This window comes from Rickettsia endosymbiont of Ixodes scapularis (genome assembly GCF_000160735.1).
Classification (GTDB): domain Bacteria; phylum Pseudomonadota; class Alphaproteobacteria; order Rickettsiales; family Rickettsiaceae; genus Rickettsia; species Rickettsia tamurae.
Genome location: NZ_CM000773.1, coordinates 1 through 49,883 on the forward strand (window position 1 = coordinate 1; position 49,883 = coordinate 49,883).

The window sequence follows — 49,883 nt, forward strand, 5'->3', positions numbered from 1 at the left end:
CTATTGTTACTGTATCAGTTGATATATCAGCAGTATTATTACTATTGCCTAAGCTTTTGATATTCTCACTTAAACGCTCATCACGAGTTGCAAGGCTCGTTAATAGATCTTGATACATTGGTGAGTCATATTTTAAATAATCATGTGCTACTCCTCCTTTACCTGTTGCCTCTAAATATTTAACGTAATTGCTCGCCTCTTCTGAACGAAAGAAAGTAGCAGCTTTATACTCATTAGCCGCTAAGTTTGTGATTTGCTCACCTCCAACAATCTTGCCTTTGAATACCTCCTGCCAAATATTACGCTCAACTAACTGCTGCGAAGCATCTGAAGCGTTAGTACTCTGTAACACGCTTTGTATTTGATTTAAGTCTAAATGAGCAGCTCTTACATTTTCTATAGCCTCTTTAACATTTGAGGTGGTCATACCTTCAGGTAATCTATCTGCCAAGTCCCACTTCTCAGGCAACAAGTCCTTGTGAACACCACCATTAAACTTCAATGTCGTTGGATCAACTACACTTACAAATCCTATATGATCATTTGCTTTGTTAATCTTGTCCTTTATCACCTCTGCAGCTTTAAAGCCCGCCTTGTCATTATCGGGCCATATTATTACATCCCGCCACTGAAGCTGATTCCAGTTTACTTTATCAGCAGCATTACTGCCTCCCATCCATGATACTACTGAGTAATCAGGAAGTATTTTAGCAGCAGCTATTGCGACTTTCTCACCCTCTACTATTAGTATAGGCTTACTACTATAAATAGCTTTCTCTATGCCAAAGATAGGCTTATCGCCCTTGTCAGTAAATCCTTTAAGACGCCAAGCTTGCTCGTCTTTTGCAGCGTTGTAACAATAGGTGACAGGTAGTGTTTGTTTTTTGCCGTTTTCCTTGCTCACAAACCGTACTACATGGCCAAGTAACTTGTCGTTAGCATCTTTGTAAGCGTATACTGCCTCTAATATATTATGCTGCATCATACCTTTTAGATGCTTGTATGGATCAAAGATATCAGCATTATTGATTTTATCTTGAGCAACTATCCACTCATTTGCTTGCTTCTGCTGTGTTTGTTCTTGCATCTTCTCTTTATTAGCTCTGCTACTTGCAACGTGAGCACGATAATCGTAACTGCTTGATTCAGCACGAATGCCAGAAAGCTCAGCAACAATCTCAAGTGATTGACGTTTGCTAACGCACGCCCCTTCTGCTACAAAACCAAATATGTTACCCTTCTTCCCGCTGCTGTGGCGTATCCATGTACCTTTACTTAGATTCATGCTAAGGCTACCCATACTGATCTCAGAGCCACTTCTCTTTATAGTGCCTAGGCTCCCTCTAATAGATGAAGCATAGTCCTTAAATATTCTCTCTATATCGCTACTGGTTAGAGCGTCCTGTACATCTTTAAATCTTAAAGATGGTACTTTGGTACGTTCTTTTCTGCGATTACTACTATTACTGCGAGTAGTACTATGCACCTTAACAGCTTTCTCTTGATTCTCTGCGGCTTGCTGCTCCTGCTCTTTAGAATATGCTTGATACTCATCTTGATATTCTTCATCAATAGCATTTAGTCTTGTATATTTCTCGTTCTGACTGTTGTAGTACTCACATATTAAATCTTGGACTTCATCACTCTCGATTACAGACTTAAAGCTCCCCATATTTAAACCGCTGCCTGCCTGCATTATCTTTAAACTACTTAAGAACTTTGCCTCTGCCTTACTTGGTTTTAAATACTCTAAATCTTTAAGCTCTTTTTCAAGTGCTTTAATGCTTTGCTTTTGCTCTTTTATTAAATCATCTTCCTTAATCTCTTTTAGCCTTGCCATATTCTCCTCATACTTTAGAAGATGCATGCCGAGTTTACTTACCTGCTCTATAGATTTACGGCGGCTAGAGCTTACTCCAAATATCGTTCCAATCCCAATGCCAGGTAACTTGCCAAGCATTGATGGATTAGCTTGAATGTGAGCGGATAACCTTTGAACATCTAAATCTGTGTTAAAAGCCTTTAACCTATCCCACGCATCTAAGATATCAGTACCTGATTGCTCGTAAATACGACCTAAGTAGTGAGGCAGTAATGTTTCTACGAAATTCTCTTTAAGTTCTTGCTCTTGCTTTAAATCACTTAAACACTTTTGACTTTCAGCTAAAGCAGATCTCTTAAGCTCCAATAATTCCTTGTTGTCAAATATGTAACTATCTATTGATGAAAGATCCTTTTGGATTCTGCTATTTAAATTGTTTATAGCTTTTGTAGTATCAAGACTATTAGAGGCAAGTGTTTGTGTTGTAGAGATTTGTTTACTACTTGTACTATCTCTATCTGCTAGGATATACCAGCTAGTATCACGAGCTAGCAGCATTAAATCTTGATATGCCTTACAATTACTTATTGTGCTTTTCTCTGTAATATCCTGTAAATAGTACTTGTATGTATCATGACCTGCATGTTTGCGGAGCGTCTCATAGTTAATATTTAACTGAATGGTCCGCTCACCCATTAATACAGAATTGCTGGTAAATGTAGTATTCTCTTGAATTAGTGCAAGCCTACTTGCTATTCTTCCATCAGCTGCATTTAACTTCTCCTCATACTGTGCCAACTTCTCTTGAAGCTGAGCAATTAGCTCTTCCAACTTAGCTTGCCTGTCCTCGTGCTTGCTAAAATTCTTCTCGCGAGTTAAGGCTCTTGCTTCTACTTTGATCTTGGTTAATGATTTACTCTCATCTTTCTTTGCAAGAATTAATTTCTTAAATTCATCTGCATTCTCAGTATCAATTACACTATGGTAACTACCACAAATCACACTAGCATAATCTCTTAAAACCTCTTTTTCTAATTTTAACTCCTCAAAGATTTCTTTAAGATTTTCGTAAGTCTGCTCTTTTAAACAAATAGCGATGATTTTGCTTTGATGCTTGCTGTCAAGCTCTTTGAAGTTAATTTGAGCCTTACCATCAGTATAAGTAACTCCTTTAATTGTTTTTAGTTTTGTGCTTTCTTGTCCGCTACTGTGTGCACTATCTGATTTTTCCTCTTTCGCTTCTTTTAAAATATTCTCAATAACGTATTTAAAGCTGTCTTGTGCCTCAGACAGAGCAATACTATATGGATCAATCTTTAAATCTTTGATATTTAATTCTAATTCAAAATTAATAACAGGACTTGTATCGTCTAATTTGATGCTCTTTAAATTAGTAGCATGATTTAGAATTTTGCTATGTAATCTTGTGATATTACCAGTAGCCTCAATATCTCTCTTCCATTCACGTATCTTGCCGTGGCACTCAAAAACTCGTGACCTTGCTTCTAAATATTCTTTGATGATTACCTGATTACCGTCTAATATGCCACCGCTTCTATAGTCTATTGAAAAACTATTATTTGCTCTTCTGCTGACTGCAAGAGTTAATCCTATTAGCCAATTAGGTATTTCATTTTGTACATGCTTTTCATATGACGAACCATCTTCGTTGGTAATCGTTTCAGGTAGCATTTCATAGCTGTTAATCTTAAACTGATTTCTAACTTTCTCTACATCACTATCAAGACGCTGATAAACTATATTCTCTAACTCTTTTGCGGATGCATGAAGCTTAACCTCTTCTCTATGACGTGACATGAGTACCAAAAACGCCTCATATCCAATAGATCGGTCAAAATATACATGCATTCGGTCTACCGTCTCACCTTGCAATTTATAGCCAGTTAAAGCATATCCATGATTTAACTTCACTCGTCTCTTATTGTTAAACGCATCTAAAAAAGTATTAATCTCAATTATATCCTTTGAACCATCTGCTTTATGGACTAATACACGTAAAACTCCATCACCTTTACTATTAGCACTCCCTCCAAAAGGATTTACTGACAATATTGTTCCAACCTCACCGTTACTTATACCGTATCTTAAACTATTCTCTTCAAATACTATTTGGTCGCCTTTCATCAGAGGTATCATTCGCCCGCCACTGCTAATTTGTACTTCAGCTCCTTTTAATGCTCCGCTATGCTTTAGCTCAGCTCTTACTCTTGCATTAAACTCAGCTACCTTCTCATTCGTATATGCTCCAATTGCTATACTTCTAATCGCTATTAAATCATCTCTCTTAAGGCTATCCATCTGCTCGGTATATTCTTTAGCAAATGACGTAACTAAGCTAGTTTTAGCTTCTTCTTCATTATCTTTAATGTTAAAAACATCTAGTTTTCTGTATATTTCAATGGCTTCCTGCATTGCAAAGCGTCCCATAGCTCTCGTCGCTTGTCTGTACTCTACTCTTTCTTGTCGTCTTACTTCGGTAAGCTTGACGCCTCCTGCAATCTTACGAGCTTTGTTAAATGCACCAGTCATGCCAACAGCTGTAAACTGGTTGTTATCGCCAACAAGTACTAGTTTTGCTTTAGACCTTAAGACCTCATGAGCTAAATAGTCCATATTAGCAAGCTCTATCATACTTGCCTCATCGGCAATCAATACAGTCTTACTATCAAGTACATCAGAGCGTAAGAAGTTAAAGACTGAATCACATCCAATAGATTTTAAATATTCCTCCTCCTCATAATATTTACTACTTAAATCTATCTTAAAGTCTCCTCCTTTGGATTCTACGATTTTCTTACGAAGCAAACTCGTATTATCGGCTTTAATCCCAGCATTACGACTTAGGACCTTAGCAGATACGCTGCTTGGGCCAGTACCTACTACCTTAAAACCAGCTGCTTTATACTGCCGTACTATTTCTCTCATTACGAAAGTCTTACCAGCTCCCGGATTTCCTTCAAGTACGCTAATATCTGAGCCGTTACAGACTGAAAGAATCGCTTTAATTTGCTCATCACTAAATTCATGATTCTTACTGCCAAATACATTAAGCTTTAAGCCTATACTACTTCCTATCTTATCATTAAACTTATCCTGTAGGTTTGCTCCTACTACATTAACCAAATCGCCTATTTGTTCTTTAAGACTGTTTCTCTCCCCAATAGTGCTATCTAAAATATTAAGTTTATGATCGCCTCGAACATTTAACTCCTCTATAGCAGATACGTATCTTAGCTCTAAATTTACTCTAGATTTCAACGCATATAGCGTTTTACCAGTCAAATCTTTTTGGTCCATCAACTCTATCTTGTCAGATACCAAAAGCTGGTTGTAAAGCCTTAAAAACTTCTCGCCATATTCCTTGTTCAAATGCTCGATAGTGGGGTTGCTGTTTGCATTGCTTTCTTGACCTCCTGTAGTAATTCCTATTGCATCATTTGCTATATTTTGTGCTACATAAGCCGCACCTACTTGCTCTTGTACTAAGCCCTTACCAAACGCTCTAATAGCTTCTTGCTCTTTTGCAATATCACTACCTTTTGATACTAAATGCACCATCAATGCGTCTGATAATGCTATAGCTATATCTTCTTTAGTAAATACAGGTTTCGTATATGAAATACGACCAAATACTATTTCAGGATTCTCTCTTATCTTCCTTGCATTCTCAGCTATTATTTCTTTATTGCGTGCTTCTAACTCCGTTCCTTGCATATGATGAGTTACTCCTCTATGCTTGGTCGGCTCTTGTGCTATCCCAAGTGCTTTAAATGACTTAGCAGTTACCTTAAAAGGTAAACCTGCTTCCTCATATACTTTGTTGATTTCTATCTCGCATTGCTCTCTTAAAAAGGATAAAAAAGATTTCCTATCTAGTTCATTATCTTTTCTCTTAGCAAAGATTACTTCTCCATTCTCTAAACTCTCTAGTCTCCTTGTTAAATACTGTATATGTACATGTGGATTATTAGGATTGTCATAATGTATATTAACGTCACATACTAAACCTCGTGACACTATACATTTCTCAACAAATCTCTTCACTAACTCAATATTTTGCTCTTTATTTATTTCTCGTGGTAATGAAAACTCACACTGTTTAGCTATACTTGAATCTACTCTCTTTTCTCTTGCCTCAACTTTATTCCATAACTCTTCTCTATCTTGCAACCATGCTATATCTTTAAATTCTTTAGGTACAAATATTCTACTATATACTACTCCTTGCTTCTTACTAAAATCATAACTAATACTAATATCTTCACCACTCTCTTCATCAATTGTTTTATATACTAACTTCGAAGCAGCAAGATATGCAACAGATGCTACCGCATTTTGTCCTTTGCTTCTTTGTATACACGAACTATGAAAGTGATATGATGCCATTTATAAAAAATCTTTTCCAATAATTACTTTGTAGATATTTTTCTACTCACTGAGCGCACGTATTTTATGTTAATAAAATACATAAGTGCGCTCTTACGAGAATTTTACTACTATATCATACTTCACTATCTTTTGTAATCTCTTTTTTCTTACGTGTTACTAAAGGGTTTTAAGGGGGCTGGCTGCCCCCTTAAATGATCCCCCGCTATATCTGTTAAAGAAATATATGTAATACTTGTTTTTGTTTGACTGTATACCTCTTTTGCTGGTATACTCATATAGTGTTAAATGTCCAAAATTTGATTAAACTTTCAAAGTGTGAGGAATAATGGCAACTAAAGCACTGGCAACAGCTACTAAAATAGCTAACTTGCAACAACTTAAAAAAGAACGTATCGCTAAAATTGAAGCTCAATTAGAACATCAGCAATCTCAGTTACTGCAAAAACGTAAAGAAGAATTATTTACTATCTTTAAAGCATGCAATGCTCTAACGATTGATGATAGATTGCTAATTGGATTTCTAAAGTTTGCAAAAGATGCCAGTAATAAAAATCATTCTTTTTTAAATGAATTAAAAGAGGTTCACAAGAAATCTAAGATGCCCAGTAAACCAAAATCAGGAAACGTCAAAACTGATTAAACTAGTCACCAAGAAATTATGGTATACTCGTATGCAATTACAAAAAGCAGTTACTTTTGATCGTAAAGCTGACGCTAGAAAAAAGATTAATTATTTGTTAAAGCAGGACTTGATTACTTGCATCCTGATAATGCTCATATTCTTTACGGAATGCTACTTGATTGTAAAGAGCAGTTAATCATTAATCCGAAGATTATTGATAGATGGAAGAGCAAAGGACAATCTCTTATATCTAAAAATATTTAACCTAATTTATTATTAATATGCAGCGTGATAAAATTAAAAGCAGTAAGACTCTTAGCAAAGAAGAATTTAAAAAGTTCTTAGACCAAAACCCTAGAAAAACATATAAAGAATTAGTCAAAATATGCCCTACACAAATCACAGAAAGTGGTATATCTAAAGCACTCAAAAGATGGAATATAAATTATCAATCGTTCTACTATGAAAAACAACGGCAATTTAAGCAGTGATTATTATGATCACTCTGTTTAACTGCTGCCATTATAATGTTGCTGTGACTTAAAAAAACTGTTAACAATGAAATAGAACCAAAGAAATGAATGAAAAATATATTAGTAAAGACTTAAGTACAAATAGCGATGCTGGTGTTGCTAGCGTTGATGCCAGTGACGCTAGCGATAATCCAGCTACTGAACGTCCAAGGCATGATGCTCTCATTCGTAAAGCTCTAGAAAACCCAATCGTTGCCAAAGAGTTCTTTGAGATGCATTTGCCAAAAGAGATTAAGGCTATGTTCTCATCTCATAGCCTTAAGATGGAAAAAGAAAGCTTTGTTGAAGCAGATCTTAAACACTCTATATCTGATATTCTATTCTCAGCTAAGTTTAAAGATGATACCGGATATCTTTGGATTCTATTAGAGCATCAAAGTACTCCTGACCACTTCATGGCTTTTAGACTATTTAAGTATATGACGGATATTGCAGCAAGGCATTTAACTCTTAATCCTAAATCTAAACATTTGCCTTTTGTCTACCCCCTCGTGTTCTACAACAGCACAAAGAAATATAATGCTCCGAAGAATATTTGGGACTTATGCCAGCATAAAGAGCTTATGCAAGATATTTGGAATAAAGACCATCAGGTAGTAAATGTTCATGACATTCCTGACGACGAATTAAAGAAGCAAGCTTGGGCAGGAATACTGCAATTCTTCATGAAGCATATTCATGAAAGAGACTTGCTTAAAAGATGGTATGAGATTGCTGATCTATTACCTGAATTTGCAAAACTTAATATTGGTATTGATTACCTAGAGTTGATATTAACCTATACATTGATTAAGATTGAAAAATCTGATAAAATAGAACTAGAAAAAATATTAAAATCTCGTTTAAATAACCAGCAGGGGGAAAAACTTATGACTAGTCTTGCTCATCATTGGAAAGAAGAAGGTATACAACAAGGAATAGCTAAAGGCATGCAGATTGGTAGAAACGAAGGCATGCAGATTGGGGAAGCTAAAGGCTTGCAGATTGGGGAAGCTAAAGGCTTGCAGATTGGGGAAGCTAAAGGCTTGCAGATTGGGGAAGCTAAAAAAACTATGGAAGTAGCTAAAAATATGATTGCTGCTGGCGCTGATACTGACTTTATCGCTAAAGTCACTGGGCTTTCAATTGATGAAATCAATAAACTAAAAAATAGCTAGTAAAATATTATGCAAACAGCAAAATCTACATTAAAGCTTAAAGTACCAGTAAGTATTGCGACGCCAATCCTTAAAAAACAAGTGGTAGTCTTCGATAAGCAAGTAATAAAGCCTGCTAATGCTCAGATTAACTCTGAAACTAAATCAGTGAAGTCTTGTGTAAGTCGCAATAAATCTCAAGACGCTAAATTGGCTAAAGAACAAATTAAAGCAGAAAAAGCCAAGGCTTTAGCTCTAGAGCAAAAACAAGCCCTTAAAGCTAAACTGGAGCGATGGAAAGATGAATCTAAACAAATCTTAAAATTACTACAAACGAAATATCCTCTATGCTTCTCTAACCCCGCAAAACCTCTTGCTATAGGTATTAGTAAAGAAGTTATAGAATCCATGAAAGATAATTTCTCAAAACAACAAATTCGTAGATTCTTTAGAAGATATTGTTCTGATTACAGATATAAACAACTTCTTGTTGAAGGTGCTCAACGTTTTAACTTAGATGGATCACCAGCAACACTCGTTACTCAAGAAGAAGTACCGCCAAAGACTGATAAATTCTCTAAACTTAAAAAATCTTAAATTTCTAATATCTGCTATAACTGCAACATCAATATTATACTATAACATGAAAATACCACCTACTAAAAGCGATATACAATTTATTAATACAGTAATAAAATCCGACATATTACAATACATAGATAATCCTCCACAAGAATCATCCCATATTAATGAGTATATACAAAAATTATCTGGATATCTCAGGTTTATTCAGTATCAAGAAATTTTACCAGAACTATACAAACCTCTAGAACAACATATAACCTTTTGTATAAATCATCATAATACAAATAGCACAGCATTATCGCCGCATGAATTTAATAAAGAAGAAATAACCAATGATTTTATATCGACTGATAAAATTAAGTCTGACTTAACCAATTTATTGGGCATCAATAATTATGAATTAATAAGTGAGTGATAGTTATTGTTTTCGTAATCTATATTGCTATCTCTTGAACATAAATTTAACTGCAAACTCCAACTAAAATATGCAAACAAAATGCTTACACAATAATTCTGTATTCATTGATAAAAATACAGATTCAAAAACAGATAGTAATATTACCTACAATTATAAAAAAAGACGTGAGGAATTAAATCAGCTAGTTAAAAATCACATAGCAAAACAACAACAAAAATTAACACAAAAATATAAAGCTATAGCAAAATGATGCTCCTCGCAGCAGAGCTACGAGGTATAGCTTAATCCATTAAGATACTGACACTAAATTTGTAGGATGCCTTATTATATGCCATATTAAACATTACCCTCATGTAAGGACCTTAGTGAAATAAGCTATATCTAAAAAAGTTCTAGTTGTTTCTTATGATATCACGAAGCAGAGCTTCGGGGAATTAAACCCTGAGAGATTAAAACTGAAGTTTTGACAAAAATTCTAATTTTTCTTACTCAAGTGTAATAGTTGAGATTTTATCTCCATTTAATAATTAATTTATTTTACTAAATGTAAGATAAAATCTCAACTATTACATTTGATGCCGAATATATGACTGCTTCATTTATCATTAACTGTTTTTTATTTTTAGTACTTGTTTTTAACCAGGCGTCCATATATGACGTATATGGTAAGCGTTAGTGTGTTGGTTTTTGTGCATTCTTAGCCTCTGCTTTAGAAAACCAAACCTCATCTATCACCTCCCCTAACTCTTTTATTAAGCCTTTTCTGATTTCTTGCCATGCTGTACTTCCGTTGGTTGTATTCACAACGGAAGTATCAGATGGAATATCAAGAACGGTGTCATGTGATCCGGTATCTAGTGTTGTTGTGTTAGGTGGCAGATTTTCTTTCTCTAACTCTAATTCCTGAACATAATACCCATTAATGCCATATACTGCTTCTAACTGATCGCTTAATATTTCTGTTTGTCTCTCACTTAAATCAAGATGGTTTGGAACTAACGCAAGTATAAAGCTATTATCATAGTTTTTCTTAAACTCTACCCTTGTTAGTATTTTGTACGCAACTTCGCTGCTAAAGCGCCCTGCTATCTTCTTCTTAACGCACATCTCTTTGCTAGTATCTAGTGAGTTTTCTATTTGGTTTAGGTATCTCTCGTATTCAAGCAGGTTCTTCTCTTCTTTTCCTATGTTACAGCTAAACCTAAAGCTTGGATTATTTACTTGTGGTGCTTGATGGTTCTCGTTCTTTAACGTTTTTATCATGTAGTCTGAAAAGCTAAATTTGTTCTTAAATCTCTTCTCTGGATATTTCATATAAAGCTTTAACAGTAACTGATTTGTGAAGTTAGTATCAAATTCTCTATTTGCTTTAAAGTTAAGCATATTTGAGTATTCCTCTGATATTGGGTAGAAATGTCTTAATTCTAATCCTCCTGCTTTATCAGATGTTGAGTAAGGTTTCTCACGCTCTGTTCGTTTTTCTTGTTGGTGCTTTTGTTCTGCTTCTTTCTCTGGTACCTCTTTATCAAAAAAAGAAGAATTATTATAAAATTCAGATGAAGACAAGCAAAGCTTGTCTTCCAAAAACTCTTCTTTGTAGTTTTTCTCAGATGTTAATGTAGAACTTGAGCAAGATATAGATGAATTTTCACAATTTGCATCTATATAATCTATATCTTTATTCTTTATTATTATATCTTTATTATTAAGGGCTGTTTTTTTGACCCTGCTAGGCTGTTTTTTTGACCCTTCCGTTTTAAAACCCTTATAAGTATCAGGAAAAATAGGGGAATTAGTATCTTGAAACTCATCATGACTAATTCTACCATTTCTGCCATGCTCATCATGGATGTCACCACTTTCAAGTTCCTCTTCATGTAGTCTTTTAAGTTTATCAAGGTTAGTACTTGCAATAGGAAATACTAAAGGATTAATAGATATGACAAAAATAGATTTGTCATATCTATTAGAGTCAATATCATCTGATTTAGTATATTTATGCTCCACTTGTAAAAAGAAACTATCACCCTGTTGTTTGATATATCTAAATATTCTTTTAAGAGTACTAAGACTTATATTATTCTTTTTAACTAACTCACGAGATGTGGTAGAAAAAGAAAGTTTGTTAGTTAAATCAATAAAGTTACCACGACTATCATAGAAACTACTATTAATATCTTCCTCTGCTTTGCTATTAAAGATACTGGAGTTATGTCTAAAATTCCTGTAAGCGGACATAATACAGTTTAGGAAGAATAGTTTATATTTAGATGGTAAATTATTTTTAAATAGACTTTTCATAAATTCAAGCTCAATAGGTACGAATAATTTAGTTCTTAAGATATGCTCTAAAGTAGATTCATGATCTAATTTAGAACTATCACTAACCTTGCAGTTAACGGGTAGGTCTTTTATTCTCTCGTATAATTTATCAGAAAGGACAGGAACTAACTTATTAGCCTTATCCATACCATTACTTCTTTTTCTTCTAAAGACCTTCAGTAATCCTAAAGATTCAAGTTTAGCTGTCATCTTTAAAACAGTAGCTCTCATATTAGCGTCAGTTAAAGAATTAACAGAATTATGAGTATTGGCAGTAAGGTGAGTAGTATCACAAGAAGCATCAACACCAAGAAGTTTAGCAAGTTTCAAAGATGGATAGGTAATAGAAGAATGACCTTTGCTTAGTTCTAGTTGGTACAATGAAACAATTTGTAAGAAAAATAATATGTCTCGAGGCGATAGCAAAGAGTCTAAAGAGGAAGACAATGAAGAGTCTAAAGAAGAATATTTTGTATTATTTACGCCTAAAACACCGAAGAAAAGTGAATTATTTTTTACATTGTTGTTATTATGCAACGAGAAATTAAATAATTCCTGCACTAAATCAGGATATAGCAAAGTATAATGATTATTATGAGTAGTTAAGGAATTAACACTATCATTATTAGTGGGAGTGTTACCATTGTGATAAGCTATATCCTCTACGTACTGTAGAGGTGTTTGATTAGTATTGTGTTTTTGTTCGTTATGTGGTATATTCATTATTGTAATGTCAAATCGATGTTTACAGTAAGTACATTTGCTTCAACATATTTGTACTTACTGTTTTTTCTCACATAAGATCGTCACTCTTATATATCCAATTAAAATTATCTACTAATTTAAGTAATGTCAACTAAATTCTTATTTAATAAGAATATTTATAGGTTATAGTAAAACTGTGTCAGTTGTACAAAATATAAGAAAATTTTTACAAACTAAGTTTGAAATGGATACTTCGCTTAGACAAAAATTAATCAAAGAGGGCGGCGTTCCACCATCAGTAGTGTCAGGGTTAATAAATGAAAGAAAAGTTAATCCCAATTTGATAAGTATAGTGAAAATAGCAGACTATTTTGACTGTTCAATTGCAATAGTGATAGGTAATGATAAATATAATAATAAAAAGTTTGTATATAAGAAGCTTACACAAGATCAAATATCGAATAATTTAAAAGATAATATAAGTAAGTTAATCACAAATAAACAAATTAAACCTGTTGATTTATCGAAAAATATAGGAATAGCAGAAAATAGTATAAAGGAGTTAATAAAAGAAGATTCTAGGAAAAAACTACTTAGCTTAAAAAGCATCATTGGTTTATCTAATTATTTGGAAGTAACAATAGATGAATTAATAGGAAGAATGTAGTATAATAATGCACTACATATGTAGTGCATTATTATACTACAAAATATCTTTTAAAACTTTTATTAGCCTATCATTACTAAGGTCTTTAGAGTGAAGTATTAATGCCTTAATAAGTCTTGACTCACTAATTTTTTTTCCTGATGCAGAACTAATACGATTTTGAGTTCCTTTTAATATATCTAGTGTACATTGGTCTAATCTATAACTCCTAGGATATTCTTTAAAATTTGTTTGTCTAACAATACTTTCATTATATTGAATACTATCTATTTGTTGAATACTAGATAGCTTACTATGTTGTGCTCTGTCTACTAACTTAGTCATTGTATATTGATAACCTCATGTGCTAAAGAACTATAATCAGATACTGCTTTACAGGTAGGGTCATATATATGAATTGGTATTTGTGCAATACGAGACTGATTTATAACTTCAAATTTTCTAATTCTTGTTTGTAAAACCTTATCTTTGAATGTAGATAATTCGTTTTCTATATAATAATTAGTCTGTTTATTGCGTACATCATACATGTTACGAACTATATAATAATTAATATTCGATACTTCTTTTATTTCTCTAGCTGTATGTATTAAATCAGCGGTACCATCTAGTGCTGCCTTATCATAAGTTATTGGTATTATTATGATATTAGCGGAATATATTGCATTTACTGTAATAACACCTAAATTAGGGGGACAATCTAAAATAACATATTCATATTTATGCAAATTTTTAATACTACTTATTAAGATCTTTTCGCGGTGATTACGAAAGGTTACTGATTCAGACGCTTTAGAAAAAAGAATATTGCTATGAATCACATCAAGATTTTTTATCAATATATCTTTGATCTTGGCAGGATATATAATTTTTTCAATCTTAGTAGAAGGTTGAGAAAAAAGATCCTTGATAGTATGTTTAATATGCAAATCACTTTTAAAAACTTCACAACTATGAGCCTGTGGATCCATATCTATAATAAGTGTACTATAATTCAAACATGCAATAGAATATGCTAGGTTTGCACTAATAGTAGACTTACCAACCCCGCCTTTCTGATTAATGATAGCAATGATTTTCATATTTAACCATTTTATAATAATACAAATGTAGTGTAATAAATACTACATTTGTATTATTATAATGCACTACAAAAAATAAAACAAATTAAAAATAAATTCCTATTTAATAAGAATTTTTATTGACATACTTATTCAATAAGATTACATTATATACATGTAAGTACAAATATGTTGAAGCAAATGTACTTACTGTAAACATCGATTTGACATTACACATATGACACAAAACAAACTAATATGCTCTAAAGTAGCATTTACAAAATACCTTACCCCCGACTACTTTTTACCTAGCAGTCATAGCGAGAGCTATTACAGCAGGAAGTATAGCGGTAGCACTAATTTTTCCAATCACAAATCATTCAGATCAAGAATCAAGCAAGTAGCGACAGTATCATTGATATTTTTATCCATGGTTACGGGAGAGGTCTTTGCAGGAGATAAAAAACCGAAAAGCAAAGCCAAGCCTTCTAGGAAGCAAGAGGTTACATTTGAATCTACTCATTTAAGTAACAATTTACCTGATGTAGTACCTCAGTTACCATTGCCTGATTTAATACCATCAAATCCGCCGGTGACACCACCTCCTCCACCACCCATGCCGCCATTACCGGATATAGTACCACAATTTCCTTTACCGGATGTGGTGCAAGTATCCTTAACTCCTCCAGCACCACCTATGGCACCTAGCATGCCTGATTTACTAAGTGATGCTGGTAGTAGCAAATCAAATAAGAAATCAGCATTATTTGATTCAATCAGAAACTTTAAGAAGCATTTTAAATTAAAGAAAGTGAAAGAAGAGCCAAAGCCGCAAGTTATTTCTAGCGATACAGCTGATTTTATGAGTCAGGTTTTAGCCAGAAGAGAAGCAATAGCTGGAGAGAAGAAAAACAATAAGTTTAAAAAGGCCGCCAAACAAGTAATAGTATTAAATGCAGAAGAAGAGCGAGCAAGAGAAGCTGAGATAGCAAAGAAGATAGCTGAGAATAAGGAGCGAGCAGCGACCCTACGGAAACAAAAAGGTCCCGAGTGGGAGGCTAACCGCAAGAAGGTATTGGCGGAAGTAGAAGTTGAGACTCAAAAAAGAGCGGCAGAAGCCGCAAAGGCTATAAGGGAACAAAAAGCAAGAGAAAATGGTGGTGATAGTAGTACAGTAATTGCTGGCATTGATCCAATACTTCACAAGAATATGGTTGCTGATTTAAGACAAGAAATCAGTAGTCTTAAAGAGCAATTAACACTCAATAGTCATGTAACTTCTGAAGGTATAAATTCTGTAGAATCAGTTAATTCTATTAGAAGTAAAAGATCATTAGAAGATAGTAAAATTGTAGAGACTAAGGATCAGTCTACAAGCACAGAAGATTTAAGTGTATTAGAGGATAGATTATTTGATAAGAAAGCCGAGATCTTACGTCTTAACGAAGATGAAGCAGTTCGAAAATTAGATGAAGTAATAAGTAGCTATTCTGATAGTGATAGTGGGTATAATGAATCGTTAGAAGGTAGTAGTGATATAAGCAGCATTAATGGTTCAGATGCAAATGATTTGGTGTCTAAAATAGTATCACAATCTAATTCTATTGTATCAGAAACTGTCCAAGATGAATTAGCAGATGTAGAGAAGGAATTACAGTCACAGAAATTAAAGGAAAAAGAGGAAGTAGAAGCAGTAGAGGATATATTAAGTGAAGACTCAATGACTGTAGAGCCTGAAGACTTAATTACTGATACAGTAGCACCAGAAGATACACATAATAGTACTGCTGGGCATCAAGAAGCACTAGCAAAAAGAGCAAGTATTATTGCAAAAGCAAGAGCAGATTTGAGTTTTGGCAGCAAAGCTGTAAGCAAACAAATTAGACATAGATTGCTGACAAGAGATATAGGAAAGCTAGTTGCAGTATCTGCAGGTGATGAAGAGGAATCACAAGCTCAAAGCTATAGCGTATGGAGTAGTGGCGTATTTGGTGGTTCTAAGCAAAAAGATAGCAGCAATATCATAGGACATAGTAGCAAAATACATGGCGGTACTATTGGAGGAGAGATTAATTTAAGCAGCGATCTAATGTTTGGAGTTAGTTATAGTAGGTTGTCTAGCAAATTTAAGTATCCATCTATGCTTGATGCTAATCAGAACGTCAGCAGAACCAATACAAATATATTCAGTATATATAGCAGTAGCACGCTTGCTGCAAATACTAATCTTCAAACACTGGCTTCAGTTGCTTTAAGCAGTAAAAATGGTAAGAAGCAAGATATTTTTAAACCAAAATCCAAACTGTTCAGTTTTGAGTCGCATTTAAATCGTAAAATAACATTTCAAAACAATATTACATTAATACCAAGCATAGGTTTTAGGTATGAATATGGACGTATTGGTGCGTCAAAAAAACAAATTCTAGATTCATATATTGTACATCATAAAAGAAGCAAAAATAGCACTTTAAGTGGTGAGGTAGGGACAAGAGTATTATTCACGCCTATTAATCTCAGTAGTAATTTTAAATTAATACCAACAGTACATATCTCTCTTGAGAAAAGAATTGTAGGAAGAGGTGCAAAATCAGGACAGCTATTAAGTGTAAAAGATATAGGCGAAAGTAGTAGCGTCAGTTTTATTAGTAATTCAAACCAAGAAAAACTAATCACAAATATTGGTGGTGGTTTGATTGCAAGTCATAAGAACATGAGCTTAGAGTTTTTATACGATTTGCAGAAGCAAAGAAGCTTTAAAAGCCATCAAGGAGTATTAAAACTTAAGGTAAATCTATAAGGGGGTGAAACATGACACAAGGTAATTGTATCTATACCAACCGTCTTATAGATAAGCTGGTTAGATTTAATAGAAGAGCAGAAAGCCAAGGAAAAACTTTGGTGGATATTAAGCAGATTAAAAAGGCTATTTCTTGTACCAAAAAATATCATGAGGGGCAGTTTAGACATTCAGGAGAGCCGTTTTATAGTCATCCTTTGGAGGTAGCGTATTTAGTATCAGACTATTTGTTTAGAACAGATATTTTGGTGACAGCGATACTACATGACACATTAGAAGATACAGACCTTACTTATGAGGAAATAGCAGCAATATTTGGCAGCAATATAGCAGGTAACGTGGAGTATTTAACAAGGATTAAGGGAGGTGGCGAAAAAATAAGCAGTGGCGTGATGGTTGAAAATCTACGCATCAGTGGCAGAGATGAAATATTAATAATTAAGCTATTTGATCGTTTGGATAATCTACGAACTATCTACTATAAGCCGCAGCCAAAAATTACTAAAACAATAAAAGAAACGCAAGAATATTTTATTCCTGCAGCTAGTTATTTAAGGTTATGTGCGGTGCATGGCGAATTATCGTATATCTGCAGTAGTTATTAATTAAAACAACAGAAAAGATGAGGAATATCATGAAAGAAAAAAATGAATTTGAGAAGCATCAAGCGGCAAAAAAATACTATGATGCAGGGCAGGCTTTAGCCTTGCGTGGAAGGTATGAAGAGGCAATTAAGGAGTATAATAAAGCTATAAAGTTAAAACCTGATGAGGATGTTTTATACTATAAGAAAGGAAATAGTCTAGCATTCCTTGGAAGATATGAAGAGGCGATTGAATGCTACGATAAATCTATAAGCTTAAATCCTGAATATGCTGATGCGTACAATAATAAAGGAAATAGTTTCTTCGATCTTGAAAAATATGAAGAAGCATTAGTGGAATATGATAAGGCTATAGAATTAAAGCCGAATGATGCTTGCAGCTACTACAACAAGGGCAATAGTTTCTACAAACTTGGAAAATATGAAGAGGCAATTAAGGAGTATAATAAAGCTATAAAGTTAAAACCTGACTATGTTGAGAGCTATTATAATAAAGGAATTAGTCTATACAATATTGGGGAGTATGAGGAGTCAATAATAGCTTATGAAAAAGCTATCGAGTTAAAGCCTGATGATGCTGATATCTATAACAACAAAGGTACTAGTTTATTTAATCTTGGGCAATATGAAGAAGCAATTAAAGCGTATAATAAGGCTATAGAATTAAATCCGAATGATGCAGTAGTAATTAATAACAAAGGTACTAGTTTGAGTGATCTTGAAAAATATGAAGAAGCAATTAAGTGCTACAACCAGGCGATAGAATTAAATCCGAATGATGCTTGCAGCTACTACAACAAGGGCAATAGTTTCTACAAACTTGGAAAATATGAAGAGGCAATTAAGGAGTATAATAAAGCTATAAAGTTAAAACCTGACTATGTTGAGAGCTATTACAATAAAGGAATTAGTCTATACAATATTGGGGAGTATGAGGAGTCAATAATAGCTTATGAAAAAGCTATCGAGTTAAAGCCTGATGATGCTGACATCTATAACAATAAAGGTACTAGTTTATTTAATCTTGGGGAATATGAAGAAGCAATTAAAGCGTATAATAAGTCGATAGAATTAAAGCCTGATTTTGCGGTAGCAATTAATAACAGAACTATTGTCATTGAAAAGCTAGGAAGTGCAGGCGATGCAACACGAGATTAGTATTAAGCTTGAGCATTCTAGGTATGAAGCCGCTATTAGAAATTGTGAGAAATCTAAAGAGCTAGAGCCTCATGATAAAGCTATTTGCCTCCTATATCTTGGAAAATATGAAGAGGCCATTAACAATTTGAATAAGGCTATAGAGTTAAATCCTAATGCGGCATCAAGATACTACAACAAAGGTCAGTGTCTATATCGACTTAAAAGATTAGAGGAGGCAATTGAGGCTTACGACAATACAATAAGCTTAAGACCTCGTGACGCAAAATCCTATAATAATAAAGGCAAGTGTCTGTATGAGCTTGGAAGATTAGAGGAGGCAAGAATTGCTTTAGAAAAAGCGGTTAAATTACGTCCCTATTATGGTATTGCAAAACATAATAGAAATATCCTTATTCGTAAATTTGGCAAGCAATATAGAGCAAGAGTAGTGCTTTAAGTATTAATTGATGAAAATAGAGTTTTTTAGTTTTTCTTTTACAGATATAGTAGGGGAGTATGAGGGGGCAACCAGCCCCTCTCATATACTTTAATTAACAAACAATAAATAAGGAATAACAATGTTTAAAATAGAAAAAGCAGTAAGTAAAATATTAAAAAGTACGAGCAATATTAAGGCTTTAGCAGTTAGCAGTATTAAAGCAATAGATAAGTACCTAAATCCTAGTAAATCTGAAAGGTTTGAGGATGCAAGTCATGAGTTCATCTTTAAGAAGAAATTATCAGAATTTGTTGATGTTAAAGCGACAAATAGTTGTGGTGATTTTGGTGGGGTACAGAAAGAGGGCGCTATAGACTGGGTGGCTGTGAGGAAGTTAATCTATGCAAGATTTGCGGATGAGATAGGCAAGCAAGTAGTAGCACATACAAAAGCAGAAGCAGTCAAAGGGATTAGTGAAGAATTCGAAGGTTTAAGAGCCCAAGGCTATGATTTTAAAAGCGTAGCAAATCTAATTGAGCAAAAGAAAGGGGTAGTAGTTAATGACTGCGAGGCAGGTAAGAGCAGTAATATAAGTAGTGCAAGTTTAACAGAGCGTATGAAGAAATTATCGATATCAGGATATATATCACGCTATGCAGGTGATGATAATTTAAGGCAGGATATCGAAGACGTGATGCACAAGAAAGCATACGTCATGCAAGAATTAAGCTTAAGAGTATTGGAATTTCCAGCTTGTGAGTTTAAGTGTGATCAACTGAAGCAGGTAGATATTTTAGGAGACCACTAAACCTTACTGTAGGTTTATGGGTTTTAACCCATTTTTCAGCATAAATAATATTTTTAATGAATTGGATTTAAGAAAATGCAAAACAATCATAATACTGACGAAAAAAGTGCAGCTGAGTTATTAGAAGAATTTGAGCAAAAATATAATTATCGAGGTAGTAAAGAGGTAAATCATACTAAGACTGACAATAGTGATATTGGTATGCAAGAGCAAGTAACAGAAGAGACTACGGCACAAGATAGCGTATCATTTGGTATGAGTGGAGTAGGAATCAGTTTAAATTCTGAAGGAGTAGATCCAATTACGGAAAGCATACGCAAAGAGATACTGCAGAAGCAGAGAGAACAACTGCGGTTATATTTCAGTACAAGGCATCATGAGTTAGAGGAGCATACTTTAGATGATGAGAGATTTAAGAAGTTCTTGATGCATCTTAACAATGAGAGGCGTACGCTTGTAAGTAGTGCACTTGAAAACGAGAAAGTGAAAGCTGCAATGGAGGAAATAGAGATAGTAGGCTATAGAAATATTCACACAAGCTTTTCTGCTGAGCACTACCAAGGAGGCTTTAAGCCAATGGATTGGAGTGGGGTAGCTAGCATTAACACAAGGTCACAGATAATTCAAAATGGTGTTGGAGATGAGATATGTACCTTAAAGGAGCAAACACACACAACAAGTCCGCTAACGATCAGCAAGCAAGATGGTAGTACTGTAATAGTTAATTCTTACAGAACTATAGATTTTCCAGTAGAGCTGCACGAGCCGGCAAGCGGCACTATGCACTTGTCGCTAGTTGCAAGAGACAAGGACGGAAAAGCTCCATCACTTGAAAGGGCAGTATATTTTACAGCACATTACGAGGCAACACCAAAGCCAAATGGAGTACCAAAGCTTAAAGAGGTAAGTAGTCCGAAGCCCATTAAGTTTTTAGGTAGTAATAAAGAATCTATAGGATATATAGAGCATGGCGGGGAAATTTACACCTTGCCAGTAACGAAAGGCAAATATGAAGAGATGATGAAGGAGGTAGCAAAAAATCAAGGTCAAGCTGTAGATCTATCATTAGAAGTAGAGCCGCAAGCACAAGATTTGATCAGTAGTACGAAGCAACAAGGAGCAGAAATAACAAGAGTTACAGGAGAAGGGCTAGCTAAATCAGGATTAGCAGAGAAGTTAGACGAAGAGGCGATTAATAATGCTACTGACTCAAAGCTCGAGCAAATTAAGCACCATGAAGCACAGATTGCAAGATATAAAAAGATATTAGAAGAGCATATAGAGCCAGCACTTGAATGCCGAGACAAGGAAAGAGAGAAAATACTGCTATTAACTAAGAAATGTCTAACTGATCCTAAATACAAAGAGTTTGAGTCATATATCAAGAAAACAGCAGAGCAGCATATTGAGTTGCATCATGAGGCATATTTAAAAGAAGCAGATGGAGGCAAATCCTTAAAAGAGCTTACTGAAATCATGAAGAACATAGGCTATAAGAGTTTTGAGGAAGAAAATAGCAAGAATAATTCTAAGGGAGCATCAGGAAAAATTAAAGATGTACTAAAAGCAGGTGGCAAATTGGGGTTCAATATTGTGTTAGAAAGCTTAAAAGCTGGAGGGGTTGAGAATTATGTAAAGCAGAAAGCTATAGAAGAGTCAAAGAAAGTAGGTAGTTATATTGCGCATTGTGTAGCTGATCGGATCAAAGGCACACTATGTGGCAAGCAGTCTTACGCTAACGACAATGGTGTTTCTGCTAAAACCTTCAAGTCATGTGTAGTATCGGCAAGTCACAGCAAAAATAAATCTTCTGAGGTATTACGATGATATTACCAACGAAATTTATTGAGGAAGAAGATACGTTACTAAGAGTTGGTATTGACCTATTAAGTATTTTAGGCAAAGAGAGAAGAATTACTCATTTATGGGATCGTGCCAAAAATATACCTAGTATTGCAACATATGAACGCTTCATTTTAGGTTTAGATTTGTTGTTTTGTTTTGGACTAATAACGCCAGTTTAGGATAAGAGAGCAATAAAAACCTGATACTTACAGGCGATACAAGGCATTAGTCATTAATTTTTTGTTATAAAACGATATATTGCACAAAAAAGTAATAATTTAAACTAGTAAGAAACTAATAAACCCTATCTATATGCTGTATACAAGGCTATTCCTAGATTCCCTTATCCTAAATTAGCGTTAATAGATATGGAAGAAAATTTAATTGTGAGCAAGAAGCTATGCTAAGAACGAATGATACAATTAACTCTAATGTAGAAGTATTAAAGGCAAAGAAAGAAGCATTAGAGTCCCAAATAGAAAGAGATAAAAAAGAACTATCTAAGTTCAAAGTACACGCTCAGTACAAGGAACTTCAAGAAGAGGCGGACGAATGTACACGCATCATGCACTCGGCAGTAAACAAAAAAGCAATTCTCCAGCAGTATTTAGAAAGCTCAATGCAGTCAGTAGAATACAAAAAACCTCCAGCTGACACTGAATTAGATTATTTATACGAACAATTAGGGGTACATTTTAGTCAAAATGTAAAGAAAACGCTTCAAGAAGTAAGAACATTCCACGAAAAAATAGTAAAAGACAGAGAACGCTTCTTAAGAGCCGATACGGTATCACTCCGTAACAGAATAGAAGATTTAGATACTACAATTAGAAATGCAGACGACAAAAGATCAGAAATAATGACAACACTAAAAGATCATGGAGCATTAGAGGAGTTTTACAAACTACAAGCAAGGTTGCTTGCTAAACAACAAAAACTATCTGAAATATTAGAAAAGTTAAGAAGTGAATAGGCTTAGATGTAAGACACTAGATATAGTTTAATCTGTAAACGGATGAAATACTAACATTATAAAACAACTAAAAGATAAACACTTTGGTTAACAATATTATATTGTGTTATTTTTGCAAAGAAAAGCCCTAAAACCTTATAATAAAAAGCTTTTTATGTAAAAAAACTATTGCATGTTAAGAGTAGATATATTACTATAGTTAATAAGAAAAAAAGTAAATAAAATATAACCAATAATTTAATTTATAGAATAATTGATATTATCATGAAATATGGAAACTATTATTTGACTTATCAGTTTAGTTGTGTTTAATATTTAAGTATATGATTAAAAAAATTAAGAAAAAACGAAATAAAGATTTATGAAGATGATGAAGAATTAAAAAGAAGAGTTTTATTTATCTCTTAAGTAAGTAGCAAAGTTTGACGACTAATACTTACTTAAGAGTCACAAAATCGCTAAAAATGCGAACATTTTTAACAACCATTGAGGTAGTCTCATGCTAAACCAAACAAATCAAAAAATCAAGCTCTTTGAGCATCAATTAAACCATCAAACAACAACAAGCAATACAAAACCACCCTATCCAGAAGATGAAAGTAGTTATTTAGCACTACTATATCCAACTTGTTACGTATTTTGTGTAATTAAAATCATTCAACATTAATGAATAATCAATCAAAACAACAGGAGTAAAATTAATATGAGAACCAAAGAAGTAATGAATAGCATTAAAAACCAATCTAACAAAATAAAATATACCGCAATAGTAGGTGTTGCATTATTAATAGCCGTAGATGCGAACGCAGCATGGGATTTAAGTAAGCAGATTGGAGATAGCATAATCACACCCGTAGCTAAGGCATTTAAAGATTGGGTTTCAGTGATTATTGGTATAGCAGCAGGAGGAGGTTTAGCACTTGGTACGCAAGGTGACTTAAGAGAGAGATCGAAAGTAGCTGGTATTGGCTTTTTAGGAGGATACGGCGTAATAGAAGTTATTAAAGCCATGAGCGGTATCTAAGCGCAATATAACAGTACCAAGAGTAAATAAGCCATGACCAAAGTAAGATTCAATGAATGTTTAAACAAAGAGACGCGATTTTTTAATATATCAATTGGAGTAATTATTGGTAGTTGTACGGCAGGTATTACTGTTTGGGCGTTAAAGAACTTATTTTTTGGTGTAGCTGCTAGCGTTGTTGGTGCGGTATTAGGTAGTTTTTTAATGAAGGAGTATAGACTTGGCAATATTCAAAAGAGCTTGTATTGGCGATGGCTTGGTGCAAGAGTTTTTCTTGGCAAGCATATACCTTTATCATACCAACGTAGAATATTTTAAAAAGGTTAAAGAGCTAGAATTCAAGAGTAAATAACAAAAATATTAACACTAACATTTATAAGTAAATAAATAATAACCATGCAAGAAAAAATATTAAGCGATCAAGCAAAGATGCTTACTAAGCAAAGAGGTTTATTTTTAATTTTAACCTTGATGCTTAGTTTCATTTGCTGTGGCTTAACATTAAAGCTAATTACCACTCGAGATAAGACAATATTAGTTCCTGGTCTTTCGCAAGAAGTATGGCTAGGGCAGGGGAGGGTATCAGAGAGTTATATAGAAGAGGTAAGTTTAATGTATTTATCAATGCTGCTTGATTTGAACAAAGACGTAGTAGGCTATAAGGAAGCTTTAATCAGTAAATATATAAGCCACAGCAGCAGCAAATATATGAAAGAGATCAGACAGTATTTCTCGCACGTTAAGGAGCAATATAAGCAGTTTGGTTTATCTACCTATTTTGCAGTTAAATCTTTAGAAGTTAATTCATCAGATAATAGTGTGATTGCTAAAGGAGTGTTAACTACGAAGTTTGGGGATCACGGCATTGACGTTAAAGAGACTTCATATTTTTTAAGTTATGATTTAGTAGGCAGTACTCTTAGATTAAAGGAATTTCATCATATTGAAAGTGAAGAAGAGCTTAAGAAAAAAGAGGCGTTAGTAAAAGAGGAAGAGGAGCATATGCATAAGATAGAAGAAATGGTCAATCAGAGAGGTGGACATTATGAGAATAATTAGAGCAATAATACTATACACATGTACTATTTTAATGAGCAGCACCTCATTTGCAGAACAAACATATTGTTTAAAACAAGGAAGTAGAATTAAGGCAGTAATTAGCAAGGACCATTTAAACAGAATATGGTTTTCAGGAAAGTCTATTATTGAAGTGATAGGCGATAGCACAAAATACAAGATATTGCAAGATGCTGTAGGTAAGAACCTATTTATTACGCCTCTTGCAGCTATTGGTGAAGATATAGAAATGTCGGTTATAGATGCAGGAGGTCGCACCATTGATCTTAGTTTAAGAGTAGCTGGTAGCACAGGACAGATAATCTTTATAGAAGAGAAGAAAAATTGTTATGAGAAAAATACTGATAATCAAGAAATAGCAAGATTAATGCGATATATGAACTCTGATAAGCCTGATAAATACATTGTAGATCCAAGCAAGAGAGAGATTCATGCATTAGAATCTCAAGGACTAAAAATAAGACAAGATATGTCATATAGATATGGTCCTTATGTCGGAGCAAAACTTACTATTACTAACATTTCATCTGGGATATTTAAAAAGGGCAAAGATATAGAGCTTACTGATTGTATGTTAAATCAGATATTTGAAGGTGAGCATGTAATGATCAGGAAAAATTGTAGCATATTACGTCCTGGTCGTAATTGCTGCGTGTTAATTGCCTTGAAGGAGGTTGAGAGTGATTAATTTAAAAGAAATATTTAAAAATCTCAGAAAGCAAAGATCAAATTTAACATCATCTGAAAGTGAGCTAATAGAAAACATAAGCGTTAGTACGTACCGCAGAGCACAAGAGAGAAGATGGTTATATATATGCTTAATAATTTTTGGTGTGCTTGGCGTTGCTATGAAATTGCAAAGCGGAAGTAGTAGTAAGATTAAGCATGAGGAAAAAATCAAGGATGTGGGACGTAATATTGGCACCTCGTATGATGCGATGGATGGCAACAAGATATGGCAAAATCACTTTGAAGATAAACTTCGTAATAGTCAGCATGAGTTACAAGAAAAAGTAGAAAAAGTCATACATGATATGCGTGCTAAGGAAGAGGAGCAGCGTAAGCATCGGGATCAAGAGATGCAAAAAATGGCTGAACAATTAAAATTTGCTCAAGATGAATTAAGAAGTGCAGCACTTGAGCTTAAAAGAGTCAGTGATATTGCTGAGAGTAACAAATACGAACAAGAGGCGATAATTAGAGGAGGAGAGGTTAGCTCAATTAAGATTGGCAGTAATGTGCAATGGGACAAGCCAAAAGACATACGTGATTATATACCGGAGACTAGTTTTGTAAGTGGTTATACTTTAGGAGGCATTGTAACTTCTACTGGGATTAATACGGCCAGTGAAAACGCAACACCGGTAGTAATAAGACTTAGTAACAGAGGCAATTTACCAAAGAATATTAATGTAGATATTAGTAAATGTAGAGTGCAAGGTAGCAGTTACGGGGATCTCTCTAGTGAAAGAGTAATTATTCGTGCTGAGAAATTAATCTGTATTGACCCCAAAACAGAGTTAGTAACTACCAGTGACGTTATAGGTGTAGTACATGGCGATGATGGTATGAATGGTATTAAGGGTAAGGTAATTGCTACAAGTAGTAAGCATATTAAAAATGCTTTTATTGGCTCAATGTTAAGTGGTCTTGCATCAAGTAGTAAAGGGATTGAAGGATTAACTCTCACATCACTTGGAGCTGTAAACACAAAGCGTCAAGGCTTTAAGGATGTAGCAGGTCAAGGACTTTTAAATGGTGGAAGTAATGCAGGTGAGAAGATAGCAGATTACTATTTAAGACTTGCTGAGCAGATGTCGCCAGTACTTACCGTTCCTGGTGGCGTTAAGGTGGATGTTATATTTACTAAAGGATTTTTCTTAGGCGAAGTTGGCATGCAGCAGAAAATTGCCAAAGCCCGCAAGATTAATAAGCAAGTACAGGCGGAGGATTATGAAGAATATTAAAAAACTAGTAAAAAACATTAAGTTAGGATCAATGTTATTAATTGCGTTCAGCATTAGCGGATGCTCTACATATAGCAGTCATTTTGGTTGTCCAGATGCAAGGGGACTGAATTGCATGCCAGTAAGTCTAGTTAACGCACAAATAGATAGTGGGCAGATTGAAAGAGTTGTAAAGCAAAAGAAGAGATGCAAGGGCGGTAAATGCTATACGCAGGATCAAAATGATATGAAGCCAGAATTAAAACTTGAGGATTTAAGGTAAGAGATGGTACTTGGAAGGTTGATAGAGAAAGTAGAAGATTATTGCGGTTTTGCGTCAAGCGCGATGAAGGAAACTTCAACAAAGCGTTTGAACCAGCATCTTGAGAATAATTTTTTAGGAGCAGTGCCACTAAAAGATTTTCTGCATTATAAAAGCTATGTAGCTGGTATTGGCATATTTTTTAACGATGATGGGATTGCTGGTTTTCTGACAGAAATTTCAATGAGAGTAGGTAGCAATGAGCTACTTGAGAAGAACTTAAATCTTTTTTTCAATAATGAGATTCCTGAAGGGGTTTACATGCAGTTTTTAGTAGTAGGCAGTAATAATATTGAAGACAAGTTTAGTTTATGGAAGAAGGGAAGAATAGCTCATAATGATCCTATGTTAGATAGAATTACAAAATATCGTGAGGCTTTTTTAAGAGAGAGAGCAAGAGATATAGGTAATAGTGATGGACGCATAGGAAGAGATTGGAAAACTTATGTTAGTTGTAGCATGCGAGGTGTTGACGGCAATAACTCTAAATTAGAGTTACTCGTTAAGTTTAAAGAAAAGCTACTTAAGAAATTTATATCAATTAAGCTCAATACTCGTAGCTGCGATGTTGCTGATTTAAAATATCTTGTTAATGACTTGGTTAATATGCAGCTTACGCCTTTATCATCACAAGAGCGAGTGGACACGAACAGCTCTGATAATAGCAGTCATACAAAAAATAATGCTAATAAGCATAATTTACTCGATCGTTTATCGGATCAGATATTGGAAGGGATTAACGAGGCAAGCATTACTGAAGAAGAGATCAAGCATTTAAAAACTGATTTAGTGACAAGAGGATATTATCTCAAGAAATTACCTGAGAGTTTTGGGATTAACGATATGGTATCGCTTCTTGGACCTGATCTTGAAGGAGGATTCCCTGCAAGATTAATAATAAGTTACAGTATAGCCAATAATATTAATAAGGCAGATGAAGGAAAGATAATTTCAGAAGGTCTTCGTAGTATTCATGCATCAGAGAAATGGTACACAAGACATGACATTAGTCTGCAAAATGAAGCGAAGTGGTGGAAAGTCTTAATTGATCGCAATAAGAATGGTGAGAAATTTTTAACTGAGAATTTTCAAATATTTATCACAACTACAAAAAATGCTGTGGAAATAGCGGAGGAAAAGCTACTTAGCCATTATAACAGTTTAGATTTTCAATTAGCACGAAATGACAAGTTACATCTTGTAGGCCTATTATCGATACTGCCAATGCAGCAAGCAGCGTTTTGGAAATCTTTAAAATTCTTTCAATTAGTAAAAAACGTACCTGCAAGTGAGGTAGTTGCTAAATTACCGATTCATGGGGAATGGAAAGGTATTAATAGAAGCGGTGTATTATTACTTGGTCGTAAAGGTGAGATGTTTAACTGGAATCCATTTTATAGGGTAGGGGGAGCTGGTAACTATAATGTATGTGTTATGGCTCCATCAGGTAGTGGTAAATCGTTTTTTCTGCAGGAGCTGGCAACGAGTTTAGTGACGCAAAATGTACAAGTATTTGTACTAGATATTGGAGCATCTTATCAAAATATTGCGGAAGGCTTGAATAATAGTGAGTTCTTAAGATTTAACGCACTAAATGATTTATCACTTAATCCATTCCACGGGATTATAGGTAGCGGAGCTGTATATTTAGAGGCTCAAAAGTTAAAGCGGGAAGGTAAAAGCAAAGATGCAATAATGCAGCGTACTGGTTTAACTTCCGAAGGGTTAGAAATATTATTTTCAGACAATAATAAACAAGAAATAGCAGAGAATGAGACTATAGAGGTTTTAAAGATTGGTGAGCATTTTGTAACCAAAGATGCGGTTATTTATGCCAAGACTACAATAGCTACGATGTGCGGTGTGAGCGGTGATAATACCAAAGAAGCAATTATTGAAAAAGGCTTAAATGAAGGAATAAAGCAGTACGGCGACTGTCTTAATTTAGATAAATATGCAAGAGTTTTAGAAGAGATGGAAAATGGTATGGGCAGAGAGCTTGCAATATCTTTATATCCATATACTTCAAGCGGAGTCCATGGCAGATATTTTAGGCAAGGTAAGAATGCTAAATTTAATTCCCCTTTAACTATATTTGAATTCGAAGAAATAAAAGGGGACGAGGTATTCTTATCGGTCATTTTAGGAATCGTATTAATGCAAATCACAATGCAATTTCTATGTGGAGATCGTAGTAAAAGATTTGTATTAATTGTCGATGAGGCATGGAGAATTATTGACCACAGTGTTGGTTTTTTAGAAGCATTTGCACGAACTGTCAGAAAATACGGTGGTAGTTTAATAACTTGCGTTCAGGAGTTTAAAGATTTTGATAATGGACCGAAGCACCAAGCAATTTTAAATAATAGTAGCTGGACAGCGGTGTTGCGTCAAGAGCCAGCGGGGATTGGTCAAATGCGTCATTCTGAGAAATTCAAGAATTGCACGTCATTAATCGAGACTATTACCAAAGATCCAGAAAATAAATATTCTGAGATCATGCTCATGGGTAGTAACCTACGTGTTATAGGAAGGTTGGTAGTAGATCCATATAGTGAATGCTTGTATTCGACTGAGAGTGAGGATTACGGGTTTTTACATCAATGCAAGAATAACGGATTAGATAAGGATACAGCTATTAGGGAACTTATCAAAAGAAAGGGCAAGAAACTACCAGAATTTAAGATAGAGTATGAACAAGTGGCGTACAGAAGCACAATAGAGGAGATTATTTTAACATGAATCAGAATCAGATATCAAATAACGAGCCTCAGCAATCAACTCAAGGAGAGATATTACGTGCTGAGGTACACAAGCCTCAAATCAGTAGAACAGTGATTATAATATTGTTTTTGATATTTCTCATAGGTTATTGCTGTGGCCATATTTGTTCTCGCATGTTTAATAATCCTCTAGAGAAAATGCAAATATTATATGTATCACGTAGTGAGATCATGGATTTAGAAAAAGCAAGAGTTGAGCATAGCCAAGATTCTGAAGGTCGAATGTTTTTTGGTGAGATTAATAAGGCAATCAGTTTAATTAGAGAAGAATCTATGAAGCATGAGAATAATTATAACCGAGTGATATTCGTAGGAGATGATTATGTTGAAGGGAGAAATACTCACTCTATTAGCAAAGAAGTATATGAAAAAGTAATACATAGATTAAAGAAGCCAAAGGATAGCTTATAGTAATGAAATTAATATTAGGATTAGTAATATTGGTACTAAGTAGCTCGGTGCTAGGGATAGATTTTGGAAAGCGAGGTGCAACATACAAGGTAGCAGAGGAAGGATTTGTCAGCATGATCAAGAATCGTTTATCGACGCTTGATTTGCAGCAACATCAAGAAGAGATGCGACGCATAGCAAAACAACAAATATTAGAGCCAGCACCTGTGCTTGGCATCAGAGCTACAAGTGAGTCAAGGGAGTTCTGGTATGATCCAAGTTTTACATTAACGGAGGATATTAAACTACCTGACGGCAAGATATTACATAAGGCAGGTACAAAAGTGAATCCATTAGATCATATGGTATTTGATCGTGAGCTAATATTCATCGATGGAAGAAGTCAGAAGCAAGTAGAGTGGCTTAAAGCACGATTAGAGGATACGCAAGCAAATAGTAAAAAGAAGACAAATGAGGAAGTCAATAACTTTGAAATGCGGATAATTCTCGTTGGAGGTAAAATCTTAGAGTTACAAGAAGATATAGGCAGAACATTATATTTTGATCAAGGCGGGGAATTAACAAATAAATTTGGTATAGAGCAAGTGCCGGCAATAGTGGTGCAAGATGGTAAGAAACTTAAGATATCTGAAATTAAAATTTAAATTAGACACAAAATAGTTGTTAGTGGCTTAGACGAAACAAAATGATACTCGCGTTAGTAGGTAAAGAGTTGATAGTACTTTACACCTACTAACACCAATAAATTAAAATTAATAATAACAAAAGGTCAAGAAAAATTAAATAAAGAAAAGCACTTAATATGAAAGACCACAAATGTTGGTTGACCTTGAAGCAAGCCGCCAAGCAATCTCTTCAAGGTCAATTGACTAAAAGTTTAATCATACTGATTATGGCTCTTTTCATGCCTTTTTCAGTATCTGCAAATATTACATGTCAGGGACGATTTGTCAATCCGATAACTGATATATGCTGGTCTTGCATATTACCTATTTCCATTGGAAGCATCAATATTGGTAAAGGTGCAGCTCCTAAAAAGAGAGATACTAAAAATCCAAGTAGTCCTATTTGTATGTGCACAAAAGATAATATTCCGACGCCTGGAATATCGATAGGTTTTTGGGAGCCGGTGCGTTTAGTAGATGTCACAAGAACGCCATATTGTTTGACTAATTTAGGTGGGGTATCTCTTGGTAGCGATAATAAGAGGATCAGTAGTTTTAATAGGAGTTATGCGGATAAGAGCTATAAGCATGATAGTTTCTATCATGTTCACTACTATGCTTATCCATTAATTTACTGGCTAGAATTAATTACCGATTTTGCGTGTTTAGAAAAAGGAAGTTTTGATGTTGCTTACATGTCGGAGTTTGATGTGACTTGGAATGATCCGAAATTACAGAGTTTATTAAATCCTGAGGCTATTTTGTTCGGTAATCCCATAGCGCAAGCGGCATGCAGTATGGACTGTGCAGCTGCAAGTCTTAAATTACCGATAGATAGTATGTTCTGGTGCGGAGGTTGTCTTGGTAATCTGTATCCTTTTAGCGGAGCAAATGCAGATCATGAGGGCGGAGTGCAATCAAGTAGTTTACTGACTTTAAGAGTTCTTGCAAAGCAGCATAGACTAGGTTTTGCTGATGTAACTTCAACAAGTAGCTCTAAAGTAAATGGACCATTATGCCGCAAGTCTAAAAATTTAAAGATTAAAAAGAGTCAGTACAAGCTACAGATGGTAAATCCGAAGGCAACGACTGGTGGTAAGGATATTGGTTGTTGGCCAGTTGGTCTTACTGATACCCTTTATAGTAGTTTTAAAGAATACCCATATAAAGGGCAAGATTTTGGTTATGTGATATGGAGAAAAAAGAATTGCTGCGGAAGTTAATATTAATAATTTTATCAGTTTTTAGTACGACCAGTTTAGGAAGTTTTTTTGTGGTATCTGAGAAGGATATTGAGTTTGCTGAAAAGATACAAGCACAAGTGCAAAAAATAGTTAATAAAGGGCTGAAGGAAAAATATCAGGAATATGAGCAAATATCTAAAAATACAGCAGCTGCTAAAAATGACAAAACCTTAGATGTAGCAGATACATATGCATTTTTAAATGATGATAACACGAGACTTAGAATTTTTGTAAGCAGTTCTATGAGTTTAAATTTACTACGTAGTTACTATAAAGAAGCTCAAAGATATGGCGGTCATTTAGTGTTTAACGGATTACCTAAGGGGAGCTTTAAAGAATTATTAAAGCTTGCACAAGAGATAGTTGAAGGTAATGACATAGGCGGTCTTGAGATTGATGATGAAGCATTTAGTTCTTTTAACGCTCAGCACGTGCCAATGATAGTACTGAGTAAAGAGGTAGATAGTTTGTTCGATGTGGCAGGTGATGTGACTCAGTACGATTCTATACAAGGAGCTGTATCAATCAAATACGCTTTAGAGGAATTTGCTACTCGCGGTGATATGAGCAAAGAAGCAAAGCAGAGGCTAGAGAGATGCGAGTAAAAACTATTTCTGTATTAATGCTGTTATGTCTCGCATTGCAAATACTGACGAATGCTGCTTTTGCTCAGTATTTAGATGAGCAGTTAGAGACTAATATTAATAAAGTCGACCCATTATTTGAGAGAAGCGTACCAAATCTAGAAGAGTTTAAAGCAAAGGTTGAGCAAGATAAAAAGGCAATATCAGAGCAAATTGGTCAGAATAAGATGCCTCCTATAGCTGATTCAGGCAAGATCGTAAATGAGAGAGCAAAATTAGAAAGTTTAGATGTATTAGAATTAGATAGCATCGCAAGAAGGGAAATGGCAAAAGATCTATTTCACAACGAGATGTTTGTGGATTTAAGTAAAGCTGGCATGCAGGCACATTTAGAGGATGCAAAGAAAATAGCAAACGGCAGCTCTAAGATGATAGGGGGTATCATAGCAAATCTTAAAGATATAGGAGTGGATTGCAAGACGGTTAAAGGAAATATCGAAAGAGATCCTGAATATTTTATGGAAATAGAACGTACGCAAGAAAGGAGCGATACAATATATGATCAGGTGTTATGCGAAGAATTAAGGAATAAATATAACTGCAGAGAGGATTTAACCCTAAAATGTTCTGAAAAGGCTATTAGGTATACAGCATGGCAACAACGGAAAGTAGAAGTCACAGAAGAAGAATTAGATCAAAAATGGGGTAAGAATTGGGTGGCTGGTAGGTATTTTGAAGACTGTTGGGAGCAGCAGAAAAACCATAGAAGATTTGCGGACTACGTAGTTGAGGACGTAACGCACATGACAGCTGGTAGTAAAGGAAGTTGGTCGTATTACACCAAAATTAGAGAATATGACCCTAATGTTCAAATAGCGTTAAAAATTTTCATTAGCAATAAGCTAGGAGTAAGCCAAGATAATATAGGACATATCACTACAGGTTATACTAGAAATAATAATCACAGATCTATCATCGCATTCTTAAGTTATCAATATCGGGATAGTTATGAGATTTGCAGCCAGTGGTACGAGGATTGGAGTGAAGTATGTATTGTAAATTAATCAGAATAATAAGTTTAGTAGCATTTCTGGCAAGTAATTATACAATTGAAGCGGCAAGGTTTGTTACTAACTATCCATGTTCTGATACAGTAAAAACTTGCATCAGTGGCGGTGAGACAAGGATGATTGATGGATTTCCTGTTTATCGTGATTGTTGGGCATATTCTTATCAAAAAACTTGTGATTATCCCAGCAAGGATGATTGTAGTAAGTATTCACACTGTTACTTTATAGAACTAAGAGACTGTTTATTAACTGATAGTTTAGGAAACTGTGTTAACAGGAAGAAGGAATATTCCTGCAAAAGATGGGTGCCTACAGCTAAAGAAAGCATTAAAGCTAGAGTTAGAGTGCAAGAAAAAGAAGGACAAGAAGGGATAATTTGCGAAGGGATACCATGTATAGACGGCAATTGCGTAGATCATAGGTTTTTAACCAATGGTGAAATGATGGATTCTATCTCTAAATTATATGCAGTAAGCCAGATGAAAGCAGGGGATGGGGTAAATATTAGTCTCTTTAAGGGCAGTAGTGATCATTGCAGTAAAAAAGCTACAAGCTACACCAATTGCTGCGGGGCTAGTTTAAAAGGTTGGGGCAGTAATTTTGGAGCAAAATGCACGCCTAATGAGCAGTTACTCATAGAGAAGAGAAAAAAGAATTTATGTGTTTATGTGGGCAAGGAGAGCAATAAAAAGGTCGGCGTTACAACTCTTGTAAAACACCATTATTGTTGCTTTGGGACACTGCTTGACAAAGTAGTACAAGTGCAAGCAAGAAAGCAACTAGGGATCAGTTTTGGTAGTGGCAAAACCCCAGATTGCCGCGGTTTAACACTCGAAGAGATACAAAGAATTAATTGGGATGAGATTGATTTTACAGAATTTATTGAAGATTTAAAAGTTAAATTCTTTTCAAAATACAAGATGCCAAAAAGTAATGATTTAAAAGAAAGAATTAATAATAGTTTGCCTGATATCAGAGAGTTCGATGGAAACGTACAAAATCAAAATAATAATGCAAGTGGATGGAGAGTAGGAGAAGAGCAATGAGATGCATCAAAACTAAGCACTTAGTCACTGTTTTACTTATTTGCATGCAAGCAAGCTTTGTATCAGCTAATGATTTCCTGCATCAAAGATATAGAGGTTGGTTATGGTTCGAAGAACGCAAGCAACAAAAAATCAATGAGGAAATACAGCAAGAATTAGAGAAAGTGCAAAAACAAGAGCAAGAAAGAGCAATAGCAAGGGCGGAGGTAGAGGCGTTTAGCAAAGAGTTAGATGACCTAAAATATATGATGATTAGATATCCTGAAAATCTTGATCATGTATATGCCTATAAAAAGAAAGAGGCCGAAATGTTAGATGCTGCATTAAAATTAGATCATTCATATAGACTTGTGAACTTACTTCATCCAAATGACATAAATCATAAAGAAAATCCAGTAAATCTTTATGGGCGTAAAATACGTCAGCAAGAAGAGCAGAAAGTGCAAGAAGAGAAAATAGCTGAGCTTGCAGATAAAATAGAATTGTTTTTTGTATTTAGTAGCGATTGTCCTTACAGCCTGCAGGCAGCACCTGTTGTAAGTCAGTTCACGCAAAAATATAAAATAGCGACTGAGGCACTTAGTACTAATGGACAAGAATCACAATATTTTAAAACACATTTTAATCAGGAGCTAGTAAATATGCTTGGAATAGAGTCAGTACCTAGTTTGATTTTAGTAACCAAAGACAGCAAGACTAGATTTGAGATAGCAAGGGGAGCTGTATCTTTTAGTGAGCTTGAAGAAAAGCTGTTGCTTGCTCATGAAATATTAAAAGATCATGAATTAAAATCAGCTCTTACATTAGAGCAAAAAGCAAATAGTAGTGAGAGATTTAAGAATGCTGAGTAAGTTTAAGTCAATACAAGTAAATATCATGAAGTATTTGATCATTTGTGCATTACTACAGTCAGCTGCAGCATATGCTGGCATTGAAACCTTAATGAAAAGTGTCATGCCATCAGGGACATTATCAAATAGTAGCAAAGCGGCTTTAATTCAGGATCAATTAGGAGGACATTTAATTGGTGGCTCTATGGTTGTAAAAACTCCCGGTATTGATGATATAACACTTGGGCACTTTACTCCGCCAACTTGCAAATTAGGTGGGCTTCCTTGTAATGCTCATTTTGACTTAAGAATGGGAGCATTTTCGTATATCAGTAGTAAAGAAATGATGGAGAGTATGAAACAGATGGCACAAAATGCATCAGTATATGGCGGTATCATGCTTGTTAAAACCATGTGTCCACAATGTGAGAATTTAATGACATGGATAGAATCAGTGGGACGCAATGTTAGTGATATATTAAATGTAAATTGTGAACGTATGATGGCACCCATTACTGGTGCTATGGATAAGTTCGCTAAATCTGCTGAGGCAAAGCGTCAGGCAGATTTATACTTAAGTGGCAAATCTAAAGATTCTGCAGAAATAGTACAGAAAGCAAAAAAAGATAGTGATTCTGATCCAGTAACACATAATCCCGAGCTTAAAACGCAGTTAGGTGAGAATTTCAATTTAGTTTGGAAAGCACTTAGTAAAACAGCATCTCAAACTGGTACTACTGAGCTTAAAGAGTTACTAATGAGTATATCAGGAACAATCGTAATACAAAAAGGTTTGCCACCAAAAATATACAGCTCTCTTGCTGAGCAAGAACTGATCGAGCAATATATGGGAGTAAGTAACAAAAGTTCAGGTCAGATTACCTTATATGTTTGTAATGAAGACAAACTTTGTTTAAATCCAACTAAGCAGCAAAAAACCTTTACAAGTAGTGAAACGCTTCATTCTAAGCTCTCAACGTTACTCGAGTCAATGACTGATAAAATCTACAAGGACAAGGATAACCCTGATTTTACTGAGGAGGAAAAGGATTTAATAGATCTCTCTAGTTTGCCGCTGATACCTAAAATAGAGATGGACCTTGCTATCTTTAAATCAAGTCAAAATATCAGTGTCAAGAGCCATGATTTTATAACGCATTTATGTTACGACGTAGTTACCTCACATCTTGCTAAATTACTTAAGAAAACCTCAGACGCGGTAGAAGAACTGTCATATGTGCAGATATCTGATACAGGAATATTTGAGCAATTTGCAAATAATGCAAGAGAAATAATGCGAAGTATCTCACGTGCAAAATCAGAAGCTTATAAGCGATATGATTTAATTAGCCAAATGAAAGCACGGCTTCGTCAAGATGAGAGTTATTTTCAAACCCAGTTTGAAGAATATGACCAAGATAGCAAATTAGCGGAATAATAAAATAAGTAACAATAAATAAAGATTAATTATTGAGATAAGAGGCAGTCATGAATTTAACGATCCACACATACGGCTATATTGATGCGATGTATAACACATTGCAAGCTATTGCCATGTTCAAGCAAAGTAATGCTTACCTATATTTAGTACAAGGAGTGTGGTTTTGCATGGGATGCTTTTATGCCGTGCAGCTAGCGGCTAGCAGCCATCTTGGGCAATTTAAATCTCATATTTATAGAGTTCTTGGGCTTTGTATCATCGTTAATGGATTGTTACTGCCATCAACTCATATGATCATTAAGGATCATATTTCCAAAGATACTGCAAAAGTAGATCATATACCGCTTGCTTTTGCTGTCCCTGTTGGAATCTTAGAAGAGTTTGGCTACATCATCACAAGAGGTTTCGAGCAAGCTTTTAGACCATTTAGTAATCAGAAATTCGATTATTTTAATTATGGTCTATTGTTTGGCCAAAGATTAAAACAGGAAGTTAAAAATGTACGTATTAAAGATCCAGTAAACGTCAATAATATGCGGCAGTTCGTTAAAAGATGCGTAGTGCTACCTGCTATGATTGGTTACAGATTTACAAAAGAGGAATTATTTGCAACAGACAATATTTGGAAGCTAGTAAAAGATAATGCCGGAGGCCTCAGACGAGTTGAGTTATTTGAGCCAAAAACTCGTAAATATGAATCAATGACTTGTAAAGAGGCGGCAGCATATCTTGAGCGACATTTATTCCCGCAAGAAGAGGAAAGAATATTAGTTAAATTCGCAAGTAGAAGCTTTAATCAAGCAAATGACAGTGGAACGTATTTCAATTATGACGGGAAAGGGCATTTAAAAAGCCCTGATTTAGAAGCAAGCTTATACATGAAACATTATTTTAAAAATAACATTAAGAAAGCTTATAGAGTAGGTAGTGCTGAAAATGTACTTAAACAACAAATGATGATTAATGCCATCTCAAACTTTAAAAGCGGATCATATGCGGTTGCAAGAGCTCGCATGCAGCATGAGAGTAGCAGCTTAATTGCGAGCGATATGGCAAGTATTTATCTACCCCTAATGCTTGTAGTATTTAAATGCATTGTCTATGGAGCATTTATATTTGTTGTACCAATGATTTTAATGAGCGGCGGCTTTACCAAATATATGACATATCTAGTCATAATTGTATCGCTGCAGCTATGGCCGGCGTTAAACGCAATCCTTAATATGATCATGGAAACTTATAGTGATTTTGCTGAAGGGTCAAGGCAGGTAATGAGTTACGCAGCAGTATCCACAATGTACAAAAAAATAGATACGATAGTAACTATCGCAGCATCTCTTCAGATGTTAGTACCATTTTTATCGTTTTGGTTAACTAAGCTTGGAGGTGACGGAATAATGCATTTAGCAGGCAATATAGTTGGAGGCGTGCAATCTGTATCAGGAGGCGTTGGATCAGAAGTTGCTACCAACAATAAAAGCTTTGATAATTACAGTAGCGGTAATCAGCAATACGGCAATACAAGTGCAAATAAAGTAGATACTAGTATGCAGTATTTCGATGGCACTAACAGAGGTCAGTATGCAGATGGTACTGGTGAGCTTATTACTCAATCAGGTGAGCAAGTATTCTCAGGTGGTAGTGGTCAAACCTCTTCTACTGGTGAAGCACGTTATGTTGCAGGTGAAGGTATAATTGCAAGTCATGAGGCAGGTATCAGAAAAGAGCAGCAATTAATGTCAGGAGAGCAAGCAAGCTTATCGACAGTACAAGAACAAATGGTCGCTCAAGAAGCTTCGGCATTGCACTCTATCATGCAAAATACCAAAACTGACACTGGCTATAACATTGATACTTCTACTGATTACGGTAAGGAATTACAAAAAACATTACAAGAGATCGATAAGTTAGACAGCTCTAATAATTATGGTTGGGAGCAGAATGCTAAAGCATATACACAAGCACAAACAAGTGCCGGATTACCAAGTGTGTTAACGGCGGGTTTATTTTCTGCTCAAGCAACAGCTGGGGGTGAATTATCAGCTATTAATAACAGCAGGCAATCTGAAGATAGTTCTAAAACTATCTCAGATGATACCGCTGCTATTGAAAAACAAGGTACATCTGAGCGTACCAATAATACTGAGAGTTTCTTAGAAAGTTTAGGCGTTGATAAAAATACGCAAGATTCAATAAGAGAATCTTATCAACAAGCTGAAAGACTAGAAAATTCCATAAGCACGCATAAGAACAACATAGATAGTCATAATCAAGGCATTAGTCATACACGCAATAACTCAGCTAACTTTGATAAAGATATGTATCAAGATGTGTTGAATGCTTATCAAAATAGATATGGAGGAACAGCAATAGAAGCCCAAAGAGAAGTAGCAGCAGGAACGTATAGAGCAAGAGCGATCTTCAGAGACATAAGCGGTGCTGCAGCACAAAGAAATTTACAAGAGATTCAAGGAGCAGGCAGTAATATAGCAAGTTCTAATAATGTAGATAATTTTGTTCAAAATCATCAGTTAGAAAATAATATTGGAAGCAAAAGAGATGAATTTGCAAGAGATAATGGTATTAGAACAGATGCAGAGGTGATAAGCGGAGAGATCACAACTAAAGGAGATAATATTAAAGCACAGCATGATACAAGATACAATGATAACCTTAGCCAGTATGATGATTCTCATCAACACATCAGTGATCAACAATATGCAAAACAGCTGCAAATTAATCAATACGAAGAAGATAGAATGGGTAAAGGAAAATTTGGTACTGTTGGTGGTTTTATAGATGGAGTAGGTAGACCATCTAGTCATAATCTAGATAGTCGTAATAAAAAGCAGTATGAGCCTAAAGAGCAGCAAGTAGTCGCTCAATATACGGACCCACATAAACCATTTGATAAAGATGAAGCACAGGCTTTAATGGATTCCGTTAGTAAAAACGAGGATAAAGGGTGATGATATGGACGAGCAATACTAACGATTACGGTTATAAATATTACCTGCATAAAGATTGCAAGATGGATCAGTTTGCCAATTAGAACTAGAGGAGTGACTAGAGCTAGTAGTCTGGGAAGTAGCACTATGGAAGTGATCAAAGTTATTAGCACTTCCCTTTACTTTTACCATGACAGACCAGACTTTACGATTAAATAAAATAGAAATAGGACAGTTTTTAAAGATGAAGAATAAAGTAGGAATACCAAATAATAATGGAACAAAAATGAGTATGCTAATAAGATCCGAGACTTTATATTTATCTAGCAAAAGACCTGTTAAAATTATTGAGCCAATTGTACTAACAATAACAAAAAAAGCCATGGGCAGATCTTTTGGTACCTTTAACTCTCGACCTTCACTATTGACAAAGATATCTTCTTTAACAAAGTTCACCTTGGAACAGGAGCGTACTATTAGCGGAACAGTAATTAATGTGATCAAGAACACTGCAAGTGCCAAGTATGAGAAACCTTGTCCTGAGTTAGCTTTAGGAGCAAGAAAGAAAGATACTAAAGTGCCAACAGACATACCAAGCCAAAAGATAAGATTCCAAAAATTATCCTTGCTGATAGGTTTTTTAAAAATACTATATTGTTTCTTGTTCTCTAGCATATCATACCTAAAAGTTAAATATCATACATATATGTTACCTTGTTTAGTACGATCATGCAAATTAATACGTTACTTTTTAGTATATTTTTTAATTACTCTAGGAGCTCAGACTTGTTTGGCATCCGATATGCCACAGCTAATACAAAAAATAGAAAAGGAGCATGCAATTCCAAGCGGATTACTTTCTGCTATTGCAAGCGTTGAGTCCGGCTTAAAACCTTATGCAATCGGGGTATCTGGTAAATCTGTTAAAGCCAGTTCTAAAGAAGAGGCAAAAGAAATCATCAAGGAGTATTTAGCCAAAGGTATCACTAATATTGATATAGGTATTATGCAGATTAACTGGCGATGGCATGCGGGGGAGTTCGATCAAAACCTTGATAATATGCTAAACCCTTCACAAAATGTTATGTACGCAGCACAGCTACTTAAATCACTACACGCAAAACATCACAGTTGGCAGAAAGCAGTCAGACACTACCATTCTGCCAAAGATGAGTATCACCGTAAATACTCAAAAGCTGTATTAGTATCATGGCTAAAACAAATCTAAAAACTAAGCTTAGCATAGTTCTCTGCACTTTCCCGCAAACTACCGATATAAAACAAAAATAAATAAGAGATAAAATAAGGTACTAAAATGTTAGATGATTACACCAGAGGCGGACAGATCTTCATCCATAAAGTAAGAATGTTTAGGCAGGTTATTGGAGTGTCATCATTTTGGTCCTTTGTTATCGCAGCATTATTAGTAATTTTTCTCACCATGCCTCAATACAAAGCAATTAATATGTTTGCCGCCAAAACATATATGCGAGCATCTTTTATAGATTTTGTTTGGGACATTACACCTAAAATATCTGAAGATTCAAAGCAGCGAGAGCCAAGGATCGATATATATGATATGTCCATAGATAGGGCATCAAGGAGTGTTAAAGTCGCAACTATCTTAAATACTCCAAAATACAAGCAATCATACATGATACTTAAACACTATATAGTTAGTACCGCGTTATTAGCGGCAGGTAGTACAGTCTTTTTAGTGTTTCTAGTATTTGTGGTATGGAGCAAGTTTGGCAAAACAGCAAGAGCAACAAAGCATATTAGCGGCAGCACCATCAAAACCGCATCAGAGGTGAAAAAATATCTCAAAAAACATAATTTAATAGGCATGTTTTACATAGGTGACATGCCTTTAATCAAGAACACAGAAACTAGGCATTTCTTAGTTACAGGTAGCACTGGTAGCGGCAAAACTAATCTTATTAATACATTGCTGCCGCAAGTAAGGACGGCAAAACATCCAGCTATTGTAGTAGATCAGACTGGGGAGATGATAGAGCGATATTATGATCCGAGTAGAGGCGATATCATCTTTAATCCATTAGATGCCCGTTCTCATTCATGGGACTTTTGGCAAGATGCGACATCTAATGTAGCAATAGGCGAGGTAGATCCAAGACTTGAGAAATTTGCTAAAGTTCTTTTTTCTTTTGATAAACGAAGTACTGGAAGCGGCAATGATCAGTTTTGGCAAAATAGCAGTGAGATACTATTTATCTCATGTGTTGAGAGTTTAATCAAGAAAGATTGTCGCACTATTACATCTCTTAAAAAGATACTTACTAAAGTAAATAGGCAAGATTTAGCAAGTTTACTACAAGGAACAAGAGCAGCTAGGTATTTTTCAAAACAAAATACTACCACCGCAGAATCTATTTTATCTGTTATGACTACAGGCGTTAGACCAATTTGTTTATTGCAAGATAGCAAACAGCAATTTTCTTTAAAGCAGTATTTTTACAATATTGAAAAAGGTAGTAATAGCTGGCTTTTCTTAGCAAGTAGTCCGTCACAGCGAGAAGTAACTCTACCGCTTCTTGCCTGCATCTTAGAGCTTGCAGTCTCTTATTTAATTGAATCAGGTATTAATGAGCAAAGACGTATGTGGTTTGTGATTGATGAGCTTGCAAGTCTTGGAAGACTCAACTCGCTCTCTTCACTTCTTGCAGAAAGTAGAAAATATGGTGGATGCGTGATGGCAGCAACTCAGTCTTTAAACCAACTCTTTGATAAATATGGTCATTATGCAGGTAGTACTTTATTTGATCAGTTTGCTACTAAATTCATGTTTAGAAGTACCGATCCAAGTACCGCTCGTTTAATTACTGATATCTTTGGCAATGTTGAATACGCATCGCAGCAAAAAAATACCTCATATGGAGCACACGAACATAGAGATGGAGTTTCATACACGGAGCAAGAAAAAAGGAAATCCTTAATTACAACAAATGATATAGCAAGTCTTAAGGACCTTGAATGTTTTGTAGGTCTTCCCGATCCGCAAATACGGATAACAAAGCTACAACTTTCTCCAGCACAGGTAGAACACAAAAACAAAGGCTACGTTCCTTTGTCTTTATCTGAAGAAGCGGCATTAGAGCAAGCATTAAAAGAAAAAGTACAAAGCCATGATGTGGATACTGACAACACTCAACTAGGTTCTATGGCAAGTACAGGTCACGACATTAATGATGATATTAATGAAATATCTGATGCAGAGTCAGAAGCAGAACTAGAACATACGCAACCAAGTGACATAGCCTTAAAATTAACCTGAAGCTTCAATATTAACACTAAAAATGAGGAATAAATATGAAAAAAGAATCAAATAATCAAAACCAAGATTTAGAAGATAAACAAAATATAGTAGCGGTAGAAGAAAATACCCTGAATACAGAGAAGACTAAGAGCTCAGAATCGGAGACAATGAGAAATGACAGCGCATTAACAAAATTAATACAGCAGATGCATTTCACGGCGAAGTTAATCACAGAGAAAGAAAAACATTTAAATCAGACATTAAATAAACTGTCAGAAGCATTTAAACAAATAGTCGAACAATCTACATCTGATTTAAATAATATTAATAGTTCTTTCCGAGAAAATATTCAGAAGCAGGCAAAACAGTATGAAATATTAAAGACAGAAGTAGGTGTATTAACATTGTTGCCAGAAAAAACAAAAGAAGCAATAACAAATATCATACCAGACGTTGCAAAAGAACTAGACAAAATCCAAAGGGAATATACAAAATCATTACATGATTCATATAGTACTATTATTAGTGGTTACGCAGAGGGAATACATAAATACAAAGCAGAAATAGAACAAGTAAGCCACGGTGTAACATCTCATATCACAAAACATATGAGTTCAGTAGATCAAAAATTAGATGAATATAGTAAAAAACTATCTGCTAGTGCGGCCTATGTTGTTGAGTGCAGCAATTATAGTTTTTTAAAGAATATGTGCCTAGTGGTATTATTTTCAGCCATAGTAGCAGGAGGTACTGCATATTTAGTGATCACCAGATTCCCAAGATATTTGACTATCACAGGAGCAAATGACGTTACAATACAAGATTGTAATGTCAGTGTTTTAGGAAAAGCTAAAGATCCTGATAATTTGATGGACAAAATGACAAAAAAGAAATAGATTAGAGTCTTTTTGTCATTGCTAAAGTAAAAGGGACCAGTAAATTACGTGAAAAAGGACTAGTGTTAAGGTGTAAAACTCTACACTTGATCTGACAGACAGTGATTGATTAAGCAGCAAAATTGCTGTCAGATAAGTAAGAATTAATAGACTTATCCTGAGCAATTTTCATGCTATCCTTGAAAGTTTGCATAGGAGTTTTACCATAACAAAACTTTCCAGAATGAGGTCTAGTATTGTTATATTTGCTTAAATATTGATCTAAGTCAATCTGTAACTCCTCTAATGATCTATAAATCTTTTTACGGAAAGCTATATCATAAAACTCATCTTTTAAAGTTCTGTGTAATCTTTCGCATATTCCATTAGTTTGAGGAGAACGTGCTTTAGTTTTAGTATGATCAATATTTTCTATAGCCAAATATAACTCAAAAGCATGATGTTCTACCTTGCCACAATACTCTGTTCCTCTATCTGTAAGGATTCTAAGTAGTGGTATATCATGATTATTAAAGAAAGGTATTACCTTATCATTTAAAATATCAGCAGATGTTATTGCAGACTTATCAGTATAGAGTTTGCAAATAGCCACTCTAGAATAAGTGTCAATAAAGGTTTGTTGGTATATTCTACCTACTCCTTTCATATTACCGACATAGTAGGTGTCTTGTGCACCAAGATAACCAGGATGCTGAGTATCGATTTCTCCATGAGCCTCTTTAATTTGTTTTGCTTTTTCTAAAGCAGCTAACTGCTCTTCTGTCAATAAGATATAGCTTATTTCACTAAGGTCCTTACATGGGGGTAATGTTTAATATGGCATATAATAAGGCATCCCACAAATTTAGTGTCAGTATCTTAATGGATTAAGCTATACCGTCCTGTGCAGATTTAGCTTCTAAAGCTTTGAGTCGTTTCTTTAGAGTCTCAAGATCATTACGTAGCCAGATAGAACGTACACCACTAGATGACACTATAATACCTTGCTGCATTAGTGCTTGGCTCGCACGAAGCTGACCAAGAGCAGGATTTTCTATAGCAAGATTTATGACTGCTTGTTCTATATGTTCTGATACACGATTCTTTACTATAGGTTTTTTACGACTCATATCCACAAGAGCTGCTTCTCCGCCCATCTCATATAGTTCCTTGAAACGGTAAAAGCTATCTCTTGAATAGCCCATTACTTTGCACGCTGTGCTTACACTACCAAGTTGTTTCGCAAGTTCTAATAATCCTAATTTTGGTTTGATTACTTTTTGATCATAATTTGACATATTATTCCTGTTAATTAAGTTTTGATAATTAGTTCATGTATATGATTACTCACTTCTTAGCTTCATACATACACATAAACTATTTTAATTTCAATCTCAATATGTCAGATCAAATCTGAAGGTTTACAGTTAAGGTAGCTGCGATGAGCCGCCACATTCTAGTGTGAAGTTTTAACATTTAAGTTCCTACAAGAATATTGTTGACACTTTTTGACGTATATATTAAAAGATATGGTTTATAAATATTTAATTGTTGGTAGTATTATTTATAAATAGTACCGACATTAATTGTTCTAGGAACATACAAAATAATATATGTCAAATTTACTATCACTACACCTTCAGTTAAGGAACTTGCGCTGTGACGCCAAAATAGCGTATCAACGCTAATTTAGGATAAGGGAATCTAGGAATAGCCTTGTATACAGCATATAGATAGGGTTTATTAGTTTCTTACTAGTTTAAATTATTACTTTTTTGTGTAATATATCGTTTTATAACAAAAAATAAATGACTAATGCCTTGTATCGCCTGTAAGTATCAGGTTTTTATTGCTCTCTTATCCTAAACTGGCGTTATCAATACTTTTTATAAACACGCAAAAACCACAGACCTTGCCCTGTGGAGCGTTCACCGCCTTGGATATAAGGCTTGTATAGTTTTGGCAGACGTACTAGTAAATATTGGTCTCTTAAAAAATATTTAGAAAAAAGATATTCGGAAAAAAATACGATTCCCCACTAGAACCCCTAATACATAATTTTTATTAAATGTAAGATCAAATGTCAACTAATACATCTATAAGCTCATAGTCATTGTATGTTCTAATGTCATTTCTTTAACTTCTGCTTTAACCTTAGTGAAGGTTTTGGCTATTTGCTTCTCATCTATAAAGTCTGGTATATTATTCTGCATTTCATGCTTCATATATTTAAGCGGACATGTATATTTCTTAGTTCCTACCATTACATGCTCATCTTCTAATAGCTGCTTAATATTCTCATTATGATGATCTATATAATGCTGCTGACATGTTTTACTTAAATTATTAAGAACATTTTGACTATCAGAAGAGTTAAATTTATTTAGTATCTCTTGGTCATTTAATATACCATGTTTCTTAGCATATACTACCATATTATGCATATTTGTAATTAGCGTGTCTTGCTCTATGGTCTTAGCATTTGAAATAGCAGATAATATACTGTTATTATACTTCTCTGCATATTTAAGATTGCCATCAAGAGACTTAAAGAACTCGTGTTCACGGCTAATTACAGTTAACATTTCATCAGTAGTGTTAGCATTTTCTTTCTCCTGCTGAATCACCTGATGCTGAGTTTCTAACTGATGACGTTCGAAATTACTATCAAAGCGCTTATATGTTGCTGCTAAGTCCTTGCTACTTTTAAGCTCTTCTAATATATCTTGCGTACTAAGCACCTCATGCTGCTCTACTACTGCTACTACATCTTTTAATTTAGGTAATAATGCACTCTCTTCATGCTCTATAGCCTGCTGTGAGTAATTAATATACTGATCATTGGTCTGTCTGTATTGAATATTCCCATCAAGAGACTTAAAAAACTCATGCTCACGAGTAATTGCATTTAACATTTCATCGGTAGTCTTAGCATTTACTTTATCTTGCCTAATCTGCTGATGCTGAGTTTCTAACTGGTGACGCTCTAAACTACTATCAAAGTTCTGATATGTCTCTTCTAAGTCTTTATTACCTTTAAGTGCCGCTAATATATCTGAAGTAGCGAAGACTTTATTACGCTCTACTGCTGCTACCACATCTTTGAGCTTAGGAATAATTTGTTTTTCTTGGTGCTTCAGAGCTTGCTCCGCTAACTCTTGGAATTGGCTATTAAATATTTCATATTTGATATTACCATTCAGGGCTACAAAAAACTTCTGATCTTTTTCTAAAGCTGCAAACACATCAGATACTGTATTGGATACTAAGATCTCATGCTTAATTTGTTCTTGATGCAGTTTAAACTTTTCACGCTCCAATTTACTTGCAACATTATCGTTCTCTATGTCTCTCTGAAGCTCTGCACGACGCTCTAGTATTGCCAGAGATTCATTTAGATGAGCTCTGGTTCTTTCGCTCCACACCTTACAACCGCAGAACTGCTCATAGCAATTTGTAGCTATTTTAGCTTTGTCGTGATTATCGATATTATGCTCGCTTTTACCTCTGCCACTTGACGCCTTGTAGCTATTAACATTATTATAAATTGCACCTGCTATCTCTTTGTGGTGACTATCCGGCAAATCATGGATATTCATGCTAAGCTGTGCTGAATGCAGAATAGATACATCACGAACGATATCTTTGTACAGGGTTACTTTGCCGTGTGATTCACCATAGTTTTTAACCATCAGTTCCAAATGATCTCTGTATACTGCATGAGTACCAGCTATTCCGCCATAATCTAACGCTTTTTTCTCGTATAGACTTTGAGCATCATCTATTAACTTGGTTTTTGCCTCTATTGTTACTGTATCAGTTGATATATCAGCAGTATTATTACTATTGCCTAAGCTTTTGATATTCTCACTTAAACGCTCATCACGAGTTGCAAGGCTCGTTAATAGATCTTGATACATTGGTGAGTCATATTTTAAATAATCATGTGCTACTCCTCCTTTACCTGTTGCCTCTAAATATTTAACGTAATTGCTCGCCTCTTCTGAACGAAAGAAAGTAGCAGCTTTATACTCATTAGCCGCTAAGTTTGTGATTTGCTCACCTCCAACAATCTTGCCTTTGAATACCTCCTGCCAAATATTACGCTCAACTAACTGCTGCGAAGCATCTGAAGCGTTAGTACTCTGTAACACGCTTTGTATTTGATTTAAGTCTAAATGAGCAGCTCTTACATTTTCTATAGCCTCTTTAACATTTGAGGTGGTCATACCTTCAGGTAATCTATCTGCCAAGTCCCACTTCTCAGGCAACAAGTCCTTGTGAACACCACCATTAAACTTCAATGTCGTTGGATCAACTACACTTACAAATCCTATATGATCATTTGCTTTGTTAATCTTGTCCTTTATCACCTCTGCAGCTTTAAAGCCCGCCTTGTCATTATCGGGCCATATTATTACATCCCGCCACTGAAGCTGATTCCAGTTTACTTTATCAGCAGCATTACTGCCTCCCATCCATGATACTACTGAGTAATCAGGAAGTATTTTAGCAGCAGCTATTGCGACTTTCTCACCCTCTACTATCAATATAGGCTTACTGCTGAGAGCAGCCTTCTCTATGCCAAAGATAGGCTTATCGCCTTTGTCAGTAAATCCTTTAAGACGCCAAGCTTGCTCGTCTTTTGCAGCATTGTAACAATAGGTGACAGGTAGTGTTTGTTTTTTGCCGTTTTCCTTGCTCACAAACCGTACTACATGGCCAAGTAACTTGTCGTTAGCATCTTTGTAAGCGTATACTGCCTCTAATATATTATGCTGCATCATACCTTTTAGATGCTTGTATGGATCAAAGATATCAGCATTATTGATTTTATCTTGAGCAACTATCCACTCATTTGCTTGCTTCTGCTGTGTTTGTTCTTGCATCTTCTCTTTATTAGCTCTGCTACTTGCAACGTGAGCACGATAATCGTAACTGCTTGATTCAGCACGAATGCCAGAAAGCTCAGCAACAATCTCAAGTGATTGACGTTTGCTAACGCACGCCCCTTCTGCTACAAAACCAAATATGTTACCCTTCTTCCCGCTGCTGTGGCGTATCCATGTACCTTTACTTAGATTCATGCTAAGGCTACCCATACTGATCTCAGAGCCACTTCTCTTTATAGTGCCTAGGCTCCCTCTAATAGATGAAGCATAGTCCTTAAATATTCTCTCTATATCGCTACTGGTTAGAGCGTCCTGTACATCTTTAAATCTTAAAGATGGTACTTTGGTACGTTCTTTTCTGCGATTACTACTATTACTGCGAGTAGTACTATGCACCTTAACAGCTTTCTCTTGATTCTCTGCGGCTTGCTGCTCCTGCTCTTTAGAATATGCTTGATACTCATCTTGATATTCTTCATCAATAGCATTTAGTCTTGTATATTTCTCGTTCTGACTGTTGTAGTACTCACATATTAAATCTTGGACTTCATCACTCTCGAT

General features: G+C 34.9%; 40 protein-coding genes and 2 pseudogenes. 35 read left to right on the plus strand and 7 right to left on the minus strand.

Annotation, left to right across the window (positions count from 1 at the left end):
* On the minus strand, positions 1-6,229 hold a 6,229-nt coding region (locus tag REIS_RS13645; protein ID WP_008581528.1), incomplete at its 3' end, for a MobA/MobL family protein.
* Between the two features lie 328 nt (positions 6,230-6,557).
* On the opposite strand from REIS_RS13645, the gene REIS_RS09880 reads away from it, so the two are divergent.
* From REIS_RS09880 to REIS_RS09905, 7 genes are all read left to right on the plus strand, one after another.
* Positions 6,558-6,872 (plus strand): hypothetical protein, encoded by a 315-nt coding sequence (locus REIS_RS09880; RefSeq protein ID WP_008581530.1) that lies wholly within the window; start codon positions 6,558-6,560, stop codon positions 6,870-6,872.
* Between the two features lie 117 nt (positions 6,873-6,989).
* Positions 6,990-7,118 (plus strand): conjugal transfer protein TraD, encoded by a 129-nt coding sequence (gene traD, locus REIS_RS16160; protein ID WP_008581532.1) that lies wholly within the window; start codon positions 6,990-6,992, stop codon positions 7,116-7,118.
* 17 nt (positions 7,119-7,135) lie between these two features.
* Entirely contained in the window at positions 7,136-7,345 is a 210-nt protein-coding gene (locus REIS_RS09885) for a hypothetical protein (protein ID WP_008581534.1), read from the plus strand.
* An 86-nt stretch (positions 7,346-7,431) separates the two neighbouring features.
* A complete protein-coding gene (locus REIS_RS09890; RefSeq protein ID WP_008581536.1) occupies positions 7,432-8,544 on the plus strand; it encodes an Rpn family recombination-promoting nuclease/putative transposase in 1,113 nt (370 codons plus the stop codon).
* A gap of 9 nt (positions 8,545-8,553) precedes the next feature.
* Positions 8,554-9,120: a ProQ/FINO family protein gene (locus tag REIS_RS16165; protein WP_008581537.1), complete on the plus strand. Its 567-nt coding sequence runs from the start codon at positions 8,554-8,556 to the stop codon at positions 9,118-9,120.
* Between the two features lie 46 nt (positions 9,121-9,166).
* Positions 9,167-9,523: a hypothetical protein gene (locus REIS_RS09900; protein ID WP_008581538.1), complete on the plus strand. Its 357-nt coding sequence runs from the start codon at positions 9,167-9,169 to the stop codon at positions 9,521-9,523.
* A gap of 70 nt (positions 9,524-9,593) precedes the next feature.
* Complete coding sequence (locus REIS_RS09905) at positions 9,594-9,776, plus strand: hypothetical protein (RefSeq protein WP_008581539.1); 183 nt, start codon at positions 9,594-9,596, stop codon at positions 9,774-9,776.
* 422 nt (positions 9,777-10,198) lie between these two features.
* Here the strand turns inward: REIS_RS09905 and REIS_RS09910 are convergent, their stop codons facing one another.
* Positions 10,199-12,571 (minus strand): hypothetical protein, encoded by a 2,373-nt coding sequence (locus REIS_RS09910; protein WP_008581540.1) that lies wholly within the window; start codon positions 12,569-12,571, stop codon positions 10,199-10,201.
* 178 nt (positions 12,572-12,749) lie between these two features.
* Here REIS_RS09910 and REIS_RS09915 point away from each other — a divergent pair, with 178 nt between their 5' ends.
* On the plus strand, positions 12,750-13,220 hold the full coding sequence (locus REIS_RS09915; protein ID WP_037214606.1) for a helix-turn-helix domain-containing protein: 471 nt from the start codon (positions 12,750-12,752) through the stop codon (positions 13,218-13,220).
* Between the two features lie 36 nt (positions 13,221-13,256).
* On the opposite strand, the gene REIS_RS09920 is transcribed toward REIS_RS09915, so the two are convergent.
* Entirely contained in the window at positions 13,257-13,544 is a 288-nt protein-coding gene (locus REIS_RS09920) for a hypothetical protein (protein WP_008581542.1), read from the minus strand.
* The gene (locus REIS_RS09925; protein ID WP_008581543.1) at positions 13,541-14,302 is read right to left on the minus strand and encodes a ParA family protein; all 762 of its coding nucleotides are present in this window, start codon (positions 14,300-14,302) and stop codon (positions 13,541-13,543) included. The genes REIS_RS09920 and REIS_RS09925 overlap by 4 nt, the downstream gene beginning before the upstream one ends.
* A 217-nt stretch (positions 14,303-14,519) precedes the next feature.
* Here REIS_RS09925 and REIS_RS09930 point away from each other — a divergent pair, with 217 nt between their 5' ends.
* The 24 genes and pseudogenes from REIS_RS09930 (at position 14,520) to REIS_RS10045 (ending at position 40,299) form a co-directional block, all read left to right on the plus strand.
* Complete coding sequence (locus REIS_RS09930; protein ID WP_008581544.1) at positions 14,520-17,078, plus strand: autotransporter outer membrane beta-barrel domain-containing protein; 2,559 nt, start codon at positions 14,520-14,522, stop codon at positions 17,076-17,078.
* An 11-nt stretch (positions 17,079-17,089) separates the two neighbouring features.
* On the plus strand, positions 17,090-17,683 hold the full coding sequence (locus REIS_RS09935; protein WP_008581545.1) for an HD domain-containing protein: 594 nt from the start codon (positions 17,090-17,092) through the stop codon (positions 17,681-17,683).
* A 29-nt stretch (positions 17,684-17,712) separates the two neighbouring features.
* Positions 17,713-18,840, plus strand: a complete 1,128-nt coding sequence (locus REIS_RS09940; RefSeq protein ID WP_008581546.1) for a tetratricopeptide repeat protein — start codon at positions 17,713-17,715, stop codon at positions 18,838-18,840.
* Positions 18,824-19,279: a tetratricopeptide repeat protein gene (locus REIS_RS09945; protein ID WP_008581547.1), complete on the plus strand. Its 456-nt coding sequence runs from the start codon at positions 18,824-18,826 to the stop codon at positions 19,277-19,279. Before REIS_RS09940 ends, REIS_RS09945 begins: the two co-directional genes overlap by 17 nt.
* Positions 19,280-19,400: 121 nt before the next feature.
* Entirely contained in the window at positions 19,401-20,069 is a 669-nt protein-coding gene (locus tag REIS_RS09950; protein WP_008581548.1) for a hypothetical protein, read from the plus strand.
* 75 nt (positions 20,070-20,144) lie between these two features.
* Positions 20,145-21,209, plus strand: a pseudogene (locus REIS_RS17800) (Sca4 family spreading effector); the annotation flags it as partial.
* 683 nt (positions 21,210-21,892) lie between these two features.
* Complete coding sequence (locus REIS_RS09960) at positions 21,893-22,093, plus strand: ABC-three component system middle component 6 (RefSeq protein ID WP_037214629.1); 201 nt, start codon at positions 21,893-21,895, stop codon at positions 22,091-22,093.
* A 221-nt stretch (positions 22,094-22,314) separates the two neighbouring features.
* Entirely contained in the window at positions 22,315-22,887 is a 573-nt protein-coding gene (locus REIS_RS09965) for an ABC-three component system protein (protein ID WP_008581552.1), read from the plus strand.
* A 703-nt stretch (positions 22,888-23,590) separates the two neighbouring features.
* A complete protein-coding gene (locus REIS_RS09970; protein ID WP_037214628.1) occupies positions 23,591-23,911 on the plus strand; it encodes a hypothetical protein in 321 nt (106 codons plus the stop codon).
* Positions 23,912-23,944: 33 nt separating this feature from the next.
* Complete coding sequence (locus tag REIS_RS09975) at positions 23,945-24,229, plus strand: lipoprotein (RefSeq protein WP_008581555.1); 285 nt, start codon at positions 23,945-23,947, stop codon at positions 24,227-24,229.
* Positions 24,230-24,307: 78 nt separating this feature from the next.
* Positions 24,308-24,970, plus strand: coding sequence for a TraE/TraK family type IV conjugative transfer system protein (locus tag REIS_RS09980; protein ID WP_008581557.1), 663 nt, complete (start codon positions 24,308-24,310; stop codon positions 24,968-24,970).
* Complete coding sequence (locus REIS_RS09985; protein WP_008581560.1) at positions 24,957-25,676, plus strand: type-F conjugative transfer system secretin TraK; 720 nt, start codon at positions 24,957-24,959, stop codon at positions 25,674-25,676. Before REIS_RS09980 ends, REIS_RS09985 begins: the two co-directional genes overlap by 14 nt.
* Positions 25,669-26,955, plus strand: coding sequence for a TraB/VirB10 family protein (locus REIS_RS09990; protein WP_008581561.1), 1,287 nt, complete (start codon positions 25,669-25,671; stop codon positions 26,953-26,955). The genes REIS_RS09985 and REIS_RS09990 overlap by 8 nt, the downstream gene beginning before the upstream one ends.
* Before the next feature lie 115 nt (positions 26,956-27,070).
* On the plus strand, positions 27,071-27,217 hold the full coding sequence (locus REIS_RS15175; RefSeq protein ID WP_206740595.1) for a hypothetical protein: 147 nt from the start codon (positions 27,071-27,073) through the stop codon (positions 27,215-27,217).
* A gap of 63 nt (positions 27,218-27,280) precedes the next feature.
* Positions 27,281-29,998, plus strand: a complete 2,718-nt coding sequence (locus REIS_RS10000; RefSeq protein WP_206740596.1) for a TraC family protein — start codon at positions 27,281-27,283, stop codon at positions 29,996-29,998.
* The gene (locus REIS_RS10005; RefSeq protein ID WP_008581568.1) at positions 29,995-30,450 is read left to right on the plus strand and encodes a hypothetical protein; all 456 of its coding nucleotides are present in this window, start codon (positions 29,995-29,997) and stop codon (positions 30,448-30,450) included. The genes REIS_RS10000 and REIS_RS10005 overlap by 4 nt, the downstream gene beginning before the upstream one ends.
* Positions 30,451-30,452: 2 nt before the next feature.
* Positions 30,453-31,094 carry a conjugal transfer protein TraW gene (locus REIS_RS10010; protein ID WP_008581570.1) on the plus strand — a complete coding sequence of 214 codons (642 nt, stop codon included), beginning with the start codon at positions 30,453-30,455 and terminating at the stop codon, positions 31,092-31,094.
* 158 nt (positions 31,095-31,252) lie between these two features.
* Positions 31,253-32,338, plus strand: a complete 1,086-nt coding sequence (gene traU, locus REIS_RS10015) for a conjugal transfer pilus assembly protein TraU (RefSeq protein ID WP_008581572.1) — start codon at positions 31,253-31,255, stop codon at positions 32,336-32,338.
* On the plus strand, positions 32,308-32,964 hold the full coding sequence (trbC, locus tag REIS_RS10020; protein WP_008581574.1) for a type-F conjugative transfer system pilin assembly protein TrbC: 657 nt from the start codon (positions 32,308-32,310) through the stop codon (positions 32,962-32,964). The genes traU and trbC overlap by 31 nt, the downstream gene beginning before the upstream one ends.
* Complete coding sequence (locus tag REIS_RS10025; RefSeq protein WP_008581576.1) at positions 32,955-34,007, plus strand: hypothetical protein; 1,053 nt, start codon at positions 32,955-32,957, stop codon at positions 34,005-34,007. Before trbC ends, REIS_RS10025 begins: the two co-directional genes overlap by 10 nt.
* Entirely contained in the window at positions 33,992-35,059 is a 1,068-nt protein-coding gene (gene traN / locus REIS_RS10030; RefSeq protein ID WP_008581578.1) for a conjugal transfer protein TraN, read from the plus strand. The genes REIS_RS10025 and traN overlap by 16 nt, the downstream gene beginning before the upstream one ends.
* The gene (gene traF / locus REIS_RS10035; RefSeq protein WP_008581579.1) at positions 35,056-35,910 is read left to right on the plus strand and encodes a conjugal transfer protein TraF; all 855 of its coding nucleotides are present in this window, start codon (positions 35,056-35,058) and stop codon (positions 35,908-35,910) included. The genes traN and traF overlap by 4 nt, the downstream gene beginning before the upstream one ends.
* Positions 35,885-37,327: a conjugal transfer protein TraH gene (locus REIS_RS10040; protein ID WP_160143011.1), complete on the plus strand. Its 1,443-nt coding sequence runs from the start codon at positions 35,885-35,887 to the stop codon at positions 37,325-37,327. The genes traF and REIS_RS10040 overlap by 26 nt, the downstream gene beginning before the upstream one ends.
* 50 nt (positions 37,328-37,377) lie before the next feature.
* Positions 37,378-40,299, plus strand: a complete 2,922-nt coding sequence (locus REIS_RS10045; RefSeq protein WP_008581583.1) for a conjugal transfer protein TraG N-terminal domain-containing protein — start codon at positions 37,378-37,380, stop codon at positions 40,297-40,299.
* An 18-nt stretch (positions 40,300-40,317) separates the two neighbouring features.
* Here REIS_RS10045 and REIS_RS10050 read toward each other — a convergent pair whose 3' ends face one another.
* Positions 40,318-40,953, minus strand: coding sequence for a hypothetical protein (locus REIS_RS10050; RefSeq protein WP_008581585.1), 636 nt, complete (start codon positions 40,951-40,953; stop codon positions 40,318-40,320).
* A 127-nt stretch (positions 40,954-41,080) separates the two neighbouring features.
* On the opposite strand from REIS_RS10050, the gene REIS_RS11560 reads away from it, so the two are divergent.
* The 3 genes from REIS_RS11560 to REIS_RS16170 all read left to right on the plus strand — a co-directional run bounded on the left by REIS_RS11560 (position 41,081) and on the right by REIS_RS16170 (position 44,451).
* Positions 41,081-41,506, plus strand: coding sequence for a transglycosylase SLT domain-containing protein (locus tag REIS_RS11560; RefSeq protein WP_008581586.1), 426 nt, complete (start codon positions 41,081-41,083; stop codon positions 41,504-41,506).
* Between the two features lie 87 nt (positions 41,507-41,593).
* Positions 41,594-43,573, plus strand: coding sequence for a type IV secretion system DNA-binding domain-containing protein (locus REIS_RS10060; protein ID WP_008581588.1), 1,980 nt, complete (start codon positions 41,594-41,596; stop codon positions 43,571-43,573).
* Positions 43,574-43,608: 35 nt separating this feature from the next.
* On the plus strand, positions 43,609-44,451 hold the full coding sequence (locus REIS_RS16170) for a hypothetical protein (protein ID WP_008581590.1): 843 nt from the start codon (positions 43,609-43,611) through the stop codon (positions 44,449-44,451).
* Positions 44,452-44,560: 109 nt separating this feature from the next.
* Here REIS_RS16170 and REIS_RS17625 read toward each other — a convergent pair.
* Both REIS_RS17625 and REIS_RS16175 read right to left on the minus strand, forming a co-directional pair.
* Positions 44,561-45,728 (minus strand): annotated as a pseudogene (locus REIS_RS17625) (helix-turn-helix domain-containing protein).
* Positions 45,729-46,526: 798 nt separating this feature from the next.
* Positions 46,527-49,883, minus strand: a 3,357-nt coding sequence (locus REIS_RS16175; RefSeq protein WP_241760973.1) for a toprim domain-containing protein, incomplete at its 5' end; no start/stop codon positions are given.

Coding starts and splice junctions, on each gene's coding strand:
- REIS_RS09880 (WP_008581530.1), top strand. CDS start 6,558: ATGGCAACTAAAGCACTGGCAACAGCTACTAAAATAGCTAACTTGCAA.
- REIS_RS09885 (WP_008581534.1), top strand. CDS start 7,136: ATGCAGCGTGATAAAATTAAAAGCAGTAAGACTCTTAGCAAAGAAGAA.
- REIS_RS09890 (WP_008581536.1), top strand. CDS start 7,432: ATGAATGAAAAATATATTAGTAAAGACTTAAGTACAAATAGCGATGCT.
- REIS_RS16165 (WP_008581537.1), top strand. CDS start 8,554: ATGCAAACAGCAAAATCTACATTAAAGCTTAAAGTACCAGTAAGTATT.
- REIS_RS09900 (WP_008581538.1), top strand. CDS start 9,167: ATGAAAATACCACCTACTAAAAGCGATATACAATTTATTAATACAGTA.
- REIS_RS09905 (WP_008581539.1), top strand. CDS start 9,594: ATGCAAACAAAATGCTTACACAATAATTCTGTATTCATTGATAAAAAT.
- REIS_RS09910 (WP_008581540.1), bottom strand. CDS start 12,571: ATGAATATACCACATAACGAACAAAAACACAATACTAATCAAACACCT.
- REIS_RS09920 (WP_008581542.1), bottom strand. CDS start 13,544: ATGACTAAGTTAGTAGACAGAGCACAACATAGTAAGCTATCTAGTATT.
- REIS_RS09925 (WP_008581543.1), bottom strand. CDS start 14,302: ATGAAAATCATTGCTATCATTAATCAGAAAGGCGGGGTTGGTAAGTCT.
- REIS_RS09930 (WP_008581544.1), top strand. CDS start 14,520: ATGACACAAAACAAACTAATATGCTCTAAAGTAGCATTTACAAAATAC.
- REIS_RS09935 (WP_008581545.1), top strand. CDS start 17,090: ATGACACAAGGTAATTGTATCTATACCAACCGTCTTATAGATAAGCTG.
- REIS_RS09940 (WP_008581546.1), top strand. CDS start 17,713: ATGAAAGAAAAAAATGAATTTGAGAAGCATCAAGCGGCAAAAAAATAC.
- REIS_RS09945 (WP_008581547.1), top strand. CDS start 18,824: ATGCAACACGAGATTAGTATTAAGCTTGAGCATTCTAGGTATGAAGCC.
- REIS_RS09950 (WP_008581548.1), top strand. CDS start 19,401: ATGTTTAAAATAGAAAAAGCAGTAAGTAAAATATTAAAAAGTACGAGC.
- REIS_RS09960 (WP_037214629.1), top strand. CDS start 21,893: ATGATATTACCAACGAAATTTATTGAGGAAGAAGATACGTTACTAAGA.
- REIS_RS09965 (WP_008581552.1), top strand. CDS start 22,315: ATGCTAAGAACGAATGATACAATTAACTCTAATGTAGAAGTATTAAAG.
- REIS_RS09970 (WP_037214628.1), top strand. CDS start 23,591: ATGAGAACCAAAGAAGTAATGAATAGCATTAAAAACCAATCTAACAAA.
- REIS_RS09975 (WP_008581555.1), top strand. CDS start 23,945: ATGACCAAAGTAAGATTCAATGAATGTTTAAACAAAGAGACGCGATTT.
- REIS_RS09980 (WP_008581557.1), top strand. CDS start 24,308: ATGCAAGAAAAAATATTAAGCGATCAAGCAAAGATGCTTACTAAGCAA.
- REIS_RS09985 (WP_008581560.1), top strand. CDS start 24,957: ATGAGAATAATTAGAGCAATAATACTATACACATGTACTATTTTAATG.
- REIS_RS15175 (WP_206740595.1), top strand. CDS start 27,071: ATGCCAGTAAGTCTAGTTAACGCACAAATAGATAGTGGGCAGATTGAA.
- REIS_RS10000 (WP_206740596.1), top strand. CDS start 27,281: ATGAAGGAAACTTCAACAAAGCGTTTGAACCAGCATCTTGAGAATAAT.
- REIS_RS10005 (WP_008581568.1), top strand. CDS start 29,995: ATGAATCAGAATCAGATATCAAATAACGAGCCTCAGCAATCAACTCAA.
- REIS_RS10010 (WP_008581570.1), top strand. CDS start 30,453: ATGAAATTAATATTAGGATTAGTAATATTGGTACTAAGTAGCTCGGTG.
- traU (WP_008581572.1), top strand. CDS start 31,253: ATGAAAGACCACAAATGTTGGTTGACCTTGAAGCAAGCCGCCAAGCAA.
- trbC (WP_008581574.1), top strand. CDS start 32,308: ATGGAGAAAAAAGAATTGCTGCGGAAGTTAATATTAATAATTTTATCA.
- REIS_RS10025 (WP_008581576.1), top strand. CDS start 32,955: ATGCGAGTAAAAACTATTTCTGTATTAATGCTGTTATGTCTCGCATTG.
- traN (WP_008581578.1), top strand. CDS start 33,992: ATGTATTGTAAATTAATCAGAATAATAAGTTTAGTAGCATTTCTGGCA.
- traF (WP_008581579.1), top strand. CDS start 35,056: ATGAGATGCATCAAAACTAAGCACTTAGTCACTGTTTTACTTATTTGC.
- REIS_RS10045 (WP_008581583.1), top strand. CDS start 37,378: ATGAATTTAACGATCCACACATACGGCTATATTGATGCGATGTATAAC.
- REIS_RS10050 (WP_008581585.1), bottom strand. CDS start 40,953: ATGCTAGAGAACAAGAAACAATATAGTATTTTTAAAAAACCTATCAGC.
- REIS_RS11560 (WP_008581586.1), top strand. CDS start 41,081: ATGCCACAGCTAATACAAAAAATAGAAAAGGAGCATGCAATTCCAAGC.
- REIS_RS10060 (WP_008581588.1), top strand. CDS start 41,594: ATGTTAGATGATTACACCAGAGGCGGACAGATCTTCATCCATAAAGTA.
- REIS_RS16170 (WP_008581590.1), top strand. CDS start 43,609: ATGAAAAAAGAATCAAATAATCAAAACCAAGATTTAGAAGATAAACAA.